Below are 57,671 nucleotides of genomic sequence, written 5' to 3'. Positions count from 1 at the left end.
CGTTCACCTTCAAACCGGCAAGCAGGTAGAAAGTATGAGTATAGTTCTGGTTGTCGAAGATAGCGTCACTCAACGGGAAATGATCAAAGACCTCCTCAAAGGAAGTGGTCTTGATGTCGCAGTCGCAAGCGATGGCGTAGAAGCATTAGAGCAAATTGAAGGGAGTTGCCCTGACTTAGTTGTTCTAGACATTGTAATGCCCCGGATGAATGGGTATGAAGTGTGCCGGCGCCTCAAGGCTGACCCCAAAACCCAGAACGTTCCTGTGGTCATGTGTTCTTCAAAAGGAGAAGAATTCGATCGCTACTGGGGTATGAAGCAAGGAGCCGATGCATATATTGCTAAGCCATTTCAACCAACCGAATTAGTTGGAACTGTTAAGCAATTATTACGAGGATAGGGAATGAGCAAATGGTAGGAATTCCAGATTTTTTAACTGGCAGAGGGCACGATCAAGCACCAGAATTTCAGGAACTTGAGAGTCCTGAGGGTGAGCTGCATTTACGGTTTTATGTCTCTTCAGGAACTGAATTTGCTCTGCCTGCCATTGGTATCAAAGAAGTTCTTTCTCCTCCTCCTGATCGAATTACTCCAATTCCGAATGTTTCCCCCTTGCTTTTGGGTACGCTGAATGTACGGGGTCGAGTGGTTTGGGTCGCCGACTTAGGGCAATTCCTTGGAGATTCAGTTCCACTTAATACCGACAGACCAGAAGTATCTGTAATTGCCGTGGAAGATCAAGATTTAATGCTGGGGTTAGCAGTGGATCGGATTGTTGGAATGGAATGGCTTGATCTGGACGAGGTGCAAATGCCTCAAAATGCCCCAGATAGTGTGGCTCCATTTTTGCGAGGAGAATGGATTTTAGATAATCTAAACAGTAAATATCTTCGGTTGCTCGACCAGATCGCAATTTTACGGTCAGCACGATGGGCGGCATAAGCAGGCGAAGCATCATGGTAAAACCGCATCGTGAAGTTGAAGGTTCGGTCTTACAAATCGAGGATAGTATAGATGCTATTCGTTTCATTCTGAGCCATCACTCTGGGAAGCAGGTTACCGTACTCAACAATCAACTGGGAGAAGGCACATGGGAACAGGTACTGAGTACGCACAAGAATATCAGCGAGCTCAAATTGCCTATATGAATGGCAGCTATGACGACGCTGCTCAAATCGTCAACCGCTTAATTCAAGACTTCCCAGATGATCCAAGCGCTAACTTATTGCGGGGGCATATTTATTGCTATGGATTGCAGCAGTATGACGTTGCAAAAGAACAATATGAGTCTGTGCTGCACTTAACGAATGATCCCGATTTTACCAATTACGCAAACCAAGGATTGCAACATCTTGGTGAACAAGCAGGTGCTTCACAGCAGACTTTTGATGATTTCAACGTTGGTGGAAATGAGACATTTCATGATGGTTTGGACGATGAAGGATTTGTTGGCTCCTTCAATGCCCCTACAAACCTGCAAGATTCCCCTATATCTGACTCATTTGATGATATAGATTTTGACGCTTTTGACAACGATGGCTTCGACGCTCAAGCAGATGCACCATCAAATAGTGGCATGCAGTTTGATAATCCCTTTGGAGAAGAAAGCTTCTCCAATACGCATGAATCCACGCCTACATTTTCTGATCCGTTTGCTGTTGAGACAAATAACTCTGTGCATAGTCCGCATGCATTTGCAACAACGGATCTAGATGCTTTCGCAGCTCCTACCAATATGCCGGGCAATGATTATGAGCTAGCCGCTTTCAGCGACCAACATGATTTTCCGCCAACTTTTGACGAATTTGACGATGCGTTTGCCCCATTAGATCTGCCAGAGGATTCTTCCTATTCCCCGCCTTTATCAGGTGGAGGATTGAATGATCGCCCTCCTGAAACTTCTAGTGGCATTCGTGGTGGTCTGTCCCAGTCGGGTGAAGACGACACACTATTCATGGGGGCTGCCAACGCTTACGACGACGGAGAATCTTCATTTGATCGCATTGATTCATCAGTTCCGATGAATGCTGACTACAAAATGGGAAACTCCAGTTCGACCTCTTACGGCAGCTCGTTAAATGATTCAGCTGGCTCGACAGGCCAAAGTAACGTCGATTTTTTGGACGAATTTGATGAATTTGATGATTTGGGCAATCTATCTGATTTTGATTTGTCAGAAAACTCAGCCGGATTTACTCGTCCAGCCATTGGCTCGGAATTTGGGATGTCTTCTGCTGTAGATCCGCAGGATTCAGCAATGGATTTCGCCTCACCTAGCGATCGCTCCTTTGTTAACGATGATGAGGTCTTCAACCTCACTAGCAGCACGGATCAGGTTCCAGCTTTCACACAGTTAGATCCACAAAACCTCGATCCGGCAGTGAGTGTTGAACAAGGAATATTTGCCCCGATGGAGAATGCATCCATCGCTACTAAACATCTTATTATTGCCTTAGCGGCTGGAATTTGCTCAGCGATCGGCGTTGCTGGCGTAAACTACACTGCTTCTAGCTTTTCTCAAGAAGATTCTGCGGTGGTTTCCAAACTACGAAACACAGGCTGGCTTATGACTGGAGCCGCTGGACTTGCGAGCACCGCTGCAACGCTTGTTTTGGGACAAGTTGCAGCGAAACAAATGAAGCGCTCCACGGATGATTTGCAATCCCAATTCAATTCTGTTTGTCAGGGCAATTTATCCGCCCGCGCTAGTGTTTACGCTGAAGATGAATTTGGTCAATTGGCAACCGGCTTTAACCAGATGGCACGAGTCATTCTGACAACCACCAGTGAGGCTCAACGGAAAGCAGAGGAACAAGAACAAGCAAAAGAAGATCTGCAACGTCAAGTAATACGTTTGCTAGACGACGTAGAAGGCGCAGCAAGGGGCGATTTGACGGTGCAAGCGGAAGTGACTGCCGACGTGTTGGGTGCCGTTGCTGACTCCTTTAACTTAACTATTCAAAACCTGCGGGAAATTGTGCAACAGGTAAAAGTAGCTGCTCGACAGGTCAGCAAAGGCTCCACTGACAACGAAATGTTTGCTCGTAGTTTATCCTCAGATGCATTAAGGCAAGCGGAAGAGCTAGCGGTCACTCTAAATTCAGTACAGGTGATGACAGAATCGATTCAACGGGTAGCAGAAAGTGCTCGTGAAGCGGAACAGGTGGCACGTTCAGCATCAGAAACTGCGTTGAGGGGGGGAGAAGCAGTAGAGCGTACCGTAGCAGGAATCTTGCAAATCCGGGAAACTGTGGCAGAAACCACTCGCAAGGTGAAGCGGCTTGCAGAATCGTCTCAGGAAATTTCTAAGATCGTTGCTTTAATCTCGCAAATTGCCTCTCGAACTAACTTGCTGGCGCTCAATGCGAGTATTGAAGCGGCTCGTGCTGGGGAAGCAGGTCGCGGTTTTGCAATTGTGGCAGATGAAGTGCGGCAGCTAGCAGATCGGGCAGCCAAGGCATCGAAGGAAATTGAACAAATCGTCCTCCAGATCCAAGGTGAAACTGGCTCAGTAATGACGGCAATGGAAGAAGGAACTCAGCAGGTGATTGAGGGGACAAAGCTGGCAGAACAGGCGAAGCGATCGCTAGAGGATATTATTACAGTGTCCAATCGCATCGATGTACTGGTACGCTCCATCACTTCCGATACGGTTGAACAAACTGAAACGTCTAGAGCGGTAGCTCAGGTCATGCAATCGGTAGAACTAACTGCTCAAGAAACGTCTCAAGAAGCTCAACGGGTATCCGGATCGCTGCAAAGTCTAGTAGGCGTTGCTCGCGATTTGCTCACCTCAGTAGAACGATTCAGGGTAGAAACGGTAGATCGTAAGTAAGACCTTGTTCAAGCGCGATCGCGCATTTCTCAGCAGATTTCAATTGATGTCAATTCTCAGTAGATCGAGTACATTAAAGCAATCTAGAGCATGGTTTCAAAAAAATCATGAAAGTAACGATTACCTTTCTAACTCGTTCTCTGAGATAGCGACCCGGTTCAGCCAAAATTCTACTCAGCAAACTCTCGCATTCACCAATTGCATCGACTGTTTAGATTGCCAGCGGCGATGCCTTTTGCTAGAAACAACACTCTCCGAAGGAATGGAGTATTGCCATGCAGCCTGAGCAACAGCAGCGAATCATGGGCTATTTCATTGAGGAGGCAAAAGACCACCTCAATACGATTGAACAGGGTTTGCTAAATCTACAAGCAACCATCGAAGACCCAGAGATGGTGAATGAGGTTTTTCGGGCGGCTCACTCCATAAAAGGAGGTGCTGCAATGTTGGGGTTGGGAAGTATTCAGCAAGTTGCCCACCGTCTAGAAGACTACTTTAAACTCCTCAAAGAAACACCTATCGGCGTTGATCAAAAACTAGAGTCTCTTTTCTTAAAAGTCTTTGATGCTCTTCAGGAATTAGTAGGACAACTCCAAGGCTCCTTTGGCTTGACTGAAGAAAATGCCAATGTAGTCATCTCAGCCGTTGAGCCTATCTTTAGTGAGCTAGAACAGCACTTATCCCAGCTTGCTGCCAACGCTCCAGTCGCAGTTCGTGAACCAGTGTCTGCAACTGCCTTCGTTTTTTCCCATCATTCAGAAGATGCAATCGAGGAACTATTCAGAGGAAATGTTCCAGCTCGTCTGCGCGAAATGCTGCAATTATTCAAACAGCCCGACACAGAAGCATCTACCCGGCAGCAGCTCCAAGAAATTTGTCGCAATTTAGCCAGTGCGGGCGAACAGTACGGCTTGTCTGCCTGGTGCCATTTGATTGACACCGCTCGTCAGGCGATCGCCCATTCCGAAAATAGCTACCGTGTCCTTGCCCCAATTATCATCAAAGATATCAAGCAAGCCCAAGAAATGGTGATAGCGGGTCGCGCTGGAGACATCAGCCCCTGCAAACAATTACAAGAACTTCTCCCTGCTGACTCTTTGATCGACACAATAATCCAGGTCGACTTTGCAGATTTGCTGGCAGAAGCAGACAACATGGATTTATCAGAGCCTTCTGATCTAGATTTGACCGATTTAAACGAGGCAGAATTTAGCTTTGATCAAGACATCTCTTCCTCTACTGATTTTTCTCTGAGCGGTTTAGAAGCCACAGAAATTGGTCTGGATTTAGGAAATGATCTGACCGTTCAGCTGACAGATGATGACTTCGGCACTCACCAGGGTCCTGAAGTGGGCATGGCAGAACTCAACACGCTAGCAGATTTGTTTGAAGGAGAAATGCCAGATCTGGGATTAACCTGGCAAAAAGAGGAAATCATCAACGATGACTCTGATCTATTTGCGGCGGCTGATATTACGCAAGCTTTTGACATCTCCAGTGACTTTTCCGACCTTCTGTTTGACGAAGGATCGTCGCCTCAAACTCCCTCATCTGGAGCTTCGGACGACGAATTGAATAATCTGTTTAGCGATGATTTTTCAGATAGTTTGGTATCGGATAGAGCGATCGCACAGGAGTCGATGGCACATCCTCTAGCTGAAAGTAGCTCTGTTGACTCAGACGATTTTGATGATTTGTTAATCATTACCTCGTCCAGCTTACCGTCTACCGATTTAGATGATGTGTTTGAAGATCTGAGTTTAGAAGCAGACTTAATCAATAGCGATTCCTTCGCGGACCTTGGTTTAGAGTTGGATTTAGAGCCTCAGCCACAAGCGATAAATGATCGTGCTTTGAACGAATTTTATAGCGACGATCTAAACCTCACCGACTCTGATTTAAGCAATTTGCCTGATTCGAGTGTCATTCCTGATCCCTGGGGAGAGTTAGAAACCCCTGCATCAGCAGACGTCTCTTTAGAAGACTTTGATTTGGAAGAACTTACTTTAGAAGAAAGTAGTTTAGATAATTTTCTAGACGGGTTGCCTGATGAAGCTGTTCTAAATGTTGAAACAAATTTAGAGGTCGATCAACCATCAGCTAAACTTCAGCCTGAAAGCCTTGAACCAATTGTTTTGTCAGGAGCGATTCCCGATCCTTGGGGTGATCCTCATGAAGCATTTAACTTGGCGATTGCAGATGATACAGACGAGCTTCCTGCTCCTTCTTTGAGTAATTTTGACTTGAATCTTGAAGATTTTAATTTCAACCAAGTTGAGGGAACTTCAGATTTAACAGCACCATCTCTTCAACCCGAAGAAATTGAAGAAAATAATTTTGGAGAAAGCAGTAATCAAGTCCTTGATGCTCTTTTTGGCAACCTACCATCTGAGTTTTCAGAAAGTGAAAACAGTCAGCAGATTGAGCCTTCCTTCAACACGCTAGATCTATCCACAACAGATGCAGATGAATTCTCAGATTTAGATTTGTTCTCAGACCTCACAGAGAATGCATCTCTACCCGAAGAATTAGATTCTGAATTGATTCTAGAAGATGACACATCGCCGCTGGATTCTAATCTGTTTGACGACACCCTCTTTGAATCTGAAATCGTTAAAGAACCTTTGAATATTAACGCTGTTTCAGACACCACAGCGAATGACGATTTTGACCCTGAGATGGAAGATGCTTCTACAGAGAATGAAGATTCCTTTGATTTAACGCTCGACCAAACAAATACTATTTCTACTGATGAGCCAAGCGATTTAGATGATCTCTTCGGTGAAACAGCCTTTGAAGAAAATTCATCAGAAGATTCGCTAGAGCTATCAAACGATCTTTCATTTGAGCAACTTGAGAGTTCTAGCGATGCCACAAGCGATCTAGATGATTTATTTGGGGAAACTAATTCCTTTGAGGCAAGTTCCGCACACTCGCTCAATCTCACAGACGAAATTAACCAGTTTGATGAGCTTTCTCCAGATTCTACAGACAATAAAGACTTTTTTGAGTTGACGCTTGATTCATTAGATACTTCCCCTATTAATGAACCGAGCGATTTAGATGATCTCTTCGGTGAAACAGCCTTTGAAGAAAATTCATCAGAAGATTCGCTAGAGCTATCAAACGATCTTTCATTTGAGCAACTTGAGAGTTCTAGCGATGCCACAAGCGATCTAGATGATCTATTTGGGGAAACTAATTCCTTTGAGGCAAGTTCCGCAGACTCGCTCAATCTCACAGACGAAATTAACCAGTTTGATGAGCTTTCTCCAGATTCTACAGACAATAAAGACTTTTTTGAGTTGACGCTTGATTCATTAGATACTTCCCCTATTAATGAACCGAGCGATTTAGATGATCTCTTCGGTGAAACAGCCTTTGAAGAAAATTCATCAGAAGATTCGCTAGAGCTATCAAACGATCTTTCATTTGAGCAACTTGAGAGTTCTAGCGATGCCACAAGCGATCTAGATGATCTATTTGGGGAAACTAATTCCTTTGAGGCAAGTTCCGCAGACTCGCTCAATCTCACAGACGAAATTAACCAGTTTGATGAGCTTTCTCCAGATTCTACAGACAATAAAGACTTTTTTGAGTTGACGCTTGATTCATTAGATACTTCCCCTATTAATGAACCGAGCGATTTAGATGATCTCTTCGGTGAAACAGCCTTTGAAGAAAATTCATCAGAAGATTCGCTAGAGCTATCAAACGATCTTTCATTTGAGCAACTTGAGAGTTCTAGCGATGCCACAAGCGATCTAGATGATTTATTTGGGGAAACTAATTCCTTTGAGGCAAGTTCCGCAGACTCGCTCAATCTCACAGACGAAATTAACCAGTTTGATGAGCTTTCTCCAGATTCTACAGACAATAAAGACTTTTTTGAGTTGACGCTTGATTCATTAGATACTTCCCCTATTAATGAACCGAGCGATTTAGATGATCTCTTCGGTGAAACAGCCTTTGAAGAAAATTCATCAGAAGATTCGCTAGAGCTATCAAACGATCTTTCATTTGAGCAACTTGAGAGTTCTAGCGATGCCACAAGCGATCTAGATGATTTATTTGGGGAAACTAATTCCTTTGAGGCAAGTTCCGCACACTCGCTCAATCTCACAGACGAAATTAACCAGTTTGATGAACCTTTTACAAATTTGGCAAATGATGAGCCTTTGGGGCTAGAGTTTGAATCTGAAGAAATTATCCTTCTAGACAATGAAGGGCGAGTTGAAGAAGTTCTGGTTGTTGAGAATGAGTTTATTACTACAGATCCTGAAGTAGAGGATAACTTTACAACTGGGACTCTTCTAGCCTTTGAAGAACTATCTTTCACGAACGAAGTTTCTCCAGACATTGAAGATAGTTCAAGCTTGGATGACCTGCTAGGAGGCATAAACCCTTTCACTAGAGAATCAGCTGAATTAGACGACCTATTTGATGAAAATGTTTCTTCGGCGGAGCAAAATTCTGATAGTGAATTGAACAATTTGCTAGAAGATGAGCTTTTGTTTGAGGACATCCAAGACGAAGGCGACCTCGCTGATCTTTTAGGAACTGAGCAAGGTCTGGGAGATTTGAGTTTGGATGATTTAAACTCTTCTTCAAACCAATTTTTAGATCTGGCAAGTCTGACAACAGATGAACTACTTCAAGAAAATTCTGGTTCTGCAACCGACACCTTCGATTTAGATGATCTTTTAGATGGTGATGATCATTTGGAAGCTGATCTTCCAAATGACGAAGTCCCTTCCGTAGCATTGAATGATTTTAAAGATGCTGATGCCTTTTCGGATTTAGACAACCTTCTAAATAGTGACGGACTATTGGACGATGAGTTTCTGAATAATGCTTCTTCAAACGACGAGATTGCTTCTACCATATCGGATGACTTTGCTGATCTGGACAGTCTACTTGATGATGAAGCATTTACTTCTGAGAATGGCGAATTTGATGGGTTAGAAGCTTTGTTGGATGAGGGTGATGTTCTTGGTGCTGGCAGCACAATGTCTGTCAATGGAGGACTCGCCGCTAATAACGATCGCCTGCCAACATTTGATGAATTTTCTGATTTAGAGTCGTTGTTAGATGACGAGCTTGAACTGAATCCTGATGCAGGGTCAGTCATCAGTGACGTGGTGGGAAGCAGTTCTGAGTTTGATGATCTTGATGATTTACTGAAGGACACTGAGGAAAAGTTGGGCGGGGTTCCGTCTGTCAAAGTTGCTCGGGGTGGTGTCCCTCAATCTCGCCGTACAAGCCGACCCACTCGCGGGTTTAGCGAGCAAACAATGCGGGTACCGGTAAAGCATTTGGATAACCTCAGCAACCTCGTTGGGGAACTGGTAGTCAACCGAAATAGCTTGGAGCAGGATCAAGAGCGCTTACGTCAATCTTTGGATAATTTGTTGTATCAGGTGCAGCAATTAAGCGATGTTGGGCAGCGGATGCAGGATTTATATGAGCGATCGCTGCTCGAAAGTTCTTTGCTGGCTAGTCGCCAAGGTTACCGGGCTGAGTCGTTTCAATCCAGCTTGCGGCGAGTAGAAATGGTTGAAAATGCTTCTACTCGTTCCAACGACGTGGAATATGACCCTCTTGAAATGGATCGATTCACAGGCTTTCACTCTCTCTCGCAGGAGATGATTGAGTTAATTGTGCGAGTCCGAGAATCCTCTTCTGATATTGAATTTATCGTTGACGAAACGGAGCAAGTAACGCGCATGTTCCGTCAGGTAACGACACAGCTTCAGGAAGGACTCACACGTTCTCGCATGGTTCCTTTCGCTCAAACAGCCGATCGCCTACCCCGTGCGGTTCGCGATATCTCGATGAAGGTCGGCAAACAAGCCGAGTTAGTCATCGAAGGTCGAGAAACCTTGATCGACAAGATGATCTTGGAGCAGCTCTACGATCCAATGACTCACCTAGTTAACAATGCAATCACCCATGGCATTGAGTCGCCAGAGGTTCGTAAAGCCGCTGGAAAACCTGCTTCTGGTCGGATTGTTATCCGAGCATTTCACCAAGGAAACCAGACTATTCTTTCTGTTTCGGATGATGGTGCTGGGATTGACGTAGAACGGGTGAAAGCCAAGGCGATTGAAAAACGACTGATCAGCCAAACCGAAGCTAGAAGCATTTCTCGATTGGACGTTTACGATATTCTCTTCCATCCTGGATTTAGCACCAAGGATCAGGCAGACGATTATTCTGGACGGGGCGTGGGCATGGATGTGGTGCGGACTAGCTTAAGTGAGATTCGAGGGGCGATTAATACTGATTCTACCCCTGGAAAAGGCACCACTTTTACGATTCGGCTGCCACTGACGTTGAGTATTTCTAAAGCGCTTTGTTGCATTAGTGATCGCGCTCGGATCGCCTTCCCAATGGATGGGGTCGAGGACATGCTTGATATGCCGAAGGAGCGCCTTCAAATCGATGCAGAGGGGCAGTCCTCCATTATTTGGCGAGATACCGTTTTGCCAGTGCGCCCCCTTGCCGAACTGCTGGGCTACAATCGTCATCTCGGACGCGGCAACGTTTACGGAGGAAACCAAGAAGATGACATCGTTTCCGTTGTAGTGCTGCGAAGCGCTGGCAACTTTTTGGCGCTACAAGTTGATCAAGTTTTAGGTGAACAAGAAATTGTAATTAAACAGCTTGAAGGTCCAGTTCCTAAACCTATTGGTGTCGCAGGTGCCACTGTTTTAGGAGATGGGCGCATTATGCCGATCGCCGATGTATTGGAACTCATTGATCTCTCCATGGGCAGGATTCGTCGCGATGCAGGCGGTTCGCTGTGGGAGCAAAGCAACGATGGAATAGTTCCAGAAGCGCCTATTGCTAAGACTGAACCAATGGTGCTGATTGTGGATGACTCAATTACTGTCCGTGAACTGCTCTCCATGACATTTAATAAAGTTGGCTATCGGGTTGAGCAAGCGCGGGACGGTCAAGAAGCTTGGGAAAAGCTCCGTTCAGGTCTGCCCTGTGATATTGTCTTCTGCGATATTGAAATGCCTCGTATGGATGGATTGGAATTGCTGTCTCGAATTCAAAAAGATCCCAATTTGAAGCAGTTGCCGATCGCGATGTTAACCTCGCGAGGTGCTGATCGCCACCGTCAAATGGCATCTACTTTAGGAGCTAGTGGCTATTTTACCAAGCCATACTTAGAAGAAGCCCTGCTGGATGCAGCGCAGCGTATGCTAAAGGGCGAACGGCTGCTTAACAACGGCTAAGTTCTCTACATCTTCAGTCACTATGTCGCACGATTTACGCTGGATTGCTCCAACTCCGCCAGAACCAGATTTTGCAGTGTTGGCAGGGAATCAACTCACCCGGGAGTTTCATGAAGAAATTCAGCGTCGTCATGAATTCGAGCGCTATTGCCAGTGGTACCACGCGACTGCACACAGACATCGCCGCGAGGTACAAAAAATGCAGAAAGATCTATCTAAATCTATTCGGTTGGTTTTGTCGGGGACTGCGGCGATAACGACTATCACCGCTAGACCCTTATGCTTTTTCTAACTCAAACGCTTGCAGATGAACTTTAAATTTGGCTCCGAGCTTGACTAAATAAGGGAAATTTGCGCTGACAGGTCGCCCTTTATATTCTTTGACGATTTGAACAACCTCGCCTTCTTGCCCTTGTAGATTAAACTCTTGATTGCGATGGTCTGGATGATGATAGACAATGATGGGCTGAGCGACTCGAACGCGATCGCCCACTGAAAAAGATTCCGTATCAATTTGCATAATTCAACAATTCCTGCACAACAGCGATCGCCGCTGCTCATGGCGGCCTTCACTGCCGATAAACGACAGCTTTTTTATCTTTGCATAAGAATGCACCACCAGAAAGGTCATTATGGCTTTGATGTTGGCTGTTCTCGGCGAGGCTGGCTATCGAAATGCACCTGTGCCCAAATCGCAAGACCGCTACCGATCAACAAGGTTGCCAAGATAAGTCCAATCCATAACAGTTTGTTTGTTTTTTTGCCTTTCCCTGCCTGCCTGCCTGCCGTTTCATCAGCCGCGTCCGCCTCTTGTAAAAGCCCGCGTGAAGATTCTGACCAGTCTGAATTCAATGAGGAGCGAACGTCAGGAAATGACACGTCTGGCAGAGGCGTGGAAACGTGACAATCCAACAACACAACCGATACATTGTCATGCCCATTATTTCGATTTGCTAAATCAACCCAATCCTGTGCCGCTTCACTCAAAAGTTTTTTGCCCCGGAAAACCTCGCCCATAATGTCTAGCCAGGAAGACTCCACCCAGCCGTTATCGCTTAGCCCATCCGAACAAAGCAATAAAATGCCGTCTTCCTCTAGCAAAAGGCGTTGAATACTGGGACGCAAAAACTCTGAATCGCGGGTGCCAAGGGCTTGAATCAATGAGCCAGAGTCAGGGCGCTTTAACGCTTCTCGATAGAGCGATCGCCCCATTCGCACCTCTCTTGCAGCAACATCATCATCCACCGTCAACTGATGGCAGTAACGTGGAGTGAGCCAGTAGGCGCGGCTGTCTCCCACATTCACAAGGTACAGTTCGTGGCTATTCTCTGCGACCTGCCCCGTAGACAGTACGATCTGCTGGGGAAATTGCAGCGCCATGACCAAAGTTGTGCCCATGCGTCGCCTTGCCTCTCGCCCCTGCAGATCATTTTGGGCAGCAATCATGTCATTCATTACCCGAGTGATGGCTTCAATTTGCTCAGCAACAACCTCAGGGGGCACAATGTCTGCCGTGACGACTTCTGCTAATAAAGCCTGAATTTGCAGCTTAAGCGATTGAACCGCAAGCTGACTGGCAACTTCACCGCCTTCATGTCCACCAATGCCATCGCAGACTGCCACCAACCGAGGAAAGATTCCATCATTTGGCTTGGTGTTGTCTGGGTAACAGGTATCTTCATTATGATCATGTTGCGGTCCTGGATCGGTGGCACTGGCAATTTGCAACCGCAAAGGTAGTTGAGCCGTCTGTTCAAGTAGTAATTGGTTAAGCTGTGCCGCGATCGCCTCCAACTCGGCACCATTCTCATGCATTTTCTGACAAAGTCTTTGCAGAGGCTCTGCAATCTCTGGTTTTGCTTGGTCTATCCACCCTAGCCATACATTTGCGAGATCTGCCAAGCCCAACATTGGGGTTTCTGATGAAGCCTCATTCTCTGTTAAAAACAATGCCTCATCAATAAAGAGCTGGCATAGACGCACCCGCCATCCTTCTACCCGAATATTATCAGCAGCAAGTAAGCTGGCGCTGACTCCCTGCTCGGCTAGAGGATTCCACAATTGCAATAACTGCCATAACCAATAAACTTGCCGTGCGGCAGTTGCCTGTGCCCAAGCTTGAGCGATCGCTGGTAATAGATTGCCTTGCTTATCTAAAGGCACATTCTCCAGCAAGAAAATTTCGTCAGTTGGGCGATCGCTGACATGAGAACACAAACCATGAACTTCAGGGATATGCAGCCGATAAGGGTAGAGATATAAATAGGGCAGCAAAGCATCTGGTAATTCCACTGTTGGAAAATCGGGCTGTAAACCAGGCTGAGTATCTAGCCAGATTTGTGGAGCTTTGACCACATATCGTCCTCCAACCTGGCTATCAACAGGTATCTGTAGCACGGCTTCTCCCACCGCCCAAAGATAGCGATAAATCAAAGGGGTTTGACAGCTTTTACAAACGCTACTGCCAAAATCATTCAGAGGCGCTGCACAGTTCAGATTAGAACAGTAGATTTGGGGTTTAGAAGAACTCATATCACAACTGAAGGAGATGCTTAAAAAGAAAGATACTGACCTAAGGAATGTGGCTTAATACTGCTTCTATCTTGCTTATTGCTTAATCTTTTGGCTCACGTAAAGACATTTGCGTAGCTCATGAGGATTAGCTTTACAAGGTGGAATAATCATAACAGCCATTCTACAAATGCCTGGATGGGAAACTGGAATACGGAAATGTATTGTGAAGCCGACTGTGATTTGAGCCTTTATTTAGCCTCACTCAGACAATCGGCATAGAATTCTTCAACCTAAGATTACAAAGGGAGAGCCTTCTCAAAACGGTGCGTGATACTCCTTCCAATCCTTCGTCGAGATGGGCTACAGTAGTGTACATCCGTCTTTAAAATTAGGAGAATAATGGCATCTTCTTCCTCGATCGCGGTTCGAGAACTGCCCCTTTTCCCATTGCCCGAGGTTGTGTTATTTCCAGGGAGACCACTTCCCCTGCACGTCTTCGAGTTTCGCTATCGGATCATGATGAATACGATCCTGGAAAGCGATCGCCGTTTTGGCGTATTAATGTGGGATCAAGTACAGGGCAAACCCGTTTCCGTTGGCTGCTGCGCTGAAATTATTCAATTCCAGCGTCTACCAGACGATCGGATGAAAATTCGCACTCTTGGACAGCAGCGTTTTCGCGTCCTAGAGTATGTCAGGGAAAAGCCTTATAAGGTTGGCTTGGTCGAATGGATTGAAGATACCCCCCCGGAACAAAACTTAAAACCTCTGGCAGAGGGCGTTTCGCAGCTTTTACAAGATGTCGTCCGACTATCCGCAAAACTCACTGGGGAACCAATTGAGCTGCCAGATACCATGCCACAGCTACCATTGGAGTTGTCTTATTGGATTGCAAGTAACTTGTACGGGGTTGCTGAAGAGCAACAAGCCCTTCTAGAAATTCAGGATACTGCGGCTCGCCTGGAACGAGAGGTAGAAATCCTAACCTCTACGCGCAACCACTTGGCGGCTCGTACTGTATTAAAGGACACTTTAAATGATACGCTTCAGTAAGATCTTGAAGTCTCATCTTTAGTGTTTGGATGAAGATGAAACAGTGTGCAAATAAGATAAAGCATAAATGTCTTTACCGAAACACGTAAGTGTCGAAAGCTACATCTGTGGAAAATACTGATTAGACCTTTAAAAAGCCCCACATTGAGTAAAGATTCGACGAACACCTAACGTCTTAATGGGCAATTCTGATTAGTGCAGGTAGGGTTATAGCATAAAGCTCACTCATTCCTCAGCACAAGGTTCGCTTATGCAGACGCTACTGATTCGTCCTCAGAAAATTCATGTTGAGACTGCTGCTATTCTGCAACCAAAAGGCTCGTTAAGCGATAACAGCGTAGTTGGGTTTCTCCATCAAGCTAATACTGCCATGATGTCTGAAAAGCACTCCAGTGTGATTATTGACATGAATCAAGTTGATTCAATTGACAGCGTAGGACTCATGGCGATCATTGATACGGTGAAGTTAGCACGAAGGGCTAACAAGCGATTTTGCCTATGTTCGGTCCCTCGCTCGGTTTGCATAGTTTTTGAATTAACTCAGCTTGATAGGGTAGTCGAAATTTTTGAAAGTCTTTCTGCGTTCAACCTAACTCCTAAAGTAGCTGCTTAATTAAGGTGTCCTGTAGGATGCTATCTGGTCGTGATGTTCCTAATTAGAGAGACAAAGTTAGATCTATCTGTAGTGAGAGCGACTGTTAATGCCCTTAGTCTAGAAAATTAGCTGTTTTGTAAATGCCTCAAGGTGATGCTTTGGGGCATTTAACGTGGATGGAGGTTATGAATATTGCCAGGCTTCAAGCTTCTACTGGGCAAGCGTTCAGTATACTGAAGTCTATTGTTGTTTATCAGCTTATGGCGAAAGGGTTGTTGCCTGTGGCGATCGCTGTCGAGACGTTACTGACTCCAGATATTCTTCGACCCGCGCGCTATTTGGGCAATGAGCTTGGTTCGGTGCATAAATTGTGGAATGAAGCAATTGTTCGGTGGGCGCTAACCTATCCAGAAGTGTATGAGGTGGGCGCTTCTAACCTTGGGCACATTATTTTATACAGTATTTTGAATACTCAGCCTCGTCAGTTGTGCGATCGCGCCTATCTGCCTGCCGCTGATTTCGTCACCAAGCTCCGCACCACTAACACTCCATTATTTGCAGTTGAATCTCGTCAGGCGTTAATCCAATTTGATATTTTAGGATTTAGCCTTAGCTATGAACTAGGTGCAACTAACATTTTGGAAATGCTGGATTTAGCTGGCATTCCCCTCACTGCTCAAGAACGCAATGCTCCGGGTGTGTGGAATGTTGAGACAGGCAGTTATCCGCTCATCTTTGCTGGTGGGCAGACCGCTACATCGAACCCTGAACCCTACGCAGATTTCTTTGATTTTATTGCTCTTGGCGATGGCGAAGAACTCTTACCCGAGATTGGTTTAGTGATTGAAGAAGGCAAACTCGCTAAGCTTAGCCGTGAAGCACTGCTGCTGGATCTTGCCCAAGTGCCAGGAGTGTATGTACCGCAGTTTTATGACTTGACAGCAGATGGTTCAGTGCAGCCAAATCGAGCGGAGGTGCCTGCTCGAATTTTACGGCGAGTGGCTACGCCGATGCCTGCTTATTCCATCGGACTAGTGCCTTATGTCGAAACTGTTCACGATCGCCTCGTGATTGAAATTCGGCGGGGTTGCACGCGGGGATGTCGTTTTTGTCAGCCAGGAATGCTCACCCGTCCAGCGCGAGATGTGGAACCTGAAGCGGTCGTTGAAGCGATTGAGCAAGGAATGCGAGCAACGGGATATAACGAATTTTCCCTACTGTCTCTCAGTTGCTCTGACTATCTGGCGCTGCCAGCGGTAGGTGTAGAAATTAAAAATCGACTTAAAGATGAAAATATTTCCCTTGCTTTGCCTAGTCAGCGGGTGGACCGCTTTGACGAAAATATTGCCAACATCTTGGGTGGCACTCGCCAAGGAGGACTCACCTTTGCCCCAGAAGCAGGGACTCAACGCTTGCGAGACATCGTTAATAAAGGGTTGACCAACGAAGAATTGCTGCGTGGAATTAAAACGGCTTACGAGCAGGGATGGGATCGGGTCAAACTTTATTTCATGATTGGGCTACCCGGCGAAACGGATGTAGACGTAATAGGAATTGCAGAAACGGTGCGCTGGCTTCAGCAAGAGTGCCGATTGCAAGGAAGAAAGTCTCTTAATTTCAACATCACTATTTCTAACTTTACGCCTAAACCCCATACGCCCTTTCAGTGGCACTCAGTTTCTGCTGCGGAATTTCAGCGGAAGCAGACACTCCTAAAATCAGAATTTCGCCACATCCGTGGATTGAAAGTCAATTTCACCGATGTTCGCATTTCAGCAATGGAAGATTTTGTGGGCAGAGGCGATCGCCGTTTAACCCCTGTAATCCATCGGGCATGGCAACTGGGCGCTGGCATGGATGCCTGGTGGGAAAGCCTGGAGCGCGCCTATGGGGCCTGGTCACAGGCGATCGCTGAAGCAGGACTAACTTGGAAATATCGCCAAGTTGAAAACGGTGAATGGAACATCTTTGCTCAACCCGAAAATCAGACTAATCACCCAGCCGTGTTGAGCGCTAACGCCGAAGCCAATACCCCAGAGAATCCTTCCTTCTACGACGCTCCTCTACCGTGGGACCACCTCGACACAGGCATTGATAAGCAGTGGTTGAAAGACGACTTACAACGAGCATTAGCAGAGGCAACCGTGCCCGACTGCTCATTTGAAGGCTGTTCTCACTGCGGTGTATGCAGTGTCGATTTTGGACACAATGTGGTTGTGTCACCGCCCGCCATTCCTGAGTTTATTGGGCAGTTTGTGCCCAACCAGCAGCGGGTTCAACGAGTGCGAGTGTGGCTGGGTAAGCAAGGCGATATGGCATTAGTCAGTCATTTAGATTTAATGCGGCTATTTGATCGGGCAGCCCGACGAGCCTCTTTGCCCATCACTTTTACAGGTGGGTTTCATCCCGGTCCTCGTATTATTCCTGCGAGCGCTCTGCCGTTAGGCGTGACAAGTTCCGGTGAAATCGTAGATTTCGAGTTAACTCAATCAATGGATCTTGAAGTCTTTACAACAAAGTTAGCTGCCCAATTTCCGGCAAACATGCCCATTTATCGAGTGGAGCAAGTTGACCTGAGTGCCCCCGCTGCAACTCAGTTACTTGAGCAAGCAGAGTATGAGATTACCGTGGGTCTCGTAGATGAAGAGGAAGGAATCCCTTTCAATTTACAGCTGTGGCAAGCTTGGGTTGAAATGGTGCTGAATAGCCAAGAAATTTGGGTAGAACAAACTACCAAATCTGGGAAAACTCGTGCCATCAACCTCCGCGATCGCCTGTTTCACTTAGAACTGATTCCCTCGGCTTACTCCGCTTTTCCCCCTTCTCACCCCTCCCTCAGATACATCGGTAGCTGCCGTAATGATGGCACCTTGTTACGTCCCGATGCGCTGCTTCGTATGCTGGAACAAGTGGCAAACCAAAAGTTACAGCTATTCAAAACTCATCGTATCCGCTTGATTTTGCAGACTGAAGTTCTGTAGCTTCCAGTAATCTCATCTACCCCAAAATGCAACTGTAAGTTAAAACCAAGTGAGATTTTTCACCTCTGATCTTTAACTAACTTTTGAATTGCATACTTCCAATGGATGACGCAACTTAATAGAAAGCTGAAATCTATTAAATTTAATATCCCAGTAGTCTCTGCGCGTTATAATGCTTGTCAATAGAAGCTGTTGCGGACTGGGGATGCCTGGGGAACCGCTTCATACGCCAGTGTTAATACTGGGAGCAGCTTGCTTCACTAAGCTTTCCACTAATGAACAAGACTTGGATGCCCTAATGAATATGGGTTTCCCAGTCTTGGGTATAGTTGTTTGGCTCAGTTATTCTGCGTTGGGGCTAGCTGTTTTTAGGCTCTTCACCTAGCTTGGATGAGAGTTTTTTTGATATATCTGCAAGCCCTATAGCTTCTATCGCTTTCAAAAATTGTTTTAACCCGATGGGTGGTTTATGAGCAGGACGCTTGCCACTCAATGCGATCGCTGAATCTTGAGGAAACTGAATGCCAAAACAAATTATTATCGCGGAACAGCACCGCATTGCTGCTGTTTTTTCAGAAGATCAAATTCAAGAGCTAATTGTTGCAACTGGAACTCATCAAGTTAGTGATGTCTATCTGGGTGTTGTTGAAAATGTCTTGCCAGGAATTGATGCCGCATTTATCAATATTGGAGACTCGGAACGAAATGGCTTTATTCATGTTACTGATTTAGGTCCTTTAAAGCTGCAACGAGCCGCCGGATCGATTACCGAACTATTGCGCCCTCAACAAAAGGTGCTAGTGCAGGTGATGAAAGAGCCGACTGGGAACAAAGGACCTCGTTTAACTGGAAATATTTCTTTCCCGGGTCGGTACTTGGTCTTAATGCCCCATGGGAAAGGGGTTAATCTTTCGCGTCGTATTCGCAATGAGAATGAACGCAACCGCTTGAGAGCTTTAGCAATCTTAATTAAACCCGCTGGCATGGGTTTGGTTGTGCGAACCGAAGCTGAAGGGGTTCCCGAAGAAGCAATCATCGAAGATTTAGAAGCACTACAAGAACAATGGGAAACAATTTGCCGAGAAGCTACTTCAACCCGTGCTCCAGCATTGTTAAACCGGGACGATGATTTTATTCAGCGGGTGTTGCGAGATGTATACAGTGGCGATGTAAATCGTATCGTGGCAGACTCGCACACTGGTTTAAGACGAGTAAAACAGCATTTAATGAGTTGGGGCGGCGGCAAACTACCTCAAGGCGTTTTAATTGATCATCATCGCGATCGCATCTCGGTTTTAGAATATTTCCGGATTAATGCCGCCATTCGAGAAGCACTCAAGCCTAGAGTGGATCTACCTTCTGGCGGTTATATTATCATTGAGCGAACTGAGGCTTTAACCGTTGTTGACGTAAACTCTGGCTCTTTTACTCGCTCTGCAACAGCGCGAGAAACGGTGCTGTGGACAAATTGCGAAGCCGCCACTGAAATTGCTCGCCAGCTTCGGCTACGTAACATCGCTGGAATCATCATTGTAGACTTTATTGACATGGAATCCCGGCGCGATCAACTGCAAGTGCTGGAGCATTTTAATAAAGCACTGCGATCGGATAAAGCCCGTCCCCAAATTGCTCAACTGACAGAGTTAGGGTTGATCGAGCTAACCAGAAAGCGTCAAGGTAAAAACATTTATGAATTATTTGGACGTGCCTGCCCGACCTGTGTTGGCATTGGACAAATCGTACATTTACCGGGTGAGCTAGCTCATTCCGATGAAGAGGTTGCTGAAAGTCCCGCTGTCACCCCCATTCGGGAGTATCGGTCAGACCGTGGACCTACACGTGGACGAGAGGTACCTAGTCGTGAGTTGCCTGACATTTCTTTACCTGCTGAATTTCCTTGGGAAGAGCGGGAAGATGAAGAAACAGACGATTTGCAAGAGATGCTTAGCCACCCCAATTACCAAGAGGTAGGAGGCAATAATCGCCGTCGTCGCCGCCGCCGCACAGGTGAGGAGTCACCGACTACCAGTCGAGAGCGCGGGCGGGGGACTGCTTGGAGCGAAAGCCGAGTGCCAACCAGGCTTCCTAACAATGGGGTAGAAGATCGTAGTTCGCCGGATGGAGATCTTAAAGAAGAAGAGGTTTTTGAAAGCAAACCGAAGGAGCGAGAGGTGCCTCGTGGTCGTCGCGATTCTCCGGAGAGTTCCGCTTTGCGGAATCGTGTTCGCCGAGATAATGGATTAGAACCGGGAGAGATAGCGGAAGAGAAAGAAGCAATAGTCTCATCTGAAGTAGAGGAAAAGCGGGGACGCTCTCGGCGTGAAAGTAAGCCTGTGGAACCACCAGAGATGGTGATGGTTGAAATGACTCCCGAGGAACAAGAGGTTTATGCTTGGATGGGTGTTTCTCCATTGGTGCTATCTCAACAGGATGTGAAAAATCCTAAGTCGGCAGTCATTTCGGTTGTCTTGCCCGGACAAGCGCCTCCAGTTCAACTAACAGTTGATGCCTTAGAAGCATCTACAGCACTCGTGAATGCGGTGGAACCAGTCATAGAGTTAGAAGAGTCTGACTACAGCCAACCTGTGCAGGAGAAGGAAAAACCAGCGATCGCGGCTTCTATCAAAATCGCTCCTAAGTTGGCGGAAGTCACACTTGAGCCTACGGAACCGAAGCCTGAACCAGCATTGGAACCAGAACCGGAGCCTGAAGCAGATAATGGAATTGTTCGTCGTCGTCGTCGTCGCTCTTCCGCTAGCACCACTGATTAATAAGCCTTCAGTATGGTACGTAGGAAAGCATCTACTGACTATCAGCTTGAACTTCCCAGCCTAAGCAGTTTCAAAGATTCTAGCTTGATCATTGCAGGCGTAGACGAGGTAGGACGTGGAGCATTATTTGGTCCGGTTGTTGCAGCAGCAATTATCTTGCCCGATAGCGCTCTACATGCTCTAGAGATGGCTGGCGTGACCGATAGCAAGCTTTTGTCCGCATCACAACGTCAACGCCTAGCTGTTCAGATTCGCTCGTTTGCGGTTGCTCACCAGATTGGTTATGCTTCAGTGCGAGAAATAGATCGATTAAACATTCTACAAGCTTCGCTCCTAGCAATGAAGCGGGCAATCTTAAGACTATCAATCCAGCCAAACTTTTGCTTAATTGATGGAAATCAACGCATACCTGAATTATCAATCTCGCAAGAACCATTAGTGAAAGGAGATCAAAAATCCATCGTTATCGCTGCTGCAAGCATCATTGCTAAAGTTTGGCGGGATGAACTGCTGACTCGAATGGCACTGCGCTACCCGCAATATGGTCTTGCAACAAACAAAGGCTATGGTACTGCTATTCATCGACAAGCAATTCTCAAATACGGCATCACGCCTTATCACCGTAAATCTTTTAGTCCTTGTCGCTTAACACTTTCAGAACACAGCCCTAATCACTTAAGTCAGAATTGAAAATCAGCCTAAAAACTGCCTGCTGGTAGCGTTGTAACCTGGTCTGATATTTCGTCCTCAAGGTGCGCGATCGCCCAAGTTCGATAGTCTGACAGCAATTGATAAACTAGCCGTTGTTTAATAGTTAGTAGGACACTTTTCAAAAGTCCATTTCCTGTTGTTTCCAAAATAGATTTAGGGGTGAACCAAAGTGGCGGTGGCAACTCTACCAATACTTCCAAATCAGCTTTTCCCTTTAGTCGAGTCTCTTTTTGGTCATTAATAACTTGCAAACGACCGGTCAAGTTTAATGAAAGTCTCTGATTAATATATTCAACTCCCCGAATTTCACAGTGAACTGACTGCAACCGAACAACACCATCCGATTCTGCCCAAACCTTCATGTCTACTGTGGGTTGTAAACTCAACAGCATAAACTTGAGTGGGCGCATTTTTAAACGAAAGAGATCATTGCCCAAATGTTCAATCTGGCTGGAGCTGGCTAAGGCTTTAATCAGTCGTTGAGGCTGACGCAAGTAGTGTTGAATAGGCACAGGCTGATCAACAACAGGAATATCCACCGATTGAGAAGCTAAAAACTGAATATCCATTTGAAACGCCAACTGAAAAGGAAGAATAAAATGTAACGAATTATTATCAATTCTAAGCAGTTAAAAAGAAAATGCACTCAGTCTTTTGAGATATAGCTACAGACAACAGTGTTAGGACACAGCATCTTTCAGGACCGACTCCATTGCTTGCCGTAAAGAACTAAAGCTAGACAAGCTGTTGCGAATACGACTTTTCAGCCAAGCCCAACACTTTTCAATCCGATTGAAATCTGGAGAATAAGCGGGTAAATATAACAACCGACACCCTACCGACTCCACCAATTGAGCAACCCGTCCCCCATGATGAAACGTGGCATTGTCGAGAATCAAAACCTTCCCAGGCTTAAGCGTTGGCAGCAAACACGTTTCTAGCCAGATTTCAAACACGACTCGATTACAAGAGCCGTTCACGGTAAAGGGAGCACTCAGTTGGTGCTCACAGTAAGCCGCAATCATATTGATTCGTTGACCCCGTCGCCCTGACTTGAGTGCTTCAAATCGCACACCGGGTTCACACCAACCATATCCATAATCCTCTCGCTCATCCATTCCCGATTCATCGATGTACACCCGGTCGGATAAAGACACTTTGGCTAGCTGCTCTAGGAACTCTGCTCGTTTGTGCTCATCGCGTTCAAGGTAGCCATAGGTCTTTTTTTTCGACTCAAGCCCAGTTTGTGTAACGCCCTGGAAATTGTGCGAACACTGAGTTGGTCTTGCCACAACTCGACCATTTGCGCTTGGGTTTTGCCCCCATGCTGCTTGGCAAATTTGGCAAACTTGTCCCAATCGGTGATTTTGCTGGTGGTTCGATGGGGACGAGTTGTTTTGGCTTGGTAGTCTCCAGTTTCCTTCTGTCGCTTCAGCCATAGATTGATCGTGTTGCGACTGAGTTGAAACACTTGGGCGGCTTCACTCTGCTTCATGCCGTCTAATTGGATGGCATTGATCACCTTTTGTCGCAAGTCGTAACTGTACGCTTTTGCCATAGATGCACTCACCCTCCTATAGCTGGGGATACCTCTCAGTCTATGTCCTATTGGTCCTGGCAATAGCTATAAAACCACTATACAACTCACGTGTATTCATCATTGCAGTTCAGCATAAAAGTCTTTCTGACTTGAAACATTTATTAGATTGGTATTAAAAAGCTTTTCGAGCCATAGCTCAAAATTTTACAGACTATTCAACTGAATAATCTCTATTAAATTTGTAAAATTGAGACTTAATTAGGATGAAGTACTGTAACAACGCTGAGAATCCACAACCTTAAGCAGAGGGTAAGGTTTATGGTGAGAGACGATGGTCAGGCGTAATTATAGTGAGGAGGGATAGAACAGGATGGCAGTATCGATCGCGCATTTGGGACCCTCTGGCACCTACACTGAAGCCGCTGCCTTAGTCTATTCCAACTGGCTAACCCAGAATTTTCATCAAGAATCTTTCCTGTGCGCTTATCCTAGCATTGCTCAAACCCTTAACGCTGCGGCATTGAAACAGGCAGATTTAGCCGTCGTGCCGATTGAGAACTCGATTGAGGGGAGTGTGACAACGACCCTCGATACCCTTTGGATTTTGGATGATCTACAAATTCAGCGGGCGCTTATACTGCCCATTTCTCATGCTTTACTATCTCATGCCAATGAAATTGAGGCAATTCAGACAATTTATTCTCATCCACAAGCGCTTGCTCAATGTCAGGCTTGGCTAGAGCGTCATCGTCCAAATGTTCAGTTGATTCCTACTAGCTCTACAACGGAAGCGCTGCAAAAACTTGAGGACGATAGACGGGCTGGAGCAATCTCTTCTCAACGAGCAGCTTTACTATACAAAGTGCCAATTTTGGCTCACCCAATTAATGATCACCCTGATAATTGCACTCGCTTTTGGGTGTTAGGCTTACAACCTTCTGCTGGGGGAAATCACACGTCGCTTGCTTTTAGTGTGCACGATGTGCCTGGAGCACTAGTAAAGCCACTAGATATTTTTGCCCAACAAGGAATTAACCTCAGTCGGATTGAATCTCGCCCAACGAAGCGATCGCTGGGTGACTATCTATTTTTTGTTGATTTAGAAGCAGATACTCGTCAAAGCTTTGTTCAATCGGCTTTAGCAGAATTGAGGCATCATACAGACACTCTAAAAGTGTTGGGTAGCTATGATATCTTGTCCAAGAACATAGTAAATTTAGCGAATTTGTGAAGTTGAAGGTTGGATAACCGGATCGTCAAGTTTAAGAAAGTTGGATAAGTGTTGTAAGTAAGTAGGCACATCCTCCAGCATTGGGAAATGTGCCGTGTCCGACATTACGACTAACTGAATGTACTCAGGATTAAGGGCAGCAGCTTTTTGCCCTAATTCAGCAGGAATAATGATGTCGCGATCGCCAGAAACCATCAGAGTCGGAACCTTCAATTGGGAGAACTCCCCAGGCATTTCTTCAGCAGCTTTTTTGCTGACGCAGGTAAAAATTGTGCCCACAGCCGCTTCGTAATCTGCCAGCAAAAAGTCATTTAAAAAATCACGACTAATCGTTCCCGACAAAGGACGGTGCAAAAAGCGCTTCATAAAGAGGCGATCCATAAATGGCAGTTGATAAAGCCACCGGGGACGAAACTTTACGACATAGCCGCCAAAAGTATAAAAAGCCTCAAAGGATTTTTTGTCATACTCAAAAATGCCGCTACAGGTTAAGATTGCTTGTTGAACCCGCTCTGGGTAGAGATTTAGGAAAAAAACTGCGATAGAAGCGCCCATTGAGTGCGCGTTAAGGTAAATCTTCTCTAATCCCAAAGTATTTAATAGCTCAACTAGATCATGGGCATAGGTTTCTAGTTCATAGCTAGGAGAGTCGTGCTTTAAAGTATCATTGCCTACTAAAGCTGATGCATTGATAAAGGTTGATCGCCCAAAGCCCCGCATATCGTAGAGCAGACAGTCAAAAGTGGTGGAAATTGCTTGGGCAGTGCTCTCCCAATATCTAGCAGAACCACCCCAGCCATGAACAAAAACCATCACTGGCTTACCAGTAGGCGCAGCATCCCCTGAGGAAGTTATCCATTCGTAATAGTGACTAATACCGTTAACCAAACTGTGAGGCATGATCTAAAGACATATAAGACTGGTATAAAGGTGCAAATTCAAACCTTTAGGTGATCAGAAAGTATATAAACCTTTAAGCAGATTCTGGCTTTGGCAAAGAAGAAGGATGGAGTAACAATTCGGCAGTTGAGCGTTTCTCAACCATGTCACGGGTAATGGTGCAGCAGGTTACATCCTTTCGAGAAGGAAGTTCATACATCACATCTAGCATTAGCTCTTCAACAATGCTGCGAAGCGCCCGTGCCCCTGTTTTGCGACGATATCCTTCTTGCGCGATCGCTCGAATTGCATCCTGTCTAAATTCAAGAACGACATTATCCATCTTGAGCAGCTTTTGATATTGCTTTACTAAAGCATTGCGCGGCTCAGTCAAAATGGCGGTCAATGTGTCTTCATCTAAGGGATCAACTACTGCCATCACTGGAATACGCCCAATGAACTCTGGAATCATCCCAAACTTCACCAGATCATCCGGTTCCAGATGCTTCAACATGTCAGCCGTTCGCTTATCTTTCGATTGGGTGTCTCCCGGCTGAATGAAGCCAATCGACTTTCTGCCAATTCGTTGCTCGATCGCTTTGTCTAAGCCGACAAAAGCACCACCACAAATAAACAAAATATTACTGGTATCGATTTGAATGCAGTCTTGGTAGGGATGCTTACGCCCACCCTGAGGAGGAACATTCGCCACTGTTCCCTCAAGCATCTTCAATAAAGCTTGCTGAACCCCCTCTCCAGACACATCCCGTGTAATCGAAGGATTTTCGCTTTTCCGGGCAATCTTGTCAATTTCATCAATGTAAATAATGCCGCGTTGAGCTTCTTCTACGTCCAAGTCTGCTACTTGCAGCAAACGCAGCAATATATTTTCCACATCCTCACCGACATAACCTGCCTCGGTTAGGGTGGTCGCATCTGCTACGGCAAAGGGGACTTCCAAGATTTCAGCTAAAGTCTGAGCAAGAAGAGTCTTGCCGCAGCCGGTTGGTCCAATTAACAAAATGTTGGACTTTTGTAATTCTATAGAGTCCTCAGACGAAACTTTACCATTTCCTTTAGCTTGCAAAAAGCTTAGTCGTTTGTAATGGTTATAGACCGCTACTGAAAGCACCTTTTTTGCATCATCTTGACCAATGACATGATCGTCTAAATAACCTTTAATTTCCCGTGGTTTTGGAAGTTGACCCAGAGAAATATTAGACGATCGCACCTTTCGTTTATCAGGAGAAGCTTCTCGTCGGGGAACAGGTTGAGGAGCTGTTGCACTAGAGTCAAACAACTCTTCATCCAAAATCTCGTTGCACAAATCTACACATTCGTCACAAATGTAGACTCCGGGTCCAGCAATCAGTTTGCGAACCTGCTCTTGAGATTTGCCACAAAAAGAACATTTCAGATGAGAGTCGTACTTAGACATATGGTCCTCTTAACCTATACCGCAGCCACCGCTTCTCCCGGTCTTGGAAGATTTTGCCTAACAATTACCTGATCGATCAAACCATAACTTTTTGCTTCTTCTGCAGACATGAAAAAGTCTCTTTCTGTATCCGCTTCTAATTTTTCAAATGGTTGCTTTGTGTGATAAGACAGTAGCTCATTCAGCTTCCGCTTATGATAAAGAATTTCTTTAGCCTGAATCTCAATGTCTACCGCTTGTCCTTGAGCACCGCCAAGAGGTTGGTGAATCATAATCCGGGAACTAGGAAGTGACATCCGTTTACCAAACGCACCGGCTGTCAACAGAAAAGCTCCCATGCTTGCAGCCAACCCGAAGCAGATTGTAGCAACATCACAGCGAACTTGCTGCATTGTGTCATAAATCGCCATGCCAGCCGTGACAGAACCACCCGGAGAGTTAATGTAAAACTGAATGTCTTTTTCAGGATCTTCTGCCTCTAAAAAGAGCATTTGAGCCACTATGGAATCTGCCACCGTATCATCTACGGGAGTTCCCAAAAATACTATCCGTTCTCTTAAAAGCCGCGAGTAAATATCAAAGGCACGCTCGCCTCGCCCGGATTGTTCAACCACCATTGGGACAACATTACTGGGGGTTAAGGAGGAAACATCCAGAGAATTAAAACTGGTTACTGAGTAATTAGCAGAATTAGATGTAAGCATAGTCGGCATTTTGCCTAAAATTATTCAGATTTAGATTGAATGGCAGTGCGTCTCGCGATCGCACAAGCCTACTTCAACATTATGCCTCAACTCATTAAGGACTTGGAAAAGGCTAGAAGAGATCGGTCTTTTTGTGTTTGCTGTAAAAGACCGACCGATAGCTATCCTTGGCTAGCTTAGAGAAGGTAGACACAGCATAAAAACTAAGAAAGGCTAATCTTCTGTAGTCATAGGTTTCGACTTCTTAGCTGATTTACGTGTTTTTTCAGCAGTTTCATGTTCGGCTGCTTCGCTTATATCGGCGATCGCGTCTACTTCTACTTCTGCTTTTGAAGCATCAGTAGATTGGGTTGATTGCTGATTTTTCGTTGTGGGTTCGGCTTTTGCCGCAAGTTCGTTCACATCAGAAACTTCTACGGCACTCTCTTGAGCTGTTTCAGCAACTTCAGTGCTTTCCTCAGCTAGTTCTTCAACGTCTGCGTCCTCTTTAGTCAGAGTACCTGCTGGAACAAGCTCAACCGTAGAATGATCAATCAGCCAATCCACAATCTTTTCTTTCAATAAATCTTCCGAAACAACGGCTTGCATGCGCTCTTGGTCAATCGGTTGATCATAATTCTGATCTTCCAATTCTTTCAAAAGCTCAGCGACCTTTGTAGCTAGCTCATCAGGTTGAACTTGAATAGATTCTTGTTTTGCCACTTCGCCCATGGCTAGTGTGCGCTTGATACGCTGAGTTGCGTCGGGTCGAGACTGGTCACGCAGCCGAGCAACCATATCTTGGGTAAAAAGCTGACGAACATCAATCCCTTGATTTTGAAGCTGCATCGCTGTTTGGTTGATCATGAATGTAACTTCCCGCTCAATCAATGTCTCTGGAATATCGACTTCGACATGATTCAGCAGTTCATCCAAAACAGCTTGCTCTTTATTGGATTTTGTCTTGTTTTCAGCTTCTTGCTTAAACTTAGTTTCTAAAGACGCTTGTAGCTCTGCTAAAGTCTGAAACTCTCCATCACTAGCATCTTGAGCAAACTCATCGTCTAGTTCAGGAAATTCTTTTTCCTTCAGCTCCTTTAATGTGATTGCAAAGACTGCATCACGTCCAGCCACATCAGGTTGAGGGTAGGTTTCAGGAAAGGTCGCCTGTACATCCTTCATATCGCCAGGATTCATGCCTACAATGCCGTCGATAAATCCTGGGATAAACTGACCTTCTGTCAGTTCAAGTTGAAACCCTTGAGCTTCACCGCCAGGAACTGGTTCAGGTTCTTGCTCTGGATCATCGTTGCGTAACACGCCTTTGAAGTCCACTACAGCAACATCTGCCATTTGAGCCGTGCGCCCTTCAACAGGAACTAAAGTGGCCATTTGCTCGCGGTACTGTTGCAGCGCAGCTTCAATCTGCTTAGGATCGGGCTTTATTTCTTCTGCCTGAATCTGTAAACCTGAGTACTGTGTTAGGACGACACTTGGTTGCACGTCAACCGATGCAGAAAAGGTTAGCGGTTGCATCGGGTCAAATTGGCTAACCAAATCTTCAAAGGACGATCGCAGTTGGAAGTTGCCCAAAGCCTCGATATTTTCTTGCTTAACTGCCTCTTTAATACTGTCTTCCACTAGCTCTTCGACAGCAGCAGCCTTAAGCCGACTTGACCCAATTTGTTGAATTAATACTTGACGTGGAACTTTGCCCTTGCGAAATCCAGGAACGTTGACTGATCGTGTAAACTCCTGCACTACTCGTTCGTAGGCTTTTTTGGATACTTCTGATGGAATTTCAATTTGCAAGCCAATTTGACTGGCGGGAAGCTTTTCCTGGATGACTTTCATTGATTTCTAAAGAGGTTGCGGTGATTTTAGCGTGAGAGTTAGGATAGAAGAATACAAGCAGATTCTCAAAAACCATTGTTTAAAAAATTTAGAATCTAGTTTTGCCTAAATTTCTTAAATGCATAATTTTGCTGATCGAAGCTGCTAATTTTAGCTTTTACTTTATAAAATTACTTGCTAGCAGTAAATTATGCAGTTTGCAGTGCTGCAATTAGATATATTAACGGATTCCGATCGTCTATGGACGATGCCTCACCGCCGGAACCTAAATTTCCTCCCAAAGATTCGGTATAGGTTAGAGTTTTAGCCTCACTTTTTAAGGTAAATAAGCAAAGAGGATAAGAAGTGATAGCCTGATATGAAGCGCTATAACTCAAGCTTTTAATCAAATAATTAAGAATCCGCTAAAATCTTGTGCGTACCTTAAAAAATAAGCCTGTTATGGAAGCTTTGGCAACGCTATTGTTGCCGATTGACTCTAAAGCTGGATGTATACGAACTACGATGATTACCACCAGATTTTATATTAAAAATTACTTAATCAATAATCTTCTGGAGGATATGTAATTTGGTTGAATCCTATCGAGTTGCCATACTGGGCGCAACGGGAGCTGTCGGTACTGAGTTGATGACGTTGTTGGAAGAACGTCATTTTCCTGTATCTCAGCTAAAGCTACTGGCTTCTCCGCGCTCGGCAGGACAAACACTTCAATTTCGGGGAAACCCATTGGTTGTTGAGGCAGTCAGCGATCGCTCCTTTGATGACATTGATTTAGTGCTGGCTTCAGCGGGAGCATCCATTTCCAAAGCTTGGGCACCCAAAGCGATTGCGGCAGGAGCGGTGGTAATAGACAATTCTAGTGCGTTTCGGATGGATGCCAAAGTGCCGCTGATCGTACCCGAAGTAAACCCCCAGGCCGCAGAACGTCATCAGGGGCTTATTGCCAATCCCAATTGCACAACTATTCTGATGGCAGTGGCAATTTATCCGTTGCATCAAGTTCAGCCTATTCAACGGATCGTTGCCGCCACCTATCAATCTGCGAGTGGCGCTGGCGCACGGGCAATGGAGGAGATGAAAACACAGGCGCAAGCTATCCTAAATGGGCAAGAGCCAGTAGCTGACATATTCCCTTATCCCTTAGCATTCAATCTTTTTCCGCACAACTCTAAGCTAAATGAGCAGGGTTACTGTGAGGAGGAGATGAAGATGGTCAACGAGACGCGCAAAATCTTTGGAGTGCCCGATTTGCATATTACTCCAACCTGCATACGGGTTCCCGTAATGCGTGCTCATTCAGAAGCGATTAATCTAGAGTTTAAGCAACCATTTAGTGTGGCTCAAGCAAGAGAAATTTTGAGCCATGCTTCTGGAGTACGCTTAGTAGAGGATTGGTCGGCAAATTATTTTCCAATGCCTATTGATGCAAGCGGAGAAGATAATGTGTTGGTAGGTCGAATTCGCCAGGATATTTCTCATTCTTGTGGTTTGGAACTCTGGCTGTGTGGCGACCAAATTCGTAAAGGGGCAGCCCTTAATGCAATTCAAATCGCTGAGTTGTTAGTGCAAAAGCATTCACTTAAGCCTATAGTGGCAATGACTTGATGAGCAGTATGGAGTAACCTGCTTAATAAAGTGAGCAGCAATTATGTGTAGTAACCTTTTATAGATCAACAACGTGTGGTGAATTTTGGACGAGTCTTAACCGCGATGATCACGCCATTTACTGAAGATGGCGCTGTGGATTACGCGATCGCAGAGAAACTAGCTGACTATTTGGTTAACAACGGTAGTGATGCCTTAGTCGTGTGTGGCACCACAGGTGAATCACCTACTCTGACTTGGAGTGAAGAATATGAGTTGTTTCGCGTAATCCAGCAGGCTGTAGCGGGAAAAGCGAAGATAATTGCAGGTACGGGATCAAATTCGACGCAAGAAGCCATCGAAGCCACTCAAAAAGCAGCTAAACTAGGTGTAGATGGCTCACTGCAAGTCGTTCCCTACTACAATAAGCCGCCCCAGGCAGGTATGTATCGTCACTTTAAGGAGATCGCTGAATCAACTTCCGATCTGCCAATGGTGCTGTACAACATACCAGGGAGAACTGGGCAAAACCTTTTGCCAGAAACAGTCATTCGTCTCTCAGAAATTGCTAACGTTGTAGCAATCAAAGAAGCAAGCGGTAATCTAGATCAGGTTAGCCAAATTCGCCGCTCTACTCCTAATGACTTTGCCATCTACGCTGGAGATGATTCGCTGACCTTGCCTTTACTGGCAGTTGGAGGTCATGGAGTTATTAGTGTCGCAAGTCATCTTGTCGGACCGAAGATTCAATCGATGATTCAAGCTTTTTTTGATGGCAATATTCAAGCAGCTATCCAAACTCATCTTGCTTTGTTTCCTTTGTTCAAGGCATTGTTTTTGACCACCAACCCAATTCCGGTGAAAGCGGCACTGCAAATCCAGGGCTGGAAGGTTGGCTCCACTCGTTCTCCGCTTGCCGATGCTCCATCTGAAGTCATCCAAACGTTGAAATCAGTCCTAGCAGAATTAGCACTTCTCTAGCACTGCTTATTTAAGCTTTCTACAACTGAATAATGTCTGCTCAACATTGTAGAAACATGAAGATAAACATTTCAAATTTCGTTTTCTCTTCAGATCCGCTCACATTCATCTTTATTCTTCAACTCAGCTTCACCAAATTGTTGTTCTTCCGAGTACTACGATTTTCGATCAACAGTCTCTCAACGACCTCTGAACTTTCTTTAACTCAAAATCTTTCTATCTAAATTAATGCAAATGACCAAAACAAATTCTGCAACTGCTCTAAAAATCATTCCGCTTGGTGGTCTCCATGAGATTGGCAAAAACACTTGTGTGTTTGAATTTAACGATGAAATTATTCTGTTAGATGCTGGTCTTGCCTTTCCAACCGATGGGATGCACGGAGTGAATATTGTTCTCCCCGATATGACTTACCTCAGGGAAAATCGCCACAAGATTAAAGGCATGATTGTTACCCATGGGCACGAAGATCACATTGGCGGAATTGCTTTTCATCTGAAGCAGTTCGATATACCAGTGATTTATGGCCCTCGACTGGCAATGGCTTTGCTGCAAGACAAGCTTGAAGAAGCTGGCGTTAGCGATCGCACCGAACTGCGTACCGTTGGTCCGCGCGACATTGTGCGACTTGGCTCTGCATTCTTTGTAGAATTTATCCGTAATACCCACTCCATGGCGGATAGCTTCACCGTTGCAATTCGCACCCCTGTTGGAGTTGTGATCCACACAGGTGACTTCAAAATTGACCATACGCCTGTAGACGGAGAGTTTTTCGACTTCCAGCGGTTAGCTGAGTATGGTGAGCAAGGCGTTCAGTGTTTGATTAGCGATTCTACTAACTCAGAACTTCCTGGTTTTACTCCCTCAGAGCGTGCGGTGTATCCCAACCTTGATCGAGTCTTTGGACAAGCTCAGGGAAGAATATTGGTAACGACCTTTGCGTCTTCAGTACATCGGATCAACATGATCTTGGATTTGGCTAAAAAACACGGCAGAGTTGTGGGCATCTTGGGGCGCTCCATGCTGAATGTGATTGCTCATGCTCGGAATCTAGGCTATGTCAAGTGTGAAGATGATCTATTACAGCCATTAAATCTGATTCAAAAAGTGCCAGATGAAAACGTGCTGATTTTGACCACAGGCTCTCAGGGTGAACCGCTTTCTGCAATGACGCGGATCGCGAATGGCGACCATCGGCAAATAAAAGTGCGCCCAGGCGATACGGTTGTATTCTCAGCGAATCCCATTCCTGGAAACACGATCGCCGTTGTGAACACCATTGATAAGTTGATGATGTTAGGAGCCAAGGTAATTTACGGCAAAGAACAGGGAATTCATGTTTCTGGGCATGGTTGCCAAGAAGATCAAAAACTGATGCTGGGCTTAACCCGACCCAAGTTTTTCATACCTGTTCACGGTGAACATCGGATGTTGGTAAAACACTCCCAAACGGCTCAAAGCGTAGGAGTTCCAGCGGAAAATATGATCATTATCGACAATGGCCATGTGGTTGAGCTAACTGAAAATTCTATCCGGATTGCAGGTAAAGTGCCTTCTGGAATTGAACTGGTTGATTCGTCGCGGTCTGGTGTCGTGAATGCCCAAGTGCTGAAAGAGCGTCAGCGACTTGCTGGGGAAGGAATTGTCACGGTTGCTGCCACAATTAACAACCGGGGTGAATTAGTTGCTCAGCCAGAAGTGCATTTCCGAGGTGTGGTCACTTCAATTGAGCGATCGCGGTTTCAAGACAAAACTCGCGAAACGATTGAGATTGTTTTACGAAATTACTGGAAAGAATTGGCACCTTCTTACACCGATGTTGCGACTAGCATTGATTGGGTTGGAGTGAAAACTCAAATTGAGCGAGAATTAGTCAAAATGCTCAAGCGCGAAATGCAAAGCGCTCCTTTACTCGTGTTCCTCATGCAAACCACCGATGCGCCAACGACTCGTAAAGTAAGCAAGGAACCTACTAGAAAAGTTGAAGCGGCGATCGCCTCCTAGCTCGCCGCAGACGGGGGAGCTCACTTCAAGACTTCCCCGTCTATGCATTAATCATTTCAAGGGGCTGCTAATCCGTGGAGCTAAGACGCGATCGCCAATGATTGTTTGCTCGTTGCGAGTTCACGAGACTCTTGACGAATGGAGCCAGACACAACAGCGTGCTGAAGCAACATGAAAGCCCTAAAGTCTTTTGCATCATATTTAGTCTTTAACAGTTGACGCAGTTGCTCCTCTGTTTCGACTGTTAAACATCCAATAGTAAATGCTTCCTTAACAATTTCGCGAATTGAAAGCATGGCGTGCCCCTCGGTCTACTTGTCTAATCAAAACAACGATCTGTCTAATCTAAGTTCATTTAGAAAAAATTTTTGTAATCTCTATTGCTGTGACTTACGAGATCAATACTTTTTAATTTAGATCTGATGTGGAATAAGGAACACTTTAGAAATCTACGTGGTTCTACCCAGTAGTGTCAAATACTTTGTACATTCATTAATATAATGTTTCACGGCAAAGTGCTGATGCTTAAACCAACTTTGCCATGCATTGTTACTCGTCTTATGTTGTGGATCTCTCAGTAATTCAAATCGATCTGCGCCTAAGAGGCTCCCAGTAGTCAGGATACTTATGGATTAATTTTTAGAAGCGTTTATTTTTTGTATGGAGTATTAAAGTGATAGTTGGGTGATAGCGATGTTTCCTGAAAAACAGGTCTCCACATCAGCTCCTACATCATAGGTACGCTCCGTATATTCACCACTGTAATAAAAGCAGTTTTCTTCTAGCCGAAAAGTATTTGGCAAAGGCTGAGTGCAGGGAGGGCAAAATATTAGTTTGGGTTCTGAGGATTGAGCAGAATACTGCGGTAGATTTACGTTCCAATAAGTTCCTGGTTCCATCGAGTCAGACAGTAGTTGCTCAAGAACTCGGATTGCTAGGCTTGTTGCGATAGACCAATCAATTTCGCATGTTCTCTGACGATAATTAGAGAGCGCAATGCTAGGAATACGGTGCATAGCTGCTTCTCGCACAGCGGCTACTGTACCAGAGATGTAAACGTCTGTTCCCAAATTTCCCCCTGCATTAATGCCAGACAGTACGCCTTCAACTTGAGGACAAAGTTGGCTAAGGGCAATCCGAACGCAGTCTACTGGGGTGCCAGCGATCGCATATTCATAGTTAGAACGCCGCTCTACTCGAATTGGCTTGGTTGTTGTAACCTGATGACCACAGCCTGAAAATTGTGAGCTTGGCGCAACGACTATCGCCTCTAAATCCATTTGACGAACGGCAGTTAGCAGCGAGCGAATTCCGGGCGCGTCGATTCCATCATCATTTGTAATTACAAACACCATGACACCTGAAGACGAGAGTTTTGACAACAATTTGATAGAGCGCAGCTTATCCGAAACAGGCTTAATTCCAGCCGCCCCATTAGGATTTAAATCTGGGTTTGTAGGTATTGTCGGTCGTCCTAATGTCGGCAAGTCTACCTTAATGAATGAGCTAGTGGGACAAAAAATTGCGATCACCTCGCCGATCGCCCAAACAACTCGCAATCGACTCCGGGGAATTTTAACCACTCCAGCCGCCCAGCTTATTTTTGTGGACACACCGGGAATTCATAAACCGCAACACCAACTCGGAGAAGTTTTAGTCAAAAACGCACAGATTGCCATGCATTCTGTTGATCTATTGCTATTTGTGGTAGATGGCGCTGTGGAGGTCGGCAAAGGCGATCGCTTTATTGCAGAACTGGCAAAGCATTGCCCAATTCCGGTCATTTTAGGCATTAACAAAATCGACCAGCAGTCCTCAAACTCTGAGACGATTGTGGCAAGCTATACCGATTTGGCAGATGAATACGGCTGGATGATCGCGCTTTTCTCTGCAATCACCGGAGATGGCATGGAAGCTTTGCTACAGCAACTTATTCAGCGCCTTGAATTAGGACCTTACTACTATCCACCTGATTTAGTCACAGACCAACCAGAGCGGTTTATTATGGGCGAACTCATTCGCGAACAAGTGCTGAGGCTGACTCGTGAAGAAGTCCCCCACTCTACCGCGATCGCGATCGACCGAGTGGATGAGGAACCGACGCTTACCCGTGTTCTAGCAACTATTCATGTTGAGCGCCCTTCCCAAAAAGGGATTTTGATAGGCAAAGGAGGCAGTATGCTCAAAGAAATTGGCACCTCCGCCCGACAACAGATTCAGAAATTGATTGCGGGCAAGGTGTACCTTGAGCTATTTGTTAAAGTGCAGCCCAAATGGCGTTATTCCCGTAGTGACCTAGCAGACTTAGGCTACAAAGTTGAGAATTCATAGGTAACCTCGGCTTGGATATTGAAGTTCTGCCAAACCAACGAGGGTAAGTTTTCGATAAGTTTAATCATGTTTGTTAGTAATCATAATAAGCAATTGTTTATATCGTTAAGCCATTAGCATTTGTTCAAGGACAGACCGTATTACTTCGGTTGAGACTTGATTAGTGACGATTGCTGCTCCAATTTGAGTTGGTAGTACAAATCGGACTCGCCCTACTTCCACTTTCTTATCGGTTTGTAGCGTCTCTAAAATTGCCTCAATCTCTATACCTTTGGGTAGCTGAGTGGGTAATCCAGCTTTTGTAATCAGGGCAGTTTGCCGCTCTGTTGCGATCGATTCCCATAGATTCATCGCGTTCGCAATTTTTGCGGCAGCAGCCATGCCGATCGCAACGCCTTCGCCATGATTGACGACTCGGTAACCCGTTAGGCTCTCCACCGCATGTCCAATGGTATGCCCATAGTTCAAAATAGCTCGGAGTCCTGCTTCTTTTTCATCCTTGCTGACGACATGCGCCTTTGCCTCACACGAGCGCGTTAAAATCTCTTGCAATCGGTCTTCACCAAGAGCCGCTAACCGATCCAATCGAGGAGCTTGTTCTAGCAAGGAAAATAAATCTTTATCCCAAATAACTCCGTACTTAATTACCTCTGCCATCCCAGCCCGAAATTCTCTAGACGGCAGGGTTGTTAGCACTTCTGGATCAACCAACACGAGACGAGGTTGATGAAAAGCGCCGATCAAATTTTTGCCCTGGGGATGGTTGACCCCGGTTTTACCGCCAATTGCGGCATCAATCATTGCTAGTAGAGACGTTGGCACCTGCACCACCTGCACTCCCCGGAGCCAAGTCGCCGCCGCGAAACCCGTCATATCGCCGATCACGCCACCGCCGAGGGCAACAAAGGTCGAGGATCGCTCTATGCGATGTGCCAACGCCGCATCATAAATTTTTTGGAGCGTCGCAGGAGTTTTATAACGTTCCCCAGCAGGCAGGAGACAGATTGCGACCGAAAAGCCGGCGGCGGATAAGGATGCGATCGCGGCTTCACCATAGTGTCGAAAAATCGCAGGATTAGACACAAGTAATACTTTCTGCCCAACCTGTAAAGACTGGAGCCGTGAACCGACCTGGCTCAACCCGTTAGGCGTAATCACAATCTCGTAGGAGCGTTGCGGAAGAGAAACCGAAATAACCGACTGCTTTGACACGATTAAAATGACGAGGGTGCGAAAAACGTTTGTGCGCTGATTCTACTGCACTACTGATGGTAATTCTTTTGTATAGTTTGTTTAGATGAATTTTGTTCGATGAATATGGAGCCGGGTTTAAGATGACTGCTGTAATTTCCTACATTGCAATTTTGGGCGGTACCTTCGGTTTGGCAATAGGGCTTTTCTTTGGCCTGAGAACGCTAAAAATTATTTAAGTTGAGTGTTATTTCGACTTGTAAAGTTGAATGTAACTAAGCAGATTTCTAATACGAGCGCGTTAGAACTTCTAACGTGCTTATTTTGCTGGCTTAGCTTATGAAGTCCATTTTACCTCGGCTCAAGCCGCTGATACGTTGGGTTATTTTGGGTGCCAGCGTCTTTTTTTTAGTAGGCATCCTCAGGCAGAACTGGCGAAATGTTACTTCGTTGCACTTAGATGGTGCAGGCTGGGCGTGTTTAGCGATCGCCTTAGGAATCACATTATCGGCTCACATCTGTGCAGGCTGGGTCTGGAGCCAAACGCTCCGCCGTGATTTTCAACAATTAGTAGACAGCGGACAAATCATTCAGGCGTATCTTCAAACTAATATTGCAAAATATCTTCCCGGTAATATCTGGCATTATTATGGTCGGATTAACGCAGCTACCGCTGCGGGTGCTTCGTTAGAAGCTGCCACGGTGACGGTGTTGCTAGAGCCACTGCTGATGGCAGCAGCGGCTTTGCTAGTGGGACTGTCAGCAAATCAGACCGTTATTGCTTACGGTACTGTAGGTTTGTGGTTGCAATGGCTAGGCTTGGTCAGCGTACTCTTGGCAATCCATCCACGGGCTATTAATCCTGTAATTGCATATTTGAGCAGGCTGAAGCAAAAAACGGCAAGGTCTTCAGAAAATACACTCTCAGTTAGGTTATTGCATTACCCAGTGTTACCTTTGCTAGGAGGATTAGGCTTCCTCTTGTTAAGAGGGGGGGGATTTTTAATCACATTTTGGGCGATCGCACCCTTTAACATAGGGCAAGTTCCGCTTTTGCTGAGTGGATTTAGCTTATCCTGGCTAATCGGTCTGCTAGTTCCCGGCGCACCCGGTGGCATAGGAGTATTTGAAGCAACCGCGATCGCGTTATTGAGTCACGATTTTCAAGCGGGGTTGCTTTTGGGCGTTGTGGCTCTGTATCGATTAGTCAGTGTGACATCTGAAGCGATGGGTGCAGGGCTGGCTTGGTTGGATGAACAAATGAATCATTAATCTCGCAATCAATCAATTGTTTCGTCTTCCAAATCCAAATCTTCTGTGGGAAGTGTTCCGGAAAAAAGTTCTACCTTATCAATATGCTTCAACTGAGAAAAGATGCGATAAGTATCTGGATCAAAGGCCTTTTCAGGATTTTTGACTACTTCCTTATCCTGCATTTTAATTAAGTTGTACTGAACGTTTTCGGCATAAATTGCAAACGTAACATTGAAAACTTCTAAAAAGCTCACAACCCATTCACAATCAGATTCAGGGTATTCTTGATAGTAACGGATCAACTCAGCAATTCGAGATTCTAAGTGAGTTCTTGAGTGTTTACAAATTAGAATAATTTTCAGAAAAACAATCACTAAGGTGACTGGGTTACCTTGAGATAGGAGTTGAATAAACAGTAAAGAAGGTTCAGTTTGATTGTCTGTTGTTAGTAGATCAATCACTCGATTGCAAGTTCTTAAAATTAGTGCGGTTGAGACAGTTTCTTCATCATGCCGAGAATAAAGATCTTCCAGTTTTTCATTTAGTTTCTCTCTAATTGAATCTGCAAAGACTTTGTTTTCTACGGAAAATGTCAGATATTTTTGGAGACTTTGCTTAAATCCCCTAAATGTTAATTGGTCAATTTGGCTGAGAAAAATATTAGCTATATTGACATAGCTAAATTGCCCCTTCCGGGCCACGATCATCTTGATGAGCCGCAGCGCTTCATCTCCAAGAGCGGTTGGGTTTTTGGAAGGACTATTAACATCTGTAGAGCGAGTTTGCGAGCGCGCAATAAACATTGCCAAATCAAATTTGAAGCGATCTTTTAACTGTTTAGAGAGCGCTCTTGCCGCCTCTCGTTGCTCAATCGGATTCTTAAGATCAATATATTGTGGAACCAGCAGGTAGGAAGTGTAACGAGAAGACCATGGTCCTTTATTCTGATCTTCATAACGAGACGTAAAGAGTTTTAGTTCTTCAAAATCTTTACTTGCTACAAACTCATTGATCCAAAATCTCAATCGCTTCAGTGTTGGGGAAGCAGTATGTCGATTAAAAGACGGATCACAGAAAAGTTGAATCAGTTCTCGAATGGGTTTGTAATTTCTACTTGCATCCCAGTTATTAATTAGAATGTAACAAGCTCGCTTCAGAGTATTCCTAAAATCTTCTTGATTGTTAGAAAAAACAATATCATAAACCGCTTGTATTGCCCCTGAACTGATCGAGTCAACATGGAAAATAAACAGCCGCTTGAACTCTAGCAGCACTTCTTCAGGAGGCCACTTTTTTACAATCTCTAGCAAAAAATTGTAGATAGTTTCTTGAGATTGCTGAATGTTCACCCCATGCCTTGATCGGTAGGGTTGTTCATTCTTCTGGATGTCTTTTGGCTCCCCAATCGTCATAAACACTCAAAATACTTAAACGCAGGGTTTGTAGGAATTCGATTCTTTCACCATTAGCTTTTGGTGTGTGTCAAAGTTAGCTTTTCTAAAAACTGGCACTGTTTAAAAGTGAACTACGAATTACTTGTTTACAATCAATTATCAGGCTAACTATCTTCAAGTATGCAGGTTATTTAAATTTGCAGTCTAATCATGAGGGTTTACTGATAAAGGTGAGTGATGAAGTTAAAGCAACTGACCAACCTATCGAGTAAGTAGCGATCCAAAAAACGAATGACACTACTTTAAAGAAGTGAGTAGTGCCACGCTTTGCTTGGAACAAAGTATTTATATATGTTTCTTAAAGTATTGTCTCAAAACGTATTGAGCCTACTTTTAGTTTGTTTTTCTCACTAATAATGGAATCAATGCCTGCGATGCACCCGTGCCAAACCCCTAAGCCTAAAGAACCTACGCGATCGTTCTAGTCTAGAGCGCTAGTTGATTCTGTAAATTAGACTTGTCAAGTAATCATACGCGAGGGAAGTCAAAATTGTCTCACCTTTTTAGGTTAGTCTAACTTTCTTCGATGTTTAAGCCTTTCCTTCAGAGGAAAAAATGCCATTTTTCTAGCAATCGCAAGACAACAAACCAAGCGAACTACAACTTCTGTAATGGCTTTGGGAAAATTTATGTACTCACAACTAATCAGATAATGGGGGCAGAGGGACTTGAACCCTCACGACCTTGCGGTCAACGGATTTTCATCCTCTTGCAGCTTTCGCTGCTGCTCAAACTGCGTTAATGAGCTTTGAGAATTGGACTCTCCCTTTACCCACGCTTTACACAAGATCTGTTTGTAAAAGCGCTAGGGTAGCTCCCGTCGAGTCTCTGCACCTTCCTCAAAGAATTTAGACCTAGATTTGGACTTTTCGACTGATAGCAATCTAAATTTCCATCTCCACAATCTGCAATCTTTTTGGCTTGGCTCAGGATTGCCATATCTAAAGTGAGAAGAAAAGCTTAAATACTGGAGAATATGTATTTCTCTAACTACTTAGCGCCTAATTAATCACTCAAGACGTAGGTTTCCCTGAATTTGAGAGCCGTCACTTACTGAGTTTCTCCAGTAAGGCCCAGTTATTCTAAGTCCGTAGCGTCTACCATTCCGCCATGCCCCCATGGCTTGAGGGATAATCAAAAACTAACCCCGTACTATTCCACCATCAATTAGGGGGTTATGCAATGGTTAAAAAAAGTTTTCGCGATCGCTCAATCCTTTTACCTGGTTTTTTCAATGCGTGAATCGCTTGTCTTACGGGCTACAAAGGGTAGAATGATGCCATTCTGAAAAAGTTTTACTTAATTTGAAGTTTTACTTAATTTCAGTCTAAATTTTTCTTTTTGAAGCTAATACCTTTGAAGCTATGGTTGTTGCATTTCTCTATTTGGCGATCGCTGGGGCTTTTCTAGTTGTCATTCCAGCCGCTCTGTATTTCTACCTTCAAGCCCGTTGGTATATTGCAAGTTCTTTTGAGCGTGCCTTTATGTACTTTCTGGTGTTCTTCTTTTTTCCTGGGTTGTTGCTCCTTTCGCCATTTTTAAACTTTCGTCCTAAACGCCGTTCGGTCGAGGGCTAAATGCGACGGATTGATGTTTTTGGCATTGGGTTAGGCGTTTGTGCAGCAACGGGACTGATCTATTTTGCATTTCAGGTAGCTGGATTAGACGCGACGAATGCTGGTATCTGGACCCAAGTTTTTCTGTTTGCTGGGCTAGTGGGCTGGCTCACAACTTATTTGCTGCGCGCAGTAACTGGGTCTATGACCTACCATCAGCAGCGGCGTGACTATGAAAATGCCGTCTTGCAAAAGCGGCTGGATGAGCTGACTCCAGAGGCATTGGCAACGCTGCAAGCCGAAATTGAGCAGGAGAAGAAATCTGCTTTCAAGCCCATAGAGTCAAAAAATGATGAATAATTGGCTTGATTCGATGATTGGCTAAACTGAACATGACTTCTGTATCTCAACGCTTTGAGCATCTCCGGAGCCACGCCCGATGCGCTCTAATTCCATTTGTGACGGCGGGTGACCCCAGTTTAGAAATGACCGCGAATGCATTAGAGCGGCTGGATCAAAGTGGTGCTGATTTAATTGAGCTAGGCGTACCGTATTCTGACCCGTTAGCCGATGGACCTGTGATTCAAGCGGCGGCAACCAGAGCGCTTCAGCGCGGAACCAAGTTTGAGCAGGTGATGGAAGTGGTGCAGCAGGTGAGTCCTCGCTTGCGATCGCCCATCATCTTATTCACTTACTACAACCCGATTTTGAACCGGGGCGTTGACTCATTTTTGCAGCAGATTGCCACGGCTGGAGTGAAAGGGTTAGTCGTGCCCGATTTGCCGCTTGAAGAAGCAGAGGTTTTGCTCAAGCCTGCTGCCGCTCATGGGATTGAGTTAACGCTGCTAGTCGCTCCCACTACGCCCAAAGAGCGACTGACAGCGATCGCTGAGCAGTCGCAAGGATTTATCTATCTGGTCAGCACGACGGGAGTAACTGGAATGCGTGCCCAGATGGAATCTCGCGTGAAAGATATGATCCTAGACTTACGCAGCGTGACAGATAAACCTATTGGAGTTGGGTTTGGCATTTCTCAGCCGGAACATGCGCGGCAAGCGATGGAATGGGGCGCAGATGGGGTCATTGTGGGTAGCGCCTTTGTCAAACGCTTAGCCGATTCATCGCCCGAAAAAGGTTTACAGGATATTGCTGATTTTTGTCGAACGTTGAAAGCTGCGATCGTGCCCAACTAGTTCTTTGATTTTGATAATTTTGCCATTGAGAGGCAGTGAGTCACCTGAATCTATTTTTCTCTGATGGGTTGACTTGAGTGTTACTGAAGCGGTAACTTCTAACGAATGGGTGCCTCGGCATTTTCTATGTAGGAATACCTATTCCGTTATTTTCTTTCACACTTTCTTTGTACAGCAGTAGAATTCATGTCACACGCTGAATTTTGTCCGTTGTTCTAATTTGAGATTCTTCTTTTTTATTCCTTTATTGCAAAGTTCTTGTTGCTGGTTCCACTCCAAAACCTACTCCACACACTGTAGACATTTACAATAAGGTCCGATTTTTTGGATGACTACTCCAACATCATCGTTGGGGGCTAGATCCTTGCGTGCACTATTTTTTACAGTGTTTGCAGGCGGTCTGAGCTACCAAGGGTTTGCTGCTTACGCCCAAACTAATTTGATTCCGAACACTGCAACGGCAGGTTTTCAAAGTACACCGGGAGGACCCACTCGCACAGTACGCTCAAACACAGTGACGGTTCCTTTGATCAGTGAGCGGCTGGAAATTATTAAAGTTGCCGATCGCGGTGCGGCAGAACCGGGCGACTCGGTGTCTTATCGCTTACTTGTCAAAAATTCTGGCGGCAGTCCAATCACAAATGTGGTTGTGACAGATACACTCCCTCTAGGTTTTAGGTATTTGAATAATTCTGCCAAGGCTGCACTTGGCGCGGCGGGTAGCCCAGAAACGCCTGTTGCTTTGTCCAGCGTGACCACAAACGGTCAGGTGATTACTTTTGCTTATCCAACCCTTGCGCCTCAACAGACTTTAGTAATTGTTTATGCATCACTGCTCTCACCCGATTCGATCCGCGGCTCAGGGCAAAATGTTGTAGTTGCCGCAGCTAGGAATGCGGCTGGTGGAGAGGTGCGAAGCAATACGGCTAGCGCTCAACTCCGCATCCGTCCTGGCATCTTGTCAGATTGTGGCACCGTTGTGGGTCGGGTGTTTACAGACAAAAACTTTGATGGAGAACAACAGACCGGAGAGCCAGGAATTCCCAATGCGGTCATTTTTATGGATGACGGCAACCGCGTCACGACGGATTCTAATGGGTTGTTTTCTCTGCCCTTTGCGATCGCGGGCTATCGCTCAGGAACACTGGATTTAACCAGTCTGCCGGGATACACGCTGGCACCAAACCTGTATCGGATTGAAGCAAACAGCCCATCACGCCTTGTTAAGTTATCGCCGGGGGGTATGGTGCGGATGAATTTTGCGGTAACGCCAACCTTTAGGGAGGGGCAGCGATAATGCGAATTTACTCAATTGCCCTGTTCGGTCTTAATCTTTTAACCACACTTTCGGGGGCACTTGGAGTCCTGGCAGCTCAGGCTATGGAGCCAGCAAGCTCACCTGCAAGTAGTGCAAATCTAGAAAAGACGCAGCCAGTCGGATCGGCTCAAGCTGAGACAGGAAATCTTTCGTCGGTCAAAGCCGCCGATCTTGAGCCAACTCCAGCGGCACTATTAAAATCGGCTGAGGTGAAATCGGCTGGAGTGAGGCAATCCCAGACTCCGGCGAACGACTCCGGCGAGCGAAGCGCGATCGCCCAATCCCCATCATCCATTCAAATTCTCAGCCCAACTAATCTGATCACTGGAGCAAAGTTTACTGATCTTGTAGTCCAGTATTCAACCGGAGCGAAGGTTCAAATCACGGTCAACCAGCAGCCGCTTGATCCAGCCACGCCCACCCAAACTCAGGAAAACCCGGCAACCAACCAGGTGACTCAGGTCTGGTATCGAGTGTCGCTGATCTCTGGAGAGAACACCATCACGGCACAAGTCAAAGATGCCGCACCCGTTAGCATCACCCTGACCGTCAAGGAAACCTCTGCCAAGATTGAGTTTTTGCCGACGCAGCAGTCCAGAATCCCAGCAGATGGGCGATCGGTGTTACCCGTTGAGGGGCGCATCTTGGATGAAGCAGGACAAGCGATCGCCCAAAATGCTGTAGTCACCCTCACTGCCAGCAGCGGTAAATTTGTTGGGGCAGATCACGACAAAGATCGCCCTGGCTTTCAAGTGCTGGCGCGGGATGGCGTATTTCGAGCAAGGCTACAGTCAGGGCTAGAAGCTCAGATGGTGCGGATTCGGGCAGCCGTCGATCGCCATGAACTGGTGACGCAATCAGAACGGAAACAGCCCGTTGTGCCCTTTCCAGACTTGAACAAACCGCCCTATCTTCTGGCTCCCAATCCAGCAGACAAGGCTTTAGAAGCCTATAGCCAAGTCGAATTTATTACCAATCTCCGCCCCTTTATCTTGTCTGGTGCAGTCAATCTTCGGTTAGGGCAAGGGGGGCTAGATTACTTTGGCAGTTTTGAAGATTATTTGCGCCCTAGTCTATTAGAGGGAGGCTATCGAGTTGATTTCAGCACGGCAGCCTTTGCTCAAGGTCGAATTGGAGAGTGGCTGTTTACTGGAGCCTTCAACAACCAGCGCGCCTTAAATAAAGACTGCTCTGGGGCAACGCGGCTGTTCCGGGATCCGCAATTTTGCGATCAGGTCTATCCGGTTTATGGCGACAGTTCCACCGTTGATTACCTCACGCCTTCGATCGACAGTGTGTACTTCAAGCTAGAGCGCACGTCGCCCACGATTGGTGCAGGGTCAGACTTTGCCATGTGGGGCGACTATACCACTTCAGAGTTTGCCAGAGCCTCGCAGTTTTATACCGGCACCACGCGCCAACTGCATGGATTTAAGCTCAACTACAATCTGGGCGATTTGCAACTGACGGGGATGTATGCCAACAACATCAGCGGGTTTCAGCGAGACGCGATCGCCCCTAACGGCACCAGCGGCTACTATTATCTATCTCGTCGTTTGCTGACTAGAGGCAGCGAGAACATCTTCTTGGAAACAGAAGAATTTAACCGTCCTGGCACTGTGGTCGAGCGTAAGCCACTGTATCGCGGCACGGATTACGATATTGATTACGATCGCGGCGCAATTATCTTTCGGCGCACCGTCAACGCCCTGGAATTTGATCCGTTTGGTCGCACGTTGGTTCGCCGAATTATTGCCACCTACCAGTTTGAAGATCTCAAAGATGGCGGCAAACTCTACGCTGGACGTGCCCAATACAATTTTTCGCGAGAACTGGGCAAAGAAATTTGGGCAGGGGTCACTTACCTCCAAGAAAACCAGGGCGATCAGCGATTTCAGCTTTATGGCGGGGATCTTTTGGTCTCTTTGGGCAAAGATGCACAACTGACTGGAGAAGTGGCGCGTTCTGACTTCGACTCGATTTTTCGAGGCGACATTGGCGGCTATGCCTATCGATTTGAACTGTTAGGCACCCTGATTCGTGGAGTGGTGGGCAAGACGTTCTATCGCTCCGTTGAATCTGGCTTTGTGAATAATGCCTCAGCTAGCTTTACGCCAGGGCAAACCCGTTATGGGGCAGAAGTTGCAGCCAAAATCACCCCAACCACTCAGGCAACGGTGCAGTTTGATCGAGAAGTCAACTTTGGGATTGCGCCTGCGGTGCGGGGCATTACTGCAATCACCCGATCAGGCTTTGGAGATTTGTTTAATCCCACCACTGAGCCAATTCCAGGCAGCAGGGTAGATAACAGTCTCACCACAGTGCGGGCGGGAGTGCTGCAAAAGTTGGGACCGATTGAGCTAGGCGTGGATTTTGTCCGGCGATCGCGTCAAGATCGCGTTTTTCCTCAATTGCTAGAGGCTGATACAAACCAGTTCATTTCTCGGCTTAACTATCCCATTCTCAAAGCCCTCACCTTCCGGGTTCAAGATGAGCGCAATCTGGGCAATAGCCCTGACCCACTGTATCCCAACCGCACAACAATCGGCTTAGATTGGGCAGCAGACAAAGATGTCACTGTGCGTCTGGCACAGCAGTTTATTGGCAGCACCGCCCAACTGAGAGATAACTCATTCACCAGCCTGGATATTTTGTCGGACAAGCGCCTGTCCGATGACACCACCTTTACTAACCGCTATTCCTTAATCAATGGAATTAATGGCTGGTCCAGTCAGGCGGCAATGGGGATGAGTCACCGTGTTTTAATTGCACCAGGCTTACGGGCCAGCCTGGGCTTAGAGCGAATTTCGGGGGATGTGGTTCCTTACACCGCTGCGGGGCAGCAGTTTCTCCAACCGATCGCGGCAGGGCAAAGCGCATCTTCCTTGGGACTTTCAGCCTACACCAGCTATAACGTTGGGCTAGATTACATCGACAATCCTAATTTCAAAGCCAACGGTCGATTTGAATATCGTGATGGGGAAGGTAGCAATGACACGATGGTCATTTCGGCGGGAGCAGCCGGAAAGTTATCTGATTCATTTACTGTTTTAGGGCGTTATCAGCAGGGCAATTTTGCCAACCAACTGCTGACGAATTCCGGCTTGGCAGATACGGTCAATCTGAAGCTAGGTATGGCATACCGCAACCCAAGCAATGATAAATTTAACGCCCTATTGCGCTATGAATATCGCCAAAACCCTGCCCTTACGCCCGATACGATTTTGTTTGGCACGGGCACTGGGTCTAACGTGCATCTGGTAGCACTAGAAACAATTTATGCACCAAACTGGCGCTGGGAATTCTACGGCAAGTTTGCGCTACGAAGCACCAAGTCTTATCTAGCAAAAGATTTGCTGGGCACCAATTCTATTACCTTGGGGCAACTTCGGGCTGCCTATCGTCTTGGCTATCGGATAGACGTAGCGGGTGAGGTGCGCTGGATTAGTCAATCGATGATCGGTTTTGATGAAGTGGGGTTGGCGGTGGAAGCGGGCTATTACCTCAACCCCAACCTGCGAGTGGCGCTGGGTTACAACTTCGGGCAAGCAAACGATCGCGACCTGAGTCGCAATAAAGACGGGGTGTACGTTACCCTCAGCCTGAAGCTAGATCAACTGCTGAGCGGATTCGGCGTTACCTTGCCCGGTCGCAAAGTGGCTCCACCGCAACAGCAAGAGTCTCTGGTGAAGCCGCTGGCAAATCAACCGAATACGACTCCCCCATCTTCTAGCTTGCCATCATCTAATTTCATTCAAGCGCCTGTAGCATCCCAAACTGCTGAGGAGGTGGCGCAGTGATCAAAAGAGGAGTGAATCATTTGCACAGCAGTCAGCCGAAATCTTGCTTTGTGGCTTGGCGCAATTTTCTTAGGGATTGTGCAAAACGCTCGGTTCGACCGGGAATTTCTGTAATCGCATCTTTTCTAGCGATCGCATCAGCAACCTCAGCCTTGGCGCAACCCGATCGCCTGCTGCGAGTGATTGTGAATAGTGCCAAAGATGGAATTCAGCCCAATGCCGAGATGACGCTGCGAGAAGCGATTTCGATTGTGAATGGCACATTGCCTATGGATAGGCTGAGCGATGCTGAAAAAATGCAAGTTAGCCCTAGCACCGAGCGATCGCGGATTGACTTTAACTTAACGGGCGACACCACCATTCGCTTAGCTGAGGAATTACCGCCGCTTGCCACAGGATTGATCATTGATGGTGCGACACAGCCCGGATACAAGGGCGATCGCTCCGCAATTATCGAATTGCCCCTGCCTATTCCGACGGTAGCAATCACCCCGGCTGACGGCGCGTTGATCTTTCGCGGTTTAACGGTAGCAGCCGATGACGTGACCATCCGGGGCTTAAGCCTCTATGGGTTTACTTCCAACCATGAAGAGCCCTCTCGGGCTACACCCAACACCCCGACAACGCCACCTGCGGACATTTTTATTGCCCATCGTTTGCCGCCGGCAGATATTCGCAAACAGCGGATTCCAGCCAATTTTGCCCCTTTCTATCCCGATGATCTGCCGCCAAAAGGCACCCTGATTGAAAATAACTGGCTGGGCATTCCTCCGTCTGCTGATGGTTCGGGGCGCACCACCGGAATTCGCTCTGCCTTTGGGGTGTCTGTCTTCAACGGCACAGGCACCATCATTCGGCGTAACTGGATTGCCGATCACGAGGGTAGCGCCATCATTACCTCGGTGAAAGCGACAGATTTACGGGTCACCGAAAATGCTATTTTGGCGAACGGTGTAGCCGGCATGCCCGATGCAATTCGGCTAGAAGGCAATGTTGACCAGGCTCAGATTACGGGCAATGTGATTTGTGGCAACGATGGCAGCGCTGTGTATTTGTTTAAGCCCGATGGTGCGGTGCAAATTCGCGAGAACCAAATCACCTATAACGGTCGTCGTCTGCGCCGCGCTGCCGTGTACCTGATGGGCAATAATCATCAGGTGACTGATAATCAGGTGAGTTATCAAACGGGTCCTGGGGTGGTTGTGGCGGCGGTGCCTCACAGTCAACGGGCAATCATTACTGGAAATCGCTTTATTGGCTTAGAAGGGCTGAGCATCGACTTGTTGACCCAGCAAAATACGAATGTGCTGGATTATCAGGTGGGGGATGGCTTGAATCCACCCCGCAATAATTTCTTCCGCCGTTTGGAGACGGGGAACGCCGCGATCGCTCCGCCCCAGTTCATCACCCGCAACTTCGTCGCCCTCGCCAGTACTGATGGACAGCCCCAAACCGCGCCCATCCAAATTTACGGCAAAGCGGATCCTGGCTCAGCCATTGAAATTTATCGAGTGACCAGTGCTGGCAGCGAAAACTCCTTAACTGAGCCAATCGCCAAAGCGGAAACCGACAGCAAGGGCGAATTTACCGCCGCCCTCAGCGGCTTGAAACTAGGTGAACAAATTAGCGCGATCGCCACTGATCCGCGCTATGGCACCTCCGAGCCTGCGGTTCCCGCTCAGATTCGGGCAATTGCAGCCAGCAGCACAGACTCAACCCGCCCGGTCTCACCCACCTCTGCACCACGCTGTGTCACCCTTTCACCGCCGCCACCGGAGCCTCCTACTGTGTCCACGCCGATTGTGCTAAAGGTGCCCCGAAGCATCCACTTTGCCCTGGATAAAGACTTTATCAGTCCCGCCAGCGCTAGAGTTCTGGATCGAATTGCCCAAGTGTTGCAAGAAAACCCTATGGTTTTGGTCAGCATTGTGGGACACACTGATCCCCGCGCTACCGATGCTTATAACCTGGCGTTGGGCGCACGGCGTGCCCAGAACACCCGCAACTACTTACTCAGAAAAGGGATTGCGGCTGAGCGCATGACCATCCGCTCTGTGGGGGAACGTCAACCGGCAACCCCTGGCAGAAATAAGCTGGACTTTGCCCGCGATCGCCGCGCCGAATTTCTCTACAAAGACGTTCGCGACATCGAAATCATCGTTCAGGAAGATGACCTGCAAATTGAACGCTGATTGATTCTATTGCCGCCTGGTGCTTCACAATCCCGAACTTAACCCTTCAACCGGCTTCACTAGCCAGTTGCCCAATCAGGGAGATAATAGAGCAGTCATTTTCAACTTAAGCGAGGTGCCCAGTACGCCAGCAGTCAATGTGGGCTTTGTCCGCTTTCGAGTCAGGATCAATTAGCACCGCAGAGTCTTAAACTTAGCATCTGAAACCTGATACACTTCTAAATTCTGAATCTAAATTCTTACTCTAGCGATCGCATGAGGTCGGCGTTAGAGCTACTGCTTTTGGAGGTGTTTAGGCAATTAGCATTTTGGTGATGTTTTTATCCCTGCGCGAAACGCATCCTCCTCCCCTTTAGCTTGACAGGGCGCATCTACACCTTAAGCCGCTCATGTTTTACGCTGAAATGCGAGGGAAAAAATGGGTTCCGTTTTTCAAGCGACCGCAGTTAGGGCGATCGCTCTCTCTACCGTAGCCAGTGGTTTTCTTGTGCCACTTGTTTTACAGCTGTCTGCTCAACCGATTCGTGCCCAAGTATTTGAAGGAACTCAGGGATGCCCAGGGGGTACCCAAGAAGGTGGTCGAAATTTTGTGATCAATGGCACCTTCAGCCGCAATGCAGGTACTGGCGATGGAGTCGCAACCGCGCCTGCTGCTGTGCCCCCTAGCCTTGGATTTTCTAGCGATTTGCCCTATCGGGGAGACAGCGTCTATCCCAATGATCCAATTGGTGGATTGTCCATTCAAGGAGGGCCTTACCCGATTGTGTATGCCGGTGGTGTGGTCACAGCAAACCCATTTCCGGGCGATCCGCTCAATCGAGTTCCGCCCTCTAATACGTTCCTTTACTCCAACCCAGCTCAAAACGTGGCAGGCGGATCTGCCTTTCCTGACCCCTTGATCTGGCAACAAGTTGTCAATGGATTGGTGCCCAATGTTGCCTACAACTTCAGCGCCTACTTTTACAATTTGCTTAGCATAGGCACATTGGGCGCTCCACCTGTGATTCGATACTTGGCAGGTCCGCCAAATGGACCTGAGGCGGCGTTTGTGCCAAACTTGGCGGGTATCACTGTCACCACTCCTCAACAGTGGACACGGGTGCAGGGATTATTCAGAACCACGCCCGATCAAGCGGCTTTAGAACTGCGAATTATTGATGAAGCGAATACTGTTTTCGGAGACGATTTTGGCTTCACAGCAGCTGGATTGCGAGAATGTGTTCCCAATTTGGGAATCGCCAAACAAGCTGGAAACCCACAAGAAAATCCAGATGGTACTTTCAGCATTCCTTATACGTTAGTAGTGCAAAATTTTGCGCCAGCAACCGCATCCAATCAATATGCCATTCGTAATCTTCAGCTTCAAGATAATTTGGCGATCGCGTTTACGGGGGTAACGGTGAATGCGATCAGAAATTTGCGAAGCCCGACGCTAACGGTCAATCCAGGGTTTAATGGCACGACCGATCAAAACGTGTTGGTCGGCACTGATACTTTGGCAGGAGAAACCAGCGCCACGGTGAGCTTTGAAGTGATTATCACGCCGGGTGACGGAGCCGAGAATTTGGGACCGTTTCAAAATACCGCGATCGCGACAGGGTTAAGTCCTGGTGGAGAACCCATCAGCGATCGCTCTACCGACGGCACTAATCCTGATTTAAATGGCGATCGTAACCCTGGTGGAGCGGGAGAAGACCTCCCCACCTCTGTGTCCCTAAGGCCTGCCCGGTTGCGCTTGGCAAAACGGATTACCAACGTGTTACGGGGTGGTGTATCTCTCAGTGGCGTGAATTTTGGGGCACTCGTCATCACCAGTGCCGACGACACAGCACCGGGCTGGAGCCAACTTGTGCCCCAAGGCGCACCCGTTGGCGCAGCAAGTTTGAGCAGTAGCAATCCGCTCCAACCCGGCGACGAAGTGGAATATACAGTTTATTTCTTGTCGGATGGGCGCACAGACATCAATGCAGTCAACCTATGCGACCAAATTCCGCCCGGTACACGCTTCATCTTTGGCACTAACCGCGTTCGCATTGGCAGCCAACCCTTGGCGATCGCTGGAGAATTTTTTACTCCCCTAGCGCCCCTACCTGCCAACAATCCCTGTAGCGACCAAAACAACCCCAATGGCTCCCTCATTTTCAACCTGGGCAATTTGCCCAATTCGCCTAGCAACAACGTAGGATATGCTCAATTTCGGGTCAAAATCGAATAGAAGCCGTAGAAACGATGGGCATGGGAAAAAAATCAGCTAAGCTGGCAAATCCAAAAAATGCGGTGGTAGAGCCGCATCGCTATGTGCTGTTCTACAAGCCCTATAACGTTCTTTGCCAGTTCACCGATTCAGAGGGCAATCGTCCCACCCTCAAATCCTACATTCCAATTCCTGATATCTATGCCGTTGGTCGGCTTGACTATGACAGTGAAGGGTTGCTTTTACTCACCAATCATGGGCAGCTTCAACATCGTTTGAGTGACCCAAAGTTTCGGCATCCTCGCACTTACTGGGTGCAGGTTGAGCGTGTGCCCGATGAATGCGCTCTCCAGCAGCTTCGGCAAGGCATTGCCTTACAGGATTACCAGACTCGTCCCGCTGCGATCGAGTTGTTGCCTGATCAACCACCTCTACCACCCCGCGATCCTCCGATTCGCTTCCGCAAAACCATTCCCACTGCTTGGTTAGCAATAACCTTGACCGAAGGACGTAATCGTCAGGTGCGGCGGATGACTGCTGCAATTGGCTTCCCAACTCTGCGACTGGTTCGTGTAGCGATCGCCGAACTCAGTCTAGTAGGGCTAAACCCGGGGCAATGGCGTGAATTAACCCGTGCCGAAGTAACCGGATTGAAGGAAATGTGTCGGATATAGTCAAATTTGAAATTCTTAATACAGAAAATACCTGAAAGAGGAAGAATGCATGAGTATCTGTTAAGACTAAAGATGAAGTAATCCGTCACTTTAAGCAGCGATCGCCCCTTAGAATCTATTTCTTAAAGCTTCATAATCTGCAAACAACCTGTAAGTCAGAGATTTATCTGGCGAATACTGTTTAAATAGATTAAACTCTCGTTTTCAGGTTTATTTGCTAAGGGAACCGTCTCAAAAATTCTGCAATGGACACTAGAAAAGCTATTACAGTTTGTTGAGAGAAGATAAAAGGTTTTCTCTAAGGTGTTCTTTAAGAAAAAGGCAAAAGACACCATTACAGCCGTTCCTGCGTGACATTAATCATCTGACCTGCCGGGAATTGAGGAAAAGTTCATCATGTTGGTCTGTCCCCATTGTCAGTTTGAAAATCCCACGGCAAACAAGTTTTGCCAAAAGTGTGGGACTTCTCTCGTGCAAAATACCTGCCCTGAGTGCAGCAGTCTGGTGCCGTTCGACCAAATGAATTGTCAAGTCTGCAATGCCATAGCTGGGGTCACATGGTGGGCAATTCTATCGACTCATTATCCTGCCGCTGAGCTAGCTCCTTCAAAGGACACCGCAGCTTTGGCGACAGGCTCCAATGGATACTTAGATCTCCAGCAACGCTATGAGCTGACCGATGCGCTTCCGGCAGTTGATGAATTGGGAGAACGGCAACTGCAAGTGCTAGATTGCCAACCCTTTCAGTTGTCCTTGTTAGAAGCACTGGTATTGCAACAGGACTCGGACGAAACAGGATCGCAGAATCCAGCTTTAGAATTTGCTACTCCCGGTGCAGAAGGGTGGACAGATTCAATGAATGCGCTGGCGATTCCAGAAGTTGCCCAGCCCTATGTTGCCCTCAATCGAGATCTCTATCCCGTCCTGCCAGCCATTCACAACGCCTGGAAATGGAATGATCAAGATGTATTACTGTTAGAAGATCGTTCTCACTTTCCGCTTTTAATGGATGTATGGTGTGATCAAGAGCGGTTTCCATCATTGCTGCAAGTACTGCAATGGCTTTATGAAATGACAGAGCTTTGGCATGCGTTGGAACCCTGGCAATGTCAACAGAGCGTCTTAATTTCTAGCAATTTACGAGCAGATGTTGAGGATGACACGTTACTGCTTCAGCGGCTTTATCCCAATCCTCCTGGGCAGATCCTGACGCTACACCATTTAGGCAAGCATTGGCAGGCGATGTTTGCAGAATCTCAACGGACTCAGCTAGAGCCTGTATCTCAATTTTTAGCTGATGTGGAAGATGGTACTTTGAAAACGGTGAATGCAGTGCGATCGCGGATTGAAGCGATCGCAGACTCATTGCAACCTGACGCTTGCCCGCCCACCCAACCGCTAGAGCCCTTCATTAGTTCGGTAGCGGTAGCCTCAAATCTTGATGTCAATGGAACAGCCAACCAGTTAACCGACCCTGTATCTGATGGCATGGCAGTCACGCTACCTCCTGAAGATGATGATCCGTTAGATAATGACGACATGCCAACCATCGTCTTACCCATGCAACTCTTTAACCTGGAAGAAGTGGGACGCACCGATGTTGGGCGACAACGAGATCATAACGAAGACTACTTTGGACTCGATATTCAAGTCAGCAAACTAGAAAGCCCATCTGGTAAGACGATTCATGCTCGCAATCTTTACATTTTGTGTGATGGGATGGGTGGACATGCCAGCGGTGAAGTTGCTAGTGCCCTCGCCGTAGACACAATTCGCAAATATTTCAAAGAGAAGTGGCAGGACTCTCCTTTTCCTAGCGCAGGGATTAATGACTTGCCCAATGTTGCAATGATGACGGAAGCGGTTCTAAGTGCGAACAAGGCGATCTATGACGTAAACCAGGAAAACGCTTGCTCTGGCAGTGGACGCATGGGGACGACCCTGGTTGTGGTTTTGATTCAAGATACAGAAGTGGCAGTTGCCCATGTTGGGGATAGCCGACTTTATCGTTACACTCGCAAACGAGGCTTGGAGCAGGTGACCGTAGACCATGAGGTGGGTCAGCGAGAAATTCAACGAGGCGTTGACCCCGACGTTGCCTATAGTCGCCCTGATGCTTATCAGTTAACTCAAGCACTTGGACCACGGGATGAACCTTTTGTTAAACCGGATGTCCAGTTTTTTGAACTCAATGAAGATATGATCTTGCTGCTCTGTTCCGATGGATTATCTGACAATGACTTACTAGAAAATCATTGGGAAACCCACGTACAGCCGTTGCTAAGTTCTCAAACTAATCTTGATAAAGGCGTAGGGGAATTGATTGAACTGGCAAATAGCTACAATGGTCATGACAACATTTCTGCGATCGCCATTCGTGCGAAAGTGCGTCCTAGCCTAGAACACTTGCGATAAGCCAATCCATTCACGGTGCTTGACATCTATTCATGGTAGCCAGTCAGCTAAGGGTTATTTTGACCCTGTTGCATCCTCAAAACCGCACCCCTCTGCGGCAATGGCAATTCGACCATGAAACGATCATTCGGGTTGGGCGATCGCCTGACAACCACGTTATGTTGGGCGAGGCCGTAGTCTCACGGCAGCATTTGGAGCTTCGTCGAGTAGAGGCTCACCTAGGCTCAGGTCAGGCAGGGGTGAGTTGGCAATTGATTAACCACAGCAATAACGGCACCTTTGTTGACGGAGAAGTGATCGCCCAAAAGAACCTTGTCAACGACGCGTTGATTCAGCTGGCCCAAAATGGTCCTACCCTACGGTTTCAAACAGCGCTCATTTCAACTTCTCAGGCACTTCAACTGCTGGCGGAACCTGCGATTCGTGAAACAATCTTTACAGGAATTGCGGCTCCACTAACTGGAGGACAATCTGCTCCGACGCGCTGCACCCACACGGGCAATCCCTCCGATAATTTGTTTTGTATTCACTGTGGCCAACCTATTCGAGTAGATAAAATTGTTCGCCAGTACCAAGTCCTGAGAGTTTTGGGTCGAGGAGGCATGGGCACCACTTATTTAGTATGGAACCCAACGGGTTTATCAAAATCGAGTGGGATGCCCGAGGGGAAGCTGCAAGTGCTAAAGGAAATGAATGCCGATGTGGCACAAATTCCTAAAGCGCAAGAACTATTTGAGCGAGAAGCCAGCACTCTAAAAGCGCTGAGTCACCCTGGCATTCCTCGCTATTACGACTTTTTTATGGAAGCTGACAAAAAATATCTGGTTATGGAATTGATCCATGGACAGGATTTAGAGAAACGAGTTCGCAAACAAGGGGCAGTTTCGATCCAAGAAGCGATCGCCTGGATGGTGCAAGTGTGCGAAGTGTTGACCTACCTGCACACTCGTTCTACTCCTATAATTCACCGCGATATTAAACCTGGCAACCTGTTAGTGCGCAATCTAGATAACCAAATTGCTGTGCTAGATTTTGGTGCGGTGAAAGCACTAGCGATCGCGCCAGGTACTCGCATTGGGGCAGAAGGCTATAGTGCTCCAGAACAAGTGCAGGGGCGACCGGTGCCTCAGTCCGATCTATACGCGATCGCTCCAACTCTTGTGTTTTTGCTAACTAGCATTAGTCCCCAGCGATTTTACAAAAAACAGGGGAAAACAATGCGATTGCAGCTAGACGAAGAAGTGCGAATTCCCAAAAGCTTACGAGATGTAATTGAACGAACAACAGCAACTGATATCAAAGAGCGGTATCAAACTGCTCAAGAACTTAGTCAGGCACTGAAAGCTTGCCTGTAAATTGTCAACACTAATCTCTTACTCTTCGTCATCCCATCTTTCGACTAGCATTAGTTCACTAACGGGATCTTGCATAGTAAATTCATAGTCAAGCAATTCTTGCTTTAGGAATGCCCAATCATCGCCATATAGCAGTGCGATTTTCCAAATGCTATCGGATGGTTTGAGCAATTTACGTTCAACCAGCGATCGCACCTGACGCTGCAATTTAGCCAGCGGGTGAATAACCTGCTGATTCATATCATCTGTAATCATGGATTAATTGTGTGAATTTCTAACAAGTTTCTAACAACAAGCTTCCTAAAAACTTTTCCGAAAATTTATTGAATGACTGCAAAATTACAGATTTCAAGGTCTTTCCGTTAGCTTTAGCTACTTTCAAACATCGTTCTTCGACAAATCAGATGTTCTTTTAGCGCTGTAGAAGCATCAATTTCAGCTATTGATATTAGCACAACCTAATAGTAGCGCAAGCCTTTTTAAGAAATGCCTTTCTTAGGAGAGAGATAACCGCCATTGGGGCATTACGGGTGAAAGGAAGAGTGATGAAAAAGGTGAATTGAGCCCAATTTCGATTAGAAATCACAACCGTTATTAAGATCATGCGAAGCAACCTTTTTATTCGGATTGCATCTTAGGATGAATACCAAAGAGATTCGATCTGGTGAGCAATTGCGATCGCTTGGTCTTGCATTGCGTCTGCTTCATTTAGAAGCACCGTCACATGCCCCAACTTGCGCCCTAGACGAGATTCCGTTTTGCCATACCAGTGAACATGGGCGTGAGGAAAGGCTGCCAGCGCTTGCCGCTTAGTCGCATAATCGCTCTCTGATTGCTCATAT

Annotated in this window: 41 protein-coding genes (1 of these 41 cut by a window edge); 27 read left to right on the top strand and 14 right to left on the bottom strand. The window is 46.5% G+C overall.

The genetic code is table 11. The annotated features are described in order from the left end of the window. Positions 1 to 34: 34 nt before the first annotated feature. The 5 genes from JOY44_RS05445 (at position 35) to JOY44_RS05425 (ending at position 11,374) form a co-directional block, all read left to right on the top strand. The gene (locus JOY44_RS05445; protein ID WP_171572673.1) at positions 35 to 400 is read left to right on the top strand and encodes a response regulator transcription factor; all 366 of its coding nucleotides are present in this window, start codon (positions 35 to 37) and stop codon (positions 398 to 400) included. 11 nt (positions 401 to 411) lie between these two features. After that, entirely contained in the window at positions 412 to 942 is a 531-nt protein-coding gene (locus JOY44_RS05440) for a chemotaxis protein CheW (RefSeq protein WP_171572672.1), read from the top strand. 148 nt (positions 943 to 1,090) lie between these two features. After that, the gene (locus JOY44_RS05435; RefSeq protein WP_171572671.1) at positions 1,091 to 3,835 is read left to right on the top strand and encodes a methyl-accepting chemotaxis protein; all 2,745 of its coding nucleotides are present in this window, start codon (positions 1,091 to 1,093) and stop codon (positions 3,833 to 3,835) included. A gap of 275 nt (positions 3,836 to 4,110) precedes the next feature. Continuing rightward, entirely contained in the window at positions 4,111 to 11,082 is a 6,972-nt protein-coding gene (locus JOY44_RS05430; RefSeq protein ID WP_171572670.1) for a response regulator, read from the top strand. A gap of 22 nt (positions 11,083 to 11,104) precedes the next feature. After that, entirely contained in the window at positions 11,105 to 11,374 is a 270-nt protein-coding gene (locus JOY44_RS05425; protein WP_197984980.1) for a hypothetical protein, read from the top strand. On the opposite strand, the gene JOY44_RS05420 is transcribed toward JOY44_RS05425, so the two are convergent. Both JOY44_RS05420 and JOY44_RS05415 read right to left on the bottom strand, forming a co-directional pair. Continuing rightward, a complete protein-coding gene (locus JOY44_RS05420) occupies positions 11,360 to 11,602 on the bottom strand; it encodes a ferredoxin-thioredoxin reductase variable chain (RefSeq protein WP_171572669.1) in 243 nt (80 codons plus the stop codon). The two genes, JOY44_RS05425 and JOY44_RS05420, sit on opposite strands and share 15 nt — an antisense overlap. 110 nt (positions 11,603 to 11,712) lie before the next feature. Beyond that, positions 11,713 to 13,614, bottom strand: coding sequence for a PP2C family protein-serine/threonine phosphatase (locus tag JOY44_RS05415; RefSeq protein WP_171572668.1), 1,902 nt, complete (start codon positions 13,612 to 13,614; stop codon positions 11,713 to 11,715). 381 nt (positions 13,615 to 13,995) lie between these two features. On the opposite strand from JOY44_RS05415, the gene JOY44_RS05410 reads away from it, so the two are divergent. From JOY44_RS05410 to JOY44_RS05390, 5 genes are all read left to right on the top strand, one after another. Continuing rightward, complete coding sequence (locus JOY44_RS05410; RefSeq protein ID WP_171572667.1) at positions 13,996 to 14,649, top strand: LON peptidase substrate-binding domain-containing protein; 654 nt, start codon at positions 13,996 to 13,998, stop codon at positions 14,647 to 14,649. A 250-nt stretch (positions 14,650 to 14,899) separates the two neighbouring features. Further along, complete coding sequence (locus JOY44_RS05405; RefSeq protein WP_171572666.1) at positions 14,900 to 15,262, top strand: STAS domain-containing protein; 363 nt, start codon at positions 14,900 to 14,902, stop codon at positions 15,260 to 15,262. A 242-nt stretch (positions 15,263 to 15,504) separates the two neighbouring features. Continuing rightward, positions 15,505 to 18,225: a TIGR03960 family B12-binding radical SAM protein gene (locus JOY44_RS05400; RefSeq protein ID WP_415881105.1), complete on the top strand. Its 2,721-nt coding sequence runs from the start codon at positions 15,505 to 15,507 to the stop codon at positions 18,223 to 18,225. Between the two features lie 521 nt (positions 18,226 to 18,746). Then, positions 18,747 to 20,996: an Rne/Rng family ribonuclease gene (locus tag JOY44_RS05395; protein WP_171572665.1), complete on the top strand. Its 2,250-nt coding sequence runs from the start codon at positions 18,747 to 18,749 to the stop codon at positions 20,994 to 20,996. 12 nt (positions 20,997 to 21,008) lie between these two features. Next, positions 21,009 to 21,686 (top strand): ribonuclease HII, encoded by a 678-nt coding sequence (locus JOY44_RS05390; protein ID WP_171572664.1) that lies wholly within the window; start codon positions 21,009 to 21,011, stop codon positions 21,684 to 21,686. Positions 21,687 to 21,694: 8 nt separating this feature from the next. Here the strand turns inward: JOY44_RS05390 and JOY44_RS05385 are convergent, their stop codons facing one another. Together JOY44_RS05385 and JOY44_RS05380 are read right to left on the bottom strand one after the other, a co-directional pair. After that, the gene (locus JOY44_RS05385) at positions 21,695 to 22,276 is read right to left on the bottom strand and encodes a DUF1997 domain-containing protein (protein WP_171572663.1); all 582 of its coding nucleotides are present in this window, start codon (positions 22,274 to 22,276) and stop codon (positions 21,695 to 21,697) included. A 111-nt stretch (positions 22,277 to 22,387) separates the two neighbouring features. Then, positions 22,388 to 23,265 (bottom strand): IS630 family transposase gene (locus JOY44_RS05380; RefSeq protein WP_242541718.1). Its coding sequence is split into 2 segments (ribosomal slippage): positions 22,388 to 22,933 and positions 22,936 to 23,265, totalling 876 coding nucleotides; the frame shifts between segments, so codons are not numbered across the junction. 352 nt (positions 23,266 to 23,617) lie between these two features. Between JOY44_RS05380 and pheA the strand changes: the two genes are divergently transcribed. Next, positions 23,618 to 24,478: a prephenate dehydratase gene (pheA, locus tag JOY44_RS05375; RefSeq protein WP_171572662.1), complete on the top strand. Its 861-nt coding sequence runs from the start codon at positions 23,618 to 23,620 to the stop codon at positions 24,476 to 24,478. On the opposite strand, the gene JOY44_RS05370 is transcribed toward pheA, so the two are convergent. The 4 genes from JOY44_RS05370 to tig all read right to left on the bottom strand — a co-directional run bounded on the left by JOY44_RS05370 (position 24,464) and on the right by tig (position 29,332). Continuing rightward, positions 24,464 to 25,378, bottom strand: coding sequence for an alpha/beta fold hydrolase (locus tag JOY44_RS05370; protein ID WP_171572661.1), 915 nt, complete (start codon positions 25,376 to 25,378; stop codon positions 24,464 to 24,466). The genes pheA and JOY44_RS05370 overlap by 15 nt on opposite strands. Positions 25,379 to 25,451: 73 nt before the next feature. Then, entirely contained in the window at positions 25,452 to 26,795 is a 1,344-nt protein-coding gene (gene clpX, locus JOY44_RS05365) for an ATP-dependent protease ATP-binding subunit ClpX (RefSeq protein ID WP_171572660.1), read from the bottom strand. 14 nt (positions 26,796 to 26,809) lie between these two features. Continuing rightward, on the bottom strand, positions 26,810 to 27,499 hold the full coding sequence (gene clpP / locus JOY44_RS05360) for an ATP-dependent Clp endopeptidase proteolytic subunit ClpP (protein WP_171572659.1): 690 nt from the start codon (positions 27,497 to 27,499) through the stop codon (positions 26,810 to 26,812). A gap of 213 nt (positions 27,500 to 27,712) precedes the next feature. Next, positions 27,713 to 29,332 carry a trigger factor gene (gene tig, locus JOY44_RS05355; protein ID WP_171572658.1) on the bottom strand — a complete coding sequence of 540 codons (1,620 nt, stop codon included), beginning with the start codon at positions 29,330 to 29,332 and terminating at the stop codon, positions 27,713 to 27,715. A 568-nt stretch (positions 29,333 to 29,900) separates the two neighbouring features. Between tig and JOY44_RS05350 the strand changes: the two genes are divergently transcribed. The 3 genes from JOY44_RS05350 to JOY44_RS05340 all read left to right on the top strand — a co-directional run bounded on the left by JOY44_RS05350 (position 29,901) and on the right by JOY44_RS05340 (position 33,902). Continuing rightward, on the top strand, positions 29,901 to 30,938 hold the full coding sequence (locus tag JOY44_RS05350; protein WP_171572657.1) for an aspartate-semialdehyde dehydrogenase: 1,038 nt from the start codon (positions 29,901 to 29,903) through the stop codon (positions 30,936 to 30,938). 75 nt (positions 30,939 to 31,013) lie between these two features. Continuing rightward, positions 31,014 to 31,898, top strand: coding sequence for a 4-hydroxy-tetrahydrodipicolinate synthase (gene dapA / locus JOY44_RS05345; RefSeq protein WP_171572656.1), 885 nt, complete (start codon positions 31,014 to 31,016; stop codon positions 31,896 to 31,898). A 234-nt stretch (positions 31,899 to 32,132) separates the two neighbouring features. After that, positions 32,133 to 33,902: a ribonuclease J gene (locus JOY44_RS05340; RefSeq protein WP_171572655.1), complete on the top strand. Its 1,770-nt coding sequence runs from the start codon at positions 32,133 to 32,135 to the stop codon at positions 33,900 to 33,902. 80 nt (positions 33,903 to 33,982) lie between these two features. On the opposite strand, the gene JOY44_RS05335 is transcribed toward JOY44_RS05340, so the two are convergent. Together JOY44_RS05335 and surE are read right to left on the bottom strand one after the other, a co-directional pair. Continuing rightward, on the bottom strand, positions 33,983 to 34,198 hold the full coding sequence (locus tag JOY44_RS05335) for a hypothetical protein (RefSeq protein WP_171572654.1): 216 nt from the start codon (positions 34,196 to 34,198) through the stop codon (positions 33,983 to 33,985). 372 nt (positions 34,199 to 34,570) lie between these two features. Continuing rightward, positions 34,571 to 35,257 carry a 5'/3'-nucleotidase SurE gene (surE, locus tag JOY44_RS05330; protein WP_171572653.1) on the bottom strand — a complete coding sequence of 229 codons (687 nt, stop codon included), beginning with the start codon at positions 35,255 to 35,257 and terminating at the stop codon, positions 34,571 to 34,573. Here surE and era point away from each other — a divergent pair. Next, positions 35,256 to 36,233 (top strand): GTPase Era, encoded by a 978-nt coding sequence (gene era, locus JOY44_RS05325; protein ID WP_171572652.1) that lies wholly within the window; start codon positions 35,256 to 35,258, stop codon positions 36,231 to 36,233. The two genes, surE and era, sit on opposite strands and share 2 nt — an antisense overlap. Positions 36,234 to 36,338: 105 nt before the next feature. Here the strand turns inward: era and aroB are convergent, their stop codons facing one another. Then, the gene (gene aroB, locus JOY44_RS05320; RefSeq protein ID WP_171572651.1) at positions 36,339 to 37,445 is read right to left on the bottom strand and encodes a 3-dehydroquinate synthase; all 1,107 of its coding nucleotides are present in this window, start codon (positions 37,443 to 37,445) and stop codon (positions 36,339 to 36,341) included. Between the two features lie 122 nt (positions 37,446 to 37,567). Between aroB and JOY44_RS32315 the strand changes: the two genes are divergently transcribed. After that, the gene (locus tag JOY44_RS32315) at positions 37,568 to 37,663 is read left to right on the top strand and encodes a cytochrome b6-f complex subunit PetL (protein ID WP_171572650.1); all 96 of its coding nucleotides are present in this window, start codon (positions 37,568 to 37,570) and stop codon (positions 37,661 to 37,663) included. A 100-nt stretch (positions 37,664 to 37,763) separates the two neighbouring features. Continuing rightward, positions 37,764 to 38,696: a lysylphosphatidylglycerol synthase domain-containing protein gene (locus JOY44_RS05310; RefSeq protein ID WP_171572649.1), complete on the top strand. Its 933-nt coding sequence runs from the start codon at positions 37,764 to 37,766 to the stop codon at positions 38,694 to 38,696. An 8-nt stretch (positions 38,697 to 38,704) separates the two neighbouring features. On the opposite strand, the gene JOY44_RS05305 is transcribed toward JOY44_RS05310, so the two are convergent. Beyond that, positions 38,705 to 40,090 (bottom strand): hypothetical protein, encoded by a 1,386-nt coding sequence (locus JOY44_RS05305; RefSeq protein WP_171572648.1) that lies wholly within the window; start codon positions 40,088 to 40,090, stop codon positions 38,705 to 38,707. A gap of 1,373 nt (positions 40,091 to 41,463) precedes the next feature. Between JOY44_RS05305 and ndhL the strand changes: the two genes are divergently transcribed. The 10 genes from ndhL (at position 41,464) to JOY44_RS05255 (ending at position 56,829) form a co-directional block, all read left to right on the top strand. Then, entirely contained in the window at positions 41,464 to 41,709 is a 246-nt protein-coding gene (gene ndhL, locus JOY44_RS05300; protein WP_281063297.1) for an NAD(P)H-quinone oxidoreductase subunit L, read from the top strand. Next, complete coding sequence (locus tag JOY44_RS05295; protein WP_171572646.1) at positions 41,710 to 42,048, top strand: DUF3007 family protein; 339 nt, start codon at positions 41,710 to 41,712, stop codon at positions 42,046 to 42,048. It abuts the gene before it with no gap. 32 nt (positions 42,049 to 42,080) lie between these two features. Continuing rightward, positions 42,081 to 42,881 carry a tryptophan synthase subunit alpha gene (gene trpA / locus JOY44_RS05290; protein WP_171572645.1) on the top strand — a complete coding sequence of 267 codons (801 nt, stop codon included), beginning with the start codon at positions 42,081 to 42,083 and terminating at the stop codon, positions 42,879 to 42,881. Between the two features lie 364 nt (positions 42,882 to 43,245). After that, the gene (locus tag JOY44_RS05285) at positions 43,246 to 44,178 is read left to right on the top strand and encodes a DUF11 domain-containing protein (RefSeq protein ID WP_197984977.1); all 933 of its coding nucleotides are present in this window, start codon (positions 43,246 to 43,248) and stop codon (positions 44,176 to 44,178) included. Next, on the top strand, positions 44,178 to 47,999 hold the full coding sequence (locus JOY44_RS05280; protein ID WP_197984976.1) for a hypothetical protein: 3,822 nt from the start codon (positions 44,178 to 44,180) through the stop codon (positions 47,997 to 47,999). Before JOY44_RS05285 ends, JOY44_RS05280 begins: the two co-directional genes overlap by 1 nt. Further along, on the top strand, positions 47,996 to 50,191 hold the full coding sequence (locus JOY44_RS05275) for an OmpA family protein (RefSeq protein WP_171572643.1): 2,196 nt from the start codon (positions 47,996 to 47,998) through the stop codon (positions 50,189 to 50,191). Before JOY44_RS05280 ends, JOY44_RS05275 begins: the two co-directional genes overlap by 4 nt. A 418-nt stretch (positions 50,192 to 50,609) precedes the next feature. Next, entirely contained in the window at positions 50,610 to 52,406 is a 1,797-nt protein-coding gene (locus JOY44_RS05270) for a hypothetical protein (protein WP_171572642.1), read from the top strand. Positions 52,407 to 52,426: 20 nt separating this feature from the next. Further along, entirely contained in the window at positions 52,427 to 53,059 is a 633-nt protein-coding gene (locus tag JOY44_RS05265) for a pseudouridine synthase (protein WP_197984975.1), read from the top strand. Positions 53,060 to 53,455: 396 nt separating this feature from the next. Further along, positions 53,456 to 55,474, top strand: coding sequence for a serine/threonine phosphatase (locus JOY44_RS05260; protein ID WP_171572640.1), 2,019 nt, complete (start codon positions 53,456 to 53,458; stop codon positions 55,472 to 55,474). A 32-nt stretch (positions 55,475 to 55,506) separates the two neighbouring features. Then, positions 55,507 to 56,829: a protein kinase domain-containing protein gene (locus JOY44_RS05255; RefSeq protein WP_171572639.1), complete on the top strand. Its 1,323-nt coding sequence runs from the start codon at positions 55,507 to 55,509 to the stop codon at positions 56,827 to 56,829. Positions 56,830 to 56,847: 18 nt separating this feature from the next. Here the strand turns inward: JOY44_RS05255 and JOY44_RS05250 are convergent, their stop codons facing one another. Both JOY44_RS05250 and JOY44_RS05245 read right to left on the bottom strand, forming a co-directional pair. Continuing rightward, on the bottom strand, positions 56,848 to 57,084 hold the full coding sequence (locus JOY44_RS05250; RefSeq protein WP_197984974.1) for a DUF4327 family protein: 237 nt from the start codon (positions 57,082 to 57,084) through the stop codon (positions 56,848 to 56,850). Between the two features lie 379 nt (positions 57,085 to 57,463). Continuing rightward, positions 57,464 to 57,671, bottom strand: partial view of a 5-(carboxyamino)imidazole ribonucleotide synthase gene (locus JOY44_RS05245; RefSeq protein ID WP_171573712.1) — the end only. The gene runs 953 nt beyond the window's last position; 208 of the gene's 1,161 nt are visible here — the last part of the coding sequence; its start codon lies off the right edge, out of view; its stop codon occupies positions 57,464 to 57,466.

This window comes from Leptolyngbya sp. Cla-17 (assembly GCF_016807185.1).
Lineage (GTDB): Bacteria > Cyanobacteriota > Cyanobacteriia > Leptolyngbyales > Leptolyngbyaceae > ULC077BIN1.
This window is presented reverse-complemented; position numbering and strand designations above follow the sequence as displayed.

What these genes read in the sequence shown, in the direction of transcription:
- JOY44_RS05305 (WP_171572648.1), bottom strand. Translation starts at nt 40,090, where the DNA reads ATGACGATTGGGGAGCCAAAAGACATCCAGAAGAATGAACAACCCTAC.
- JOY44_RS05430 (WP_171572670.1), top strand. Translation starts at nt 4,111, where the DNA reads ATGCAGCCTGAGCAACAGCAGCGAATCATGGGCTATTTCATTGAGGAG.
- JOY44_RS05415 (WP_171572668.1), bottom strand. Translation starts at nt 13,614, where the DNA reads ATGAGTTCTTCTAAACCCCAAATCTACTGTTCTAATCTGAACTGTGCA.
- JOY44_RS05280 (WP_197984976.1), top strand. Translation starts at nt 44,178, where the DNA reads ATGCGAATTTACTCAATTGCCCTGTTCGGTCTTAATCTTTTAACCACA.
- JOY44_RS05310 (WP_171572649.1), top strand. Translation starts at nt 37,764, where the DNA reads ATGAAGTCCATTTTACCTCGGCTCAAGCCGCTGATACGTTGGGTTATT.
- JOY44_RS05270 (WP_171572642.1), top strand. Translation starts at nt 50,610, where the DNA reads ATGGGTTCCGTTTTTCAAGCGACCGCAGTTAGGGCGATCGCTCTCTCT.
- JOY44_RS05390 (WP_171572664.1), top strand. Translation starts at nt 21,009, where the DNA reads ATGGTACGTAGGAAAGCATCTACTGACTATCAGCTTGAACTTCCCAGC.
- JOY44_RS05405 (WP_171572666.1), top strand. Translation starts at nt 14,900, where the DNA reads ATGCAGACGCTACTGATTCGTCCTCAGAAAATTCATGTTGAGACTGCT.
- JOY44_RS05335 (WP_171572654.1), bottom strand. Translation starts at nt 34,198, where the DNA reads ATGCTTTCAATTCGCGAAATTGTTAAGGAAGCATTTACTATTGGATGT.
- JOY44_RS05445 (WP_171572673.1), top strand. Translation starts at nt 35, where the DNA reads ATGAGTATAGTTCTGGTTGTCGAAGATAGCGTCACTCAACGGGAAATG.
- JOY44_RS05265 (WP_197984975.1), top strand. Translation starts at nt 52,427, where the DNA reads ATGGGAAAAAAATCAGCTAAGCTGGCAAATCCAAAAAATGCGGTGGTA.
- JOY44_RS05340 (WP_171572655.1), top strand. Translation starts at nt 32,133, where the DNA reads ATGACCAAAACAAATTCTGCAACTGCTCTAAAAATCATTCCGCTTGGT.
- JOY44_RS05370 (WP_171572661.1), bottom strand. Translation starts at nt 25,378, where the DNA reads ATGCCTCACAGTTTGGTTAACGGTATTAGTCACTATTACGAATGGATA.
- JOY44_RS05420 (WP_171572669.1), bottom strand. Translation starts at nt 11,602, where the DNA reads ATGCAAATTGATACGGAATCTTTTTCAGTGGGCGATCGCGTTCGAGTC.
- clpP (WP_171572659.1), bottom strand. Translation starts at nt 27,499, where the DNA reads ATGCTTACATCTAATTCTGCTAATTACTCAGTAACCAGTTTTAATTCT.
- JOY44_RS05440 (WP_171572672.1), top strand. Translation starts at nt 412, where the DNA reads ATGGTAGGAATTCCAGATTTTTTAACTGGCAGAGGGCACGATCAAGCA.
- surE (WP_171572653.1), bottom strand. Translation starts at nt 35,257, where the DNA reads ATGGTGTTTGTAATTACAAATGATGATGGAATCGACGCGCCCGGAATT.
- JOY44_RS05385 (WP_171572663.1), bottom strand. Translation starts at nt 22,276, where the DNA reads ATGGATATTCAGTTTTTAGCTTCTCAATCGGTGGATATTCCTGTTGTT.
- pheA (WP_171572662.1), top strand. Translation starts at nt 23,618, where the DNA reads ATGGCAGTATCGATCGCGCATTTGGGACCCTCTGGCACCTACACTGAA.
- JOY44_RS05260 (WP_171572640.1), top strand. Translation starts at nt 53,456, where the DNA reads ATGTTGGTCTGTCCCCATTGTCAGTTTGAAAATCCCACGGCAAACAAG.
- JOY44_RS32315 (WP_171572650.1), top strand. Translation starts at nt 37,568, where the DNA reads ATGACTGCTGTAATTTCCTACATTGCAATTTTGGGCGGTACCTTCGGT.
- JOY44_RS05410 (WP_171572667.1), top strand. Translation starts at nt 13,996, where the DNA reads ATGGCATCTTCTTCCTCGATCGCGGTTCGAGAACTGCCCCTTTTCCCA.
- JOY44_RS05295 (WP_171572646.1), top strand. Translation starts at nt 41,710, where the DNA reads ATGCGACGGATTGATGTTTTTGGCATTGGGTTAGGCGTTTGTGCAGCA.
- clpX (WP_171572660.1), bottom strand. Translation starts at nt 26,795, where the DNA reads ATGTCTAAGTACGACTCTCATCTGAAATGTTCTTTTTGTGGCAAATCT.
- JOY44_RS05400 (WP_415881105.1), top strand. Translation starts at nt 15,505, where the DNA reads ATGGCGAAAGGGTTGTTGCCTGTGGCGATCGCTGTCGAGACGTTACTG.
- JOY44_RS05250 (WP_197984974.1), bottom strand. Translation starts at nt 57,084, where the DNA reads ATGATTACAGATGATATGAATCAGCAGGTTATTCACCCGCTGGCTAAA.
- JOY44_RS05435 (WP_171572671.1), top strand. Translation starts at nt 1,091, where the DNA reads ATGGGAACAGGTACTGAGTACGCACAAGAATATCAGCGAGCTCAAATT.
- trpA (WP_171572645.1), top strand. Translation starts at nt 42,081, where the DNA reads ATGACTTCTGTATCTCAACGCTTTGAGCATCTCCGGAGCCACGCCCGA.
- JOY44_RS05425 (WP_197984980.1), top strand. Translation starts at nt 11,105, where the DNA reads ATGTCGCACGATTTACGCTGGATTGCTCCAACTCCGCCAGAACCAGAT.
- era (WP_171572652.1), top strand. Translation starts at nt 35,256, where the DNA reads ATGACACCTGAAGACGAGAGTTTTGACAACAATTTGATAGAGCGCAGC.
- tig (WP_171572658.1), bottom strand. Translation starts at nt 29,332, where the DNA reads ATGAAAGTCATCCAGGAAAAGCTTCCCGCCAGTCAAATTGGCTTGCAA.
- JOY44_RS05395 (WP_171572665.1), top strand. Translation starts at nt 18,747, where the DNA reads ATGCCAAAACAAATTATTATCGCGGAACAGCACCGCATTGCTGCTGTT.
- JOY44_RS05255 (WP_171572639.1), top strand. Translation starts at nt 55,507, where the DNA reads ATGGTAGCCAGTCAGCTAAGGGTTATTTTGACCCTGTTGCATCCTCAA.